This is a genomic window from Gottfriedia acidiceleris (assembly GCF_004138285.1).
Taxonomy (GTDB): Bacteria; Bacillota; Bacilli; order Bacillales; family Bacillaceae_G; genus Gottfriedia; species Gottfriedia acidiceleris_A.
In genome coordinates, this window is the sequence record NZ_SCFN01000005.1 from 576714 (window position 1) to 634384 (window position 57671).

The following is a 57671-nucleotide window of genomic DNA, read 5'->3' on the forward strand; positions in this document are numbered from 1 at the left end:
AGTGATAAAAATATTCCGGATTTTTATAAACATCATTTTGAATTGATGTTAATAATTGAATTGCCTTCGGATAATCTTTATTTGTTAAAGATTGAATTCCTAATATATGCTTTAACATATTAACTTCATAAGGAGATAATTTGTTCTCTATTTTTTGAATTTTTTTGATGATATTAGTTGCCTCTTCTAAATTATTATTTAATAATAGGATTCTAATTTGTAGTAATTGATAAAAATATTTATAAGGTGAAATTGTTATTAATTCAAACTTTTCAAGCTCTTCTTTTGCTGTATTGATATCGTCAAATACTTGCATGATGATTGCATCATGTAATTGGTCTAAGGATGTTTTTAATTTATTTAATTTAGTAACTTCTAATTCTAAATCTACACCTAATCGTTCGGTTAATTTTTTTATTATTTCAATAGAATGATTTGCTTGATTGTTTTCTATTCTACAAATTTGTGCTCTAGAGCATATTTCATGGCCTAACTGATCTTGGGTTATATTGTATTTTTCACGATAAAACTTAATAATCTTCCCTTCATACATAATCTATTCTCCTTTATTTATAAGTACCAGTATTCAATTAATATGATTAGTACTCATTATTTTCTGTAATATCACTATATTAATTTTATAGTATTTAACAAAATATTAACATTTAGAATAACTTAGAGTTTTAGGAAGTAATGCTTAGAATGAATTTAATTAAATGCGGAAAAAAATGAATAGTGAACCATTGGGGAGAAATTAATTTTAAATAGAGAATTTAATAATAGAGACACTATTAAGAAAAAGTATTTATTCAACTTTTTTTAATTTAAAAATAAAATTATTTGCGGAGGTTAAATATGAATTTAGAACAAATGGAGCATATTGTCACTGTCGCAAATGAAATGTCTATTACTAAGGCTGCAGACAAACTATTTATATCAACTTCAGGATTGAGTCAATCTATTACTCAACTAGAAAATAAGCTTGATATTAAAATTTTTAACCGATCAAAAAAAAGCATTACGCCAACTTTTGAAGGTAAAATAGTTATTTCGGCTGCAAATTCTATAATAAATGCCATAAATGAAATGAATAAAGAGATTAACAAAAATAAGAATGAAAAGCATTTAAAAATTACTACAACTATTGGTTTATTTTACATACTTCAAGAGATAATTCTGAAATATAATTTAGTAAATAAAGATATTTCTTTTAACTTAGTTGAACAAGATGATGTATCAGATATATTAAATAGTTTCATGAAGGAAGATTACGACTTTGCAATTTTATCAGCTTCGATCGATACGCTAAAAAAGCTAAAAAATATTGCCTATCAACATATTTATACAGCTCATTTTTGTATTGGTGCTGGAGTAAAATCACCATTATATTCTTATGATTATGTAACGCCAAACGATTTAAAAGATGAGACTATTTTATGGTATAACCTTAAGGATTATAAAGTAACTACAAAAATGCTAAACATTAATATTCCGAATAAAAAGATAATACGTACTAATAGAAGGGGAATACTATTAGAGCTGGTAAAAGAAAGTGATGCAATATTAATAATTCCAAATATTGCAGCTTTGCATTTTGATTTGGTAATAAATGAAGAGATTAAAATCATACCAATTAAGGAAAATGATAAATTTTTTGAACTAAATTTTTGGCTTATCTATTTCAAAACAAAAGGGTTAACGAAAGTAGCTACAGAATTTATTAATGATTTTTTAGACTACAAAGATCAATATATAGGAAGTAAACAAGGAAAAAAATACAAAGAATAAAAGGACGTTAACTAAAATTTTTAGTTTTCTTGTTACGACTAAAATAAATTCCGGGGATGAGGGAATATGAATTTTGAACAAATGGAACATATTGTAATTGTCGCAGATGAAAGATCGATTACAAAAGCAGCAGATAGGCTACATATTTCTACTTCTGGCCTTAGTCAATCTATTACTAAATTAGAAAATGAACTAGGTATTGAAATTTTTAATCGTTCAAAAAAGATAATTACTCCAACCTTTAATGGTGAAAAAGTTATTTCAACAGCTACTTTTATAATAAATACTATAAAAGATATGAATAATGAGATTGATAAATATAAAAGTAAGAATGTAAATGATTTGAAAATTCTTACTTCTACTGGTTTAGATTATCTACTTGAGGAAACAATCATAACCTATAAATTAAAAAATAAAGACATTAATTTTGACATCACTAAGAAGGACGTTAAGGAAATAATTAAAAATTTTTTAGAAAATAATTATGACTTTGCATTTTTATATACTTCTTTAGAAAGTTTAATTAATCTGAAAAATATAGGCTATAAACATATTCATAGATCTCCTTTATGTGTTGGTGTTGGGAAAAAATCGCCTTTTTATTCACTTGAGTATATAAATCCATCTGACCTGAAAAATTCTAAAATATTATGGTATAAACGCTCAAATTTTAATTTAATTTCAAAATTGTTTAACCTAACGCCAGATCAAATGTTTATAAATGCAAATAATGGAAGTTTACTTTTAGAGATGGCAAAAGAGAGTGATGCAATTTTTTTTGCGCCGGAGATTGTGTTTATAAATTTTGATGTAGTAATAAATGGAGATATAAAATTGATTCCAATTAAAGAAAATAATCAATTTTTCAATATAGATTTTTGGCTTATTTATTTTGAAAATAAAGGTTTGTCTAATTTAGCCGAAGATTTAATTGAAAATTTTTTAGAGTATTTAGATAACGTTGTTAAGAGAAAAGATAATATTAATTGAGTGTTAACTTCTTTTTATTTGTTTTAAAAACTTATTTTTGATATTCTTATCATTTCTTAAAATTATTTGCGGAGGAAAATGTATGAATTTTGATCAAATGGAGCATATAGTCACTGTCGCAAATGAAAAGTCGATTACAAAAGCAGCAGATAAATTATATATTTCTACATCAGGACTAAGTCAATCTATTACACAGTTAGAAATGGAACTTGGAATTAAAATTTTTAATCGTTCAAAAAAGAATATTACTCCAACGTTTGAAGGAGAAATAGTTATATCAACCGCAAGTACTATTCTTAAAAATATAAACGAAATGAATAATAAACTGAGCTATTATAAAAATGATAACGAATTACATTTAAAAATATACATAGCGCCCACCTTTTTTTATCCACTTCAAGAATTTATGGTAAAGTTTCACTTAGAAAAAAAAAAATCTAACTTTTGAATTAGTAGAAAAAAATCCTTTTAAGATTCTTGAGAATTTCAATAAGGAAAATTATGATTTTGCTCTCATTCCTGCAACTCTTGAGGATTTAAAAAAAGTACAAAATATTTCATTTAAACATATTTATAAAGGTCATATATGCATTGCTGTAGGGAAGAACTCGCCTTTTTATTCACGTGACTTTGTAACCCTAAAAGATATAAAAAATGGTAAATTTGTACTTTTAGAAACTGCTGATAAAAACCAGTTATTGAAGTTTACTAAGATTAATCCTGAGCAAGTGATCATGAGTTCATCTAGGTCTAATATTCTTCTTAAATTAGTAAAACAGAGTGATGCAATTTTATATGTTCACGATTTTACACTTAAGAATTTTCCAATGGTATTGAGTGGAGATTTGAAAATTATCCCATTGATGGATGATGAGAAATTATTTGAACTGGATTTTTGGATAATATATTTAGAATCAAAAGGTTTATCGAATTTGTCTAATGAGTTTCTTGAAGATTTTATAGAACATTTTAAAAAATATATTTAATAAATGATCGTTTCTATTTGTCAAAGTCTACACCACATTTGGATTATTGATTATCGTACAAAAAAACCCTTTGTATAAAAACAAAGGGGAAAATGTTTCAATATCTTATATAAGAAATATTTTGATACACAGGAAACCAATCTAATGATTTTCTTTTCTTACTCCGTTATTGTAAGCCTAATTGCGTTAAAACATCATCTAAAGTTACACCTTTATAAGAAGTCTTAGCTTTAGGTGGATTTGGTACCGAACTATTTTGTGAACCAAAGTTTTTTACAACGTAATCCATATCCTTTTTGTCTACTACACCATCGAAGTTTAAATCAGAACCTAATTGGTTCGTTCCCCAATTAGTTTGTATAGTTAATGCATCTAAAATATCAATAACGTTATCTTTATTTGTATCCCCAGCTTTTGTGTAAGGTATGCCAAATTGTAATCTTCTGCCCAGTTGTTCTCCTCGAACTTCATCTGATATTACTAATTGCTTATACACTGTAAAATGACCTGGAGCATCAATTTTTATTGTATAAGGTTTTGTATCAACATTCAGTGGTTGTGCAATATAATTTCCATTTTTATTTGCAAAGACACCATCCACAACATCTTTTCCATCATATGAAGTAACAGTTACTTTAGCACCAATTTTTTGCTGATCTAATTTGAAATTCGTCCCACCAGTTGCAGGATCAATCGCTCCTTCTAATTTCATTTGACTCTCAAATCGAGAATAAGTTTTCTTTAAATACATTCGTTCCATATAACTGTACACTTTATTTGTTACTACATTTGATTGATCAGTCATCGATGCAGTAAATTCCATTCCATACCAGTATGCTGGGAAATCGGTCAAATATTCTTTAGCAGTTACTAAGTCGAAATTGACTAATTTCATATCTTCTGGTAAAGGTGTATTACCTGAATAATTAAACGTAATTGTATAATTTGTCAGGTATTGTGTAGTTTCTGATGTAACAGATACTTGTGCATCACCATATTGCTTTGCGGCATCACTTACAACGACATTTTTTATCGTTCCTAAGTCTCTATTATCTTCCCTTAAGATCGGAACTATAATCTTCGCGGTTTTTAAATTTTTCATATTATTTGAGCGAAGAGAATAATTAATTGTATCTCCAGTCGAAGCTGTTTGTTTATTTGCTTTTAAGTAATAGTATGGATAAGTTTCAGGAACAAATACTGGTTTTAAATATGCTTGAGCATTTGATGTAAAGTTACTTGCAGCATCATTTGCATAAAACGATGTATTATAAGGTACTATACCTTTTAGTACTTGTATTTGATCTGTGTAGTTTCCATTTTTATCTGTGTTTTTTGGAGGATATGGATTGCCCTTATAGTTATATACACGAACTTGATTACTAGACTGATCAATTGGAATTCCTGCTTTATTTGCATCTGCTACTTCTGGATCATAAACATTGATATTAAAGTCATACAAAAATTGTCCTTTTGAATCAAATTGACTGTCTTTATACTCAATAACTTTTTGATCTAATGAATCAAAGCTTGAAGTCATCGTTGGTTGGCCTTTTTCATAAATGAAATCAGCTGATTTAGAGAATGTCTTACCTTGATCATTTGTACCAATTATTCTTAATTTATAGTGTCCTGTTTTCGCTAATACAGGAAAATCACTAATAGGATTTTTTGAATCACCAGTGAATGGGTAATAATACCCTTGAAAACCAGTTGGTACTCCAGTAACTACATTTTCAGGTAAACCACGCGTATCAAATGATGCAAGCAAACCAACATCTTCACCTGTGTCTGCATTTTGGACTACGAAATCGATCGTTCTCATATGAGATTTTAATGATGTTGTAAATTGCATTACTGAACGTGCAACATCTGGTACAGAATTATCACCTGAATACATAGGGTTAATGATTGTAAGTGTATCAATACCTTCATTTACTACTCGACCACCAAATGGAATTTGGTAAATTTCATTTGGATTCGCTTCATTTGTAAAGGTGATATATCCTTCATATGTTCCTTTTTCAGCTGATTTTGGAATGTTCAAGTTGAATTTAATTTCTTTCTGGCTTTTTCCATTTAATTTAACTGAAGTTGGACCTGTTAATGAAACGTTATTTAATGCTGCGTCCTTTGAGCCTCTTAATCCTGTTTGGAATTCTACATTTACATTAAATATTTTCTCTTCTTCACTTCTATTTTTTAACGTAACCATTCGATCATCAGAAATATCTTGATCATCAAACCCGTATGAACCAAAGCTCATTCCACCTGTTAATTCTTTAATCGTTTTTACTTTACCTTTTTCATTTTGTGTCGGAGTTTTATCAACCACCTGCAATTCAACATTTGAGTTAATTGCTTCGTACGCATCTACTCGTCCGCTTCCGATTTCAAAGACGCTGTAAGCTTTTGATAATGGATCAGCCGTATTCATTAAGATTGATTTAATATCAGCTGGTTGTAAATTCTTGTTTGATTGTAATAATAATGCTGAAACACCTGCTACAAAAGGTGTTGCCATCGATGTTCCTGATAAGCGTTGGTATGCGTATTGATAGTCATCCAAATGAGTTCCATCTACATTTTTATTGTTAATGTAAAAAGGTACAGTCGACATAATTGCAACGCCTGGGGCAGTAACTTCTGGTTTAATATCATAGTTTACACGTGAAGGACCTCTTGAACTGAACGCAGCTAATTCATCACTAGTTGAATGGATTATTGAATAGTCCCCAAACGAGAAGTTTGCATTACCTGCTTGAAGCGCTGCTAAAATTTGTTTTCCATCACTGTTTGATATTGTAAATGATGGAATTGCATCGACTGATTCACCTAAAAATGCATTAATGGGCCCTTCAGCTTGGTTTAGCTCATCGTTATACATAATGACTCCAACTGCGCCTCTCGTTTTTACATTTTTAATTTTATCAATTAATGCATTCGTTCCACGTTTAATTAATGCAATATTTCCATTTAGGTCCTTGCCGTTAAAATCAGCTGTTGTTCTAGCTAGACCTACATCTACTAATTTGAATGTTTTTCCTCTAAATTGAGTTAAATCATCCGAGTAATTTCTTGCTAACTGTCTTAACGTGTAATTAACACCATTTTGCACCCCTGCATATTGATAAGCATCAAGTGAAATTGATGATGCACCAACTGTTAGAGCTAATGCAGCAGCACCTGGTGAACCTAGTGTATACATTTGATCTCCGGAATTACCCGCAGCAACAACTGTTGTCACACCACTTAAAACGGCATTGTTTATAGCAATTGATGTCGCAAATAGTGGATCATTTAACGAGGCACCTAATGATAGATTAAGAACATCCATACCATCCATCACTGCTCGATCTATCCCAGCGATGATCGAATCAGTTGTTCCGCCTCCATATGGACCTAAAACACGGTAAGAGTAAAGATCCGCTTCTGGTGCTGCACCAAGCATTTTATACTCGCTATTCGCGGCACCACGACCACCGATAATACCAGCCACATGTGTACCATGTTCTGTATAATAAGTAGTTCCACTACTAGTATTAGTTTCTGGTTGTCCTGATTTCTTCCAATCAGCATAGGTTGTTTCCATTGGATCATTATCATTGTCGACGAAATCATACCCGCCTTTATAAGCATCCTTTAAATCTGGATGATTATAATCCATACCCGTATCCAAAATACCTACTTTAATGCCTTTACCTGTGAATCCTTCTGCATGTAAGCGATCTAAACCATCATAAGGCGTGTAGTTTCCAACTTTTGCTTCATCAGCTTTTAATTTTTCGTTATCATCTGCAGTTGGTGGTTCAACTGAAATAGTTTCATTGCTCCAAACTGTTTTAACTACTTTTGATTTTAATAGATTTTTTATTTGATTAGCAGGTAGGCTCATAGAAACACCGTTAAATGCATTTTTATATGAACGAGTAATTTTGTAATCTACCTTCTTATTATTGTCATCAATTAATAGTTGATCTACATCTTGATTAAATGTTTGATGATCTTGATCAATTAAGTTTATTGCATCTGTTTCAGATAAGTTTTCTCCGTTCATACTCGCTACTATTTTTGCAACTTTCGAAGGCTTATTTACAAACTCAATAATAACAGAAGTCTGTTCTGGAGAATTAAGATTTGTATCAGAAGAGATTTGTAAACCTGATGTTTCATTTAAATTCATTTGATTCAAAGCAGCTCGCTGTTCCTGTGTTAAATTAGCAAGCAAAGTTTCCGTACTAGTAGAACTAGCAGCTTTTGAAACATTCGTTTCATGTCCAATAGAACCTAAAATAAAACTGGTTGAAAGAGTAAATACTGCCAAGCTTTTAATAATTTTACGATTATTTTTTGCCTTTTTCCTCATTTTCTTCCTCCTATGATTCTTTAATACATAATTAAGTGTTAATGAAATACATTACGAAATTGGTTAATAAAATACTATCTATTTCAATCTAAGATGAGCATTCACTACAATTATTTATGAAATTCCAATTATTGTGAATAATTAGAATTTTGTAAATTGGGGAATCTTCAGTCGAGTTATGATTAAAAAGAGGTATTATATCGTTAATAATTCTTGGATTATTGTCGATTTTTTACTTTATTTGAAGAAATAACAATTATAAATAAAATAATTCATCTAAAAATGCCGTATTTTATCGATTGTTGACGATATGATTGTTAATAAATTTGGGATATATCGTTACAAATTTTTTGATTTCTCAAGTAATTTTTAACACGTTCTGTTTTTCATTTTGTTTTTTCGTTAAGGTGTAATAATTGGACAACTTCTCTATTAGACTTTTATTGTCTTAGATTTTCATTGATTAGAAGACTTCTATAAAATTACGTACATCCTAAGGTTTCAAGCCTTGAAACTGAATGGTGAATAGGAGATTCTTGTCACTGTTTATCAAAATACTCTTTTTCTAATCAAGCCAAAAGGCAATATCTAATCTTCACCATCTCATATGTAAAGATTCTGTAAAAGAAATATCAGGGAAATTTATATAAGTTTATGAAATTTTCAAAAAATATAATAAAATTCCCCAATTTTAACAAGTTTAGTCTTAGGATTAAGAATCTACAAAATTATTTAATGTTTAAGGTATTTAGAACAGAAAGTAATTGAAGAAACGACATATTTTAGCAAGAAATTATTAAGTAGCTATTCTTGATATTAAAACCAGCTTGTTTTAGGCATTAAAAATAGGTAGTTTTCTTCGACAACCACTGACACAAAGTTGCAAATTCCCCAATACGAAGAAGTTTTTAGTAATGTATTATTGCACTGTAGATTAATCTATTTTCTAAATATTTTTAATAGTTAATCGATGAATATCTAATGGTGGGGGGAAAAACATGAAAAAGAGACAAAAGAAACGAACGTTATCTGCTGTTGCTTTAAGTAGTGCCATGTTACTAAATGTCACATTACCACAAAGTGCAATTCTTGCACATGCTGAGTCAAATGCCGATCAGAAAAGTGGGTCGTCTGATGGGAAATTTACAGCAGATGAAGTGAACCACATATTGGCTGGATTGACACCAGAGCAAAAAGCAAATATTGATAAGCTAACTGGGGCAGATAATGCTCAGAAAATTCATGTGGACAAAAAGAATTTAACTGGTTCAAAAAAGATTAATGTAATTGTTCAATTTAAAGAAGATCCAGCAAAGATTCAAATCATAAAGCAATCATTAGCAAAAGGGAGAGCAACTGCAAATAGTCAAGCGTTTGAAAGCGAATATTCTGATGCACAAAAAAAGGTGTCAGATTCTCATGCTAAGTTTAAAAGCTTTGTGAATGGACAGCCTAAGACGCAAATCATTGGCGGTAAATCTGTAAATACTTCGATGGGTATTACGCGTGAATACACAGATGCATTTAATGGAGTAGCAGTATCATTACCTGCAAATCAAGTAGAAATACTTGCGGAAAATCCAGATGTTGCTTCTATTTGGTCTCAATTAGAATATTCTGTCCCGGAAGATAATGCTTCCCAAGCTGTAGCGACGAGTAGATCTGCTGGGAAGCCAACAACAGGGCTTTCTTACTTAGGGATTGATAAACTCCAAGCTGAAGGTAATACAGGGATCATTAAATCAGGTCCACGTGCAGGACAAAAGGTTAAGGTTGGTGTATTAGACACCGGTATTGATTACAATCACCCAGATTTGAAGGGTGTTTATAAAGGTGGACATGACTTAGTTAATAATGAAGGATTAGATGCAAATGGAAACGTTAAATACGTAGATGACCATGATCCAATGGAAACAACTTATGAGGATTGGTTAGCTGCGAAGGAGAATCCTGATGTAATCTCTGGGACACCTCCTGCAGATTATAAGCCATATATTACATCTCATGGAACTCACGTTGCAGGAACGATTGCAGCTAATACGACGAATAATAATGATGTTTATTCGGCAAATGGGGTAGCTCCAGATGTAGACCTTTATAGCTATCGTGTACTAGGACCGGGTGGACATGGTACGTCAGATTCTGTATTAAATGGTATTGACCAAGCAGTAAAAGATCACATGGATGTGATTAATCTTTCTCTTGGTGCAAATATTAATGACCCATATTATCCAACTAGTATCGCCATTAACAATGCTACTTTAGCAGGTGTTGTGTGTGATGTTGCAGCAGGTAATGCTGGTCCTGGGCAAGCTACAGTCGGTTCACCAGGAACGTCAGCATTAGCAATTACTGTTGGCGCAAGTACGATACCTGAACAAATTGCAACAATGACAATTAAGAATGGTTCAGTTTCTTATAAATCACGTTTATTCGGTAAAAACTTTTCACAATCAGACGATGTTTATAAAGGGCAAACACTACCAATCGTCGATGTTGGTTTAGGAAGTGAAGCAGATTATAGTGGAATTGATGTGAAAGGTAAACTTGTTCTAGTTAAGCGTGGAGTTGAGTACTTACAAACAAAAATGGCAAATGCTAAAAATGCCGGAGCTGCAGGTATGATTATCTGGGATAATACGGATGATTCAGCTAGCCAAGGATATATACCTAACTTCTTAGGTGTCAGTATGGATAATGTTTATTCAGTTTCATTGACACAATCACAAGGACAAGCATTGTCAGATGCGATTAAAAAAGATCCGAAATCAGCTAACATTACGTTCCCTGCTACACTCGATGCACCGATTAGTAAGAGTGGGGATGAATTGGCAAGTTTTAGCTCTACAGGCCCAGTTAAAGATTGGACAATAAAGCCAGATATTGTTGCTCCTGGTGTTGATATTTCTTCAACAGCTCCGTACGATATTTGGGAGCCACAAAACAATACAACTCATGATTATAAACTTGCGTATCAGATCATGTCTGGTACTTCAATGGCAACACCACATATGGCTGGTATCTCAGCTTTAGTCTTAGCTGCACATCCAGATTATACACCGGCTGATGTTAAGACTGCATTAATGAATACAGCTAAAAGTATTGACACAGATTCAAAGACTTATAGCGTATATCAAGTAGGCGCAGGACGTGTTGATCCTGCTCGAGCAATCGCTGCAGATGTTAAAATTCAAGTTTTAGAAAAAGCAGTTACTTTTGATAATCCTTCAGATGGATCAACAGCTCATGAAGTTGATAACCTGACTGGAAGCATGTTCTTTGGTTTTAAAGGTAGAGGAGAAGGTGCAACGAACGGTTCTGATGATGTTGTTTCTTCAAAAGACTTTAACGTTTCAAATCTAGGAACTGGCAGTAAAACATTTAATGTAAGTACTGCATTTATTTCATCAAAATTTGCTGGATCGAATAAAGTAGGTCCTGGCACAGGAAATGATGTGAAAATCGATTTTTCTGTCGATGGGAAAAATGTGAACGCTATTAATGTTAGTGGAGGAAGCACTGTTAAAGCAACGGCAAAAATTACAGTTCCGTCAAATTCATTAGATGGCACTTACGAAGGTTATATTAATCTAGTAAACGCTGCTGACCCATCTGAGACTTATCGTGTTCCGTATACGATTACAGTTGCGGAAAAAGGAATTAATAAATTCCAAGTAGCGATAAAAGCGGCGTCAGAAGGAAATCTTTCAGCTTATTATTTATCGTTAAATAACGAAATGGAAAACTTATATATTGCCATAAAAGACAAGGATGGAAAATATATAGGTATCGCAAACGCGTTATCAAACGGTAGTAATTTGATCCCGGGTGTTCAATATGGCCCACTTATAACTCTTTTTAATGGATGGTATCTTCCATTTACAAAGGCATACGATGGAACGTATGATCAGTCTGGTATCTCAAAGGATGTGCAAGTTCTAAAAGAAGGTGCTTACTCACTGGAGTTGATCGCAACTGGTAAAGATGGAAAACGTTACACAGCGGAAGATACGGTCTATGTTGATGGAACACCACCAACTATGATGATGGATCAAGACTCCAATGGTGGAATTTATGAAATTGATCCGACAGGATACGTGCCTGGACAAGAAATAAAGGGATTCTCTGGTACGGTTTATGACTCAAATATAGATGTAATGAAAAATAATGGAGAAACGTCAGTGCCAAGCCCTAAGGATGGTGTAACACCAGTTCCTGTAGATCAAGCTTTGAACAGTGTTATAGGTTATCAAGATAGTATGTTCCCAACAGTTTACTTTGATACAAATGCGAAAGGTCGATTCCATTTTGGCGTGACGGCTGAGGATGTAGCAAATAAAATGGGTAGTGAATTTTATATTGAGCCTCAGGATTTTTCAGGTGAGAGTGATGGGGATCTATACGGACAGACCTATTATTTCATTAAAAAGGGAGTTCCGTATGTCACATTAACTTCATCTAATGGAGTAGATGCAGGACCAGGTAACGAAGATAAAGTAGTTGTTGATAATAATAAACCATTCAAAATGACAATGGCAACTAAGTATGGAGTAGGAATGACCGGCGGTAAATTTTTGCTGAATGATAATGGTGTCTATGATCTCAGTAATATTCGCCTTACGGATGAGTATAAAAATTACTTAATCAGTAAAGGTATTGATCCGACTACAGTACTTACGGTAAGTCAACCGTATAAACATCCAGTTTATGGAATTGGCGAAACAACAGATGTAACGATTTCAAATATCGGTCCAGCGGGTGCACTTGATCATGATATGCCGATTATAGAAGCAGATGTGACATACAACAGCCCTGATCCAGTAACAGGGCAATTCCCTTATCAATTACTAAAAGCGAATTTAACTTTGTCAGGTGAAGATACAAAAGTAACGTGGTTCCCAACAAATGTACCTTATGTAAGACAGAATATCTCTGTACTTAGAGGGCAAATCGCAGCGGAATCTTTCGCAAGAAATACTATAAATAACCAATATCCTCAATTCACGGTAGATTCTGGTGCGAAGGTAACTGCTACGGATGATAAAGGTAAAAAATTTACAACGGACCAACCAACATCATTTAATAATACAATGGCTTATACGTTTATCAACCCTTATTATGCTCTGACAATGGATGTTAGTGACAAGCCGTATTCTGTCGAAGCAAGTGTGCCAGGACACTTTAAGGGATATGAAAAAACACCTGTAATTGGTCAAAACAAATACGGTTACCAATCAGGTACTGTAAAAGATCTTCGAGGTCTATTCCCGATCCTTTTAGGTGGAGATGTTAACGGTGACAACGTCATCGACATGAAAGATTTGATGAAGGAAATCGATGTTTATTATCAATATAAAAACCTAAATAATTTTAATAATCCAGCAAATAATGTAGCAAACAAAACGGCATTCTTAAACACGAACCGTGATGAAGATATTTATTGGATTAAGCCTACAGGTTCAGGTTATGGAATTGATTATAATGACTTCTATTTCATCTTTAAAAACTTTGGTCAACAAAATCAAAGTGCAATTGATGCAGGGTTAACTGTTCCAACTGCTCAATTAACTGTAGATCAAGATAAAACGATTACAACAGACTTTGCAGGCTCAATCACGTTAAATGCAGGTGATACGGTACAGCAAGTCATGCAAAAGCTTAATTTTACAGCTCCAGCACAAACAATCGCATCAACACCAAAGTTACAAGACTTGCAAAATGGGGCAACAATCTCGATGTCACCTACAAGTCCGGTGTTCGTTGATGATGTAGTATGGAGAAAATCAATTACAAAAATTATGCTAGGTTCAACGGATGTAACGAATTTAGTAACAATCAACCCGGCATATCAGTATTATGATGCAAATGGTGTACAGCAAACTATGCCATCAAAAATTACGTTCCCAGGTTCTTTATTCCCGACGGCAACGAATTACACTGTTACAGTAAAGGCGACAGGATACCAAGATGTAACGAAATCTCTAACAGTATCAGCGGTACCGATTCCGACGCCTGCAATTCCAATTATTACGGATCCAACAGTAGCGCATATTGGACAGGACTTAACATTAACATTCCAAGAAGATGCGAAATGGCGAAATGGAATCAATAAGGTGATAGTGACAACTATCAATGGTAAGAGCATGGATATTAGTAATTTAATTAATCCAGATACAAATCAAAAATATTATGACATCAGTAAACCAGGTCAAATTACGTTCAATGCGAAAACATTTATGACAGATTCGACTCTTGATCCAAAAAATAGTTCTACCTATGGTAATGCGACTGTCAACCCTGGTGGAAAAAATTATTTGCCACAACTATACAGATTGACAATTGGCTCAGTAGGTGCAGATGGTACGAATTATCCAGATGTCATCGGAGGTTATGATCCTGTTTACACAGGTCAACAACCAGTAGGATACAGTATTACGTTTAACAGCCAAGGTGGATCAGCGATAAACCCGAAAACAGTGGGATACAAAGCGGACTCAAGTAGATCAAATGGTCCGAATAGTGATTTAATCTCAGCCAAGTCACTTGCACCAACTAAACCTGGTTATAAATTCATTGCTTGGTTTAATGAGCCAGAAGGTATAACACAGTGGGATCCAGGACAGGTTTTAACGCAGGACAAAACCGTTTATGCAAAATGGCAAATGAATACGACTCAAAGTTATTCACCAGTTGATAAAGCGAACCCGAATGGATTAAAATTTGACGGAAGTAACGCAACTATTACTGGAATAGGTTGGGTGCTAGGAGAAGGAGATTTAAAAATCAACATCCCAGACTATTTAACGAATGTTTCTTGGTTAACTAGTAAAGATAAAATTGCAAAAATTGAAGCGAAATTCTATCAGATGAAGAGCGATGGTTCAACTGAAACGACACCAACACAGTATACATTAGACCCAAGTACTTATAGCTTGTCGTCTAACGGAAGTAATGGAGTTTTATCCTTTACAACAGCTACACATGATCAAGCTGTTAAAGCAGGTCAAAACAATTTAGGAGAAAAGTTTGCATTCAGTGAAATGCCAACGCTTGGAAATGTGGGTGCGATCAAAGGGTATGATTTAACTATAACATCGACAACAGGCGAAATTTTCACAATACCAGGTGTAAAACTTGGATATAGACGTCATATTGATTTAAACGGCGGTACATTAAAGAATGCTAATGACACATTTTTTGCCGATCAGATTGTCAATGGAAAAACAACTGCGCCAACAATGAGTGCAGGTTCAGCACGTGTAATAAATGGTAATTTAACGATCAGTAATGACCTATATTTGGATGCAGCTGGTTCAAGTGATAAGAAATCTGATATTACAACAAATCCTAAAGTGCTAACAGATAATTCAACTTTCTATCTATGTTGGATGAAAGTACCACCAACGGTAAATAAAGACGTTGCTGGAAACATTGTAGGTAGCGATATTACATTACCATTTACTGATGATGGCACATGGAAAAACAATATTAAGGCTGTGCAAATCGGTTCTAAAACATTAGTTTTAAATAAGGATTACACGATTTCAAATAATAGTATTACACTTAAAGGCGATCTGTTCACAGTTGGACAAAAGTTCAATGTAACGATTGTTTCAGAAGGGTATAAAGATGTCGTTGTGACTGATCAAGTCGTTGGTTATACGGTAACTTTTGCATCAAATGGTGGAGATCCAGTTCCAGCTCAAATCGTAGACAGAAATGCGACAAAACCAGTTGATCCAACAAAAGTTGGCTACAAGTTCTATGGTTGGTATACAGATCAAAATCTAACAATACCATATGATTTTGATACGATCGTAATAAAACCAATCACACTTTATGCGAAATATGCACTAGCTGGTTCTGTTGTGACATCAGATATAACGGATAATGCATTAGGTAACGATATGCAATTAGAGTTCAGTGATAATGAATGGGCAAATGCGATTACAGGCATTAAACTCAACGGTAGTGCGGTAGATGGATCGAAATATAGTGTGGATAAAGTTAATCGTACGATTACGCTAGATAAGAGTCTGTTCACAAGAACGAGAGATTATACGATTACGATTAATGCTACTGACTATGCTGATGTGACAGTAGTTCAAAAAGTAGTAAATGGATATAATGTGCATTTCGTCCTTCCAGGTGATGCTCCATCTGAAGTAAAAGAAGGAACAAAAGATCAAATTGTAGCACGCAGAATTACAGCACCAACTGTTCATGGTTATGAGTTGACTTGGTACGCTGATGCAGATCGTACAATCCCTTGGGATTTCACAAATTCAATTTATTCTGCAAAAACAATTTACGGAACATGGAAACCAGCAAAATACACTGTTATCTATGATACGCAAGATGCTGGACTTGTAGTTTCAGTAAAAGCTGAATACAATTCATTAATTGATGAAACAAAGCCAACAAGAACAGGCTACACATTCGGTGGTTGGTATAAAGATGCAGAAGGAAAAACGCCATGGAACTTTGCAACAGACAAAGTATCTGGTGACATGGTTCTATATGCTAAGTGGAATGTTAACTCTTATACAGTTCACTTTAATAGTAATGGTGGAAGCCAAGTAGCTGACAAAACTGCAAATTATAACACTGGTATCACTGCACCGACAACAACTAGAACGGGTTACACATTCGTTGGATGGTACGAGGATGCTGCAGGTAATGTAGCTTGGAACTTTGCAAAAGATAAAGTTACAAACGACACTACGTTATATGCGAAGTGGAAAATCAACTCGTATAAAGTAAGTTATGTAAGCAATGGTGGTTCTACAGTTCCTGCTCAAACTGCGAATTACAATAGCGTAATTAATTTACCAAAACCAACAAAAACAGGTTATACATTTGCTGGATGGTATAAAGATGCTTCATTAAAAACGCCAGTAGGAAATTCTGTAACACTAACAGGCAACATCACACTTTATGCAAAATGGAACATTAACACGTATACTGTTAAATTTAACAGTAACGGAGGAAGTTCAGTTGCTTCAAAAACAGCAATTTACAATTCAACGATTAGCCAGCCGAAGTCACCAACAAGAAAAGGCTATGCTTTCGTTGGATGGTACAAAGATGCTGCAGGTAAAGTAGCTTGGAACTTCTCAAAAGATCGTGTTACAGCAAACACAACAATTTACGCGAAATGGGTAGCAATTCCTGCTAAACCATCAAATGTGAAATTAACGAAAGCTGGAAAAGATTCTGTGAAACTAACTTGGTCAAAAGTATCAGGTGCAACAGGATATGAAATAGTTAAATCAACATCAAAAACAGGAACATATTCTCACTTAACTAGCGTGACAACAACATATTACACGAACAAAGGATTAAGTAAAGGTAAAACTTATTATTACAAAATCCGTTCTTACAAAATGGTTGGAACACAAAAAATTTATGGTGAGTGGACAAGCGTAATATCTATCAAACTATAAAAATAAAATAACAAGCAGTACAAATTACTCTTAAGTAACAAAGTCAAAAAGGGTGTTGGTCATATTGAGACATATGATTAACACCCTTTTTGTATGTAATACGATTAGATTAACTTTTTTCAAATACAAACTTTCCCATATTTTAATAAATGCATTTCAAGGACTCTTTATTGTAAAAGTAATATAGAATGTAGATTTAGAGCGGGGTATTTCAATAGCGCTTTTTATTTTTAGTTGATAAAATTGCTCTTTTTTATAGATAATAAGCAGATTTTTATCAAGTTTGTAATCTATAGAGCATATTTGCTAGTTTACAATTTGAAATGATCTTTTATATATTTTCAGATTTTATTTGCAGTACACTGTACATTTGCAACATTCATCATTTATTTGCATAGAGAGACTCCTTATTTGCCATTCTATAAGACTTAATTGCAGATAAGTCTTTTCGTCTATTCTTTTGCTAGTCTATCAAATCTCACTTACATAATAAAAAACGAGGGTGCCAGTAAGACTTTTAGGGCACCCTCATTTTATGATTTTATCTATTTAACTTATTCTTATTTCTTCTTAAGAATTGCGATCAGTAAAGCAATCACCGAAAGGACAGCTGCCCCAATTGACATAACTAAAGGAGTATTACTTGAATTTGATTTCTCAATATTTCCCTTAACCGTTTCATCTTTTGTCGTTTTAACAGTTTCACCTTTTACTGTTGTTTCTTTCACGATATTCGTAATCGAGTGTGGTGCTTCTGATTTTTCGTCACCAGTCCACTCAACGATACTGCCATCTTTATAATATTGATATGCATCCCAAGCTCCATTTACTTCAGCGTCTGGGTTTTTGGCCATAAATACGAATTGTTGAAATTGTCCCGCTAAAATACCATCATTTTGTGCACTCCAAGTAACGGATGTAACTACACCGTTTGCATCTTTTGTTTCGCTAAACTTCCATCCCGGGACTGGTTGATATGAAACAAATTCAAATTTTGAAGGAATTTTAAGTGTAACTTTTGTTGTTGGTATTTCTTTTTCAGATGGTACTTTCATTGTGTATGTTTCCCAAGCACCGGGGGTTGAAATTTTAGGATTAACTACAACATGCGCACTCGCAATCCCAGTAAAGAACATTGTCATAGCGAAAGCTGAAGCGATAATTTTAGTCGTTTTTGAAAAGAATTTTTTCATTTTTGTTCGTCTCCTTTAAATATAATAAATCATTTACTACCTACAATATATTTAAAATCTACATCTACAGAATCGAGAGAATTCGTTAAAATGTGGACTTTTACATTCCAATGTCCTGCCATATCTGTATAAAATCCTTGTGTTTCATAAACGCCTGCCGAAGTTTTCTTAACTTGAGTAGTGTTATTTCCCATATTCATGTCAGTGTTTTTAAAGGTAAGCGTAACTTGTTGAATAGATGACACAGGCTTATTATTTTTGTCTCGTATATTAATTTTAAATTTGTTTTTACCAACTACGTTCGGAGTAGCGTTTAATGTAACTGAATAACCTTTATTTTGTTTTGTGTTACTAAAAGGACCAGGTGATTCCATTGCAGTTGGTAGGTTTGTTAAAAAGGATGATAGAATTAAAACGATTACTCCTATACTTATTTCAAACCAAACAGACTTTCCTAATTTATTTTTTCTGCGTTTACCTTTGATAAAATGAATCAATCCTAAAAGTAGCATGACTAGAAATAATATAACTTTTCCGCATAAAACCTTACCATAGTTTGTATGTAATAAAGAGTAAAAGTTAGGTATATACTTTAAACTTGCGTAAATACCAGTTGCCATAAGTAAAGCGACTGATAATGTTGCCCAACTAGAATATCGCTGGATCGTTTTCCAATAACTCTCATTTACGTCATGATTTTTATGCGCTTTAGGAAGTATATAGCTTATGCCTATTAATCCTCCTAGCCAAATCGAAACAGCGAGTAAATGAATAAAATCAAAGAAAATCGGTAAAAATTCATTTTGCATTGATGCATGCCCAATAAAAGCTTTTGAGATTAGTAAGAAAATGCCAATTAATAAAGCACTTAACCACCAATAGAAAGAACTTTTTTGTTCACTTCTCCAAGCCTTATACAGTGAATTAGCTAGAACGATAAGTAGTAGAATTTGGATTACCCATACACTTCCGAATTTTGTACCGTTCATTGTTTCCAATAGTAAATCTTTGTGAAAAATAACTTGCCATGATCCATTTGTATAGTTTTTTGTTTCAATTAATAGGCTGAAAAGCACACTAAATAAAATTGCAAAATAGAAGATTAACAGTAAAACTTTAGTATTTTTAAAGGCAATTGTTCTATTTTTCTCGTCGCTTTTGTAAATAAATAAACAAAAAAACAAAAGTCCAACAAACAAAAGTAAACTGATGTATTCAATCCAGTAGGTTCCCACTAAGTCTGTATTGGGTAAGGATTGGCTTGGTTTATTCGAGATATTTGATGTACTATCAACTTTTCCTACTCTGAATGGAATTACACCATTTACTGAATGGCCATCACTGGAAATTACCTTCCAAACAATATGATAATTTCCATCTGGTAAATTAGGTTTTAAGCTTCCTTCTAGAATTGAATGATTTTGCTTATTTATACTGCCATTTTGCAAATCAACTCGATTACCTAACTCATCTAAAACTTGTAAAGAATGAAATGCAGACTGTACTGATTCATCAAATTGAATTTGAATATGTTGAGGAGATTTTATAAAAACTTCATTCTCATTAGGTGTAGATTTGATGATATAGGCATGTGCTGAAGCTAAGGACGGAAAAAAAGCGGCAGCAATCAATAATATTAAGAAAGAAAACCCCATAATTCGGATTTTCATTTTTTTACGTCACCTCATATCTATTGGAGTAAATTAGAAAATAAAACAACTTCTAAAGTCTAAAGTAAAATTGTGATAGAAATGTGATAAACTTTAAAATTTTATTAGGATTAGGGATTAGATAGTAAGATTATTCAACGGTGCATGACTCTTTATACAAAAAAATAATCCACAAGTAAAACCAATTACTTGTGGATTTTTCTATACTAATTATTTATTTAACAAGCAACTTACCAACAAATTTAGATGGCTCCAAAGAGATGTTATATTCACCTTTTAATGGATTATTTAATAAGAGAATATTTTTTCCGGTTTTCAATGGAATGTTAATACCTAAGTCTGCAGAGGCCAATCTTGCATTGTCCCCGGCATCTGGATCAACATCAACAATAATTTTAGTCATTGTCGCAGGTTTAAAAATTGTATTTTTCGGACTAAAACCTGATGGTGTTACGTGTATTGTTGCGTATTGAAGGTCATTTTGATCATCTTGATTTGCAGCTTGCTTTTGTGGTTGCCCAATTACACCAACTTTTACTTTATTCATATTAACGGTAAATATGATGACAACTATAATTAGGATTGAAGTTAATACAACAGTACTGTTTGATAATCTAGCATGATCTCTCTTATTCTTATTTTTTTGATTTGAATTTGAAACTAGCTTTCGATCAACGAAAAATAATAATAGATAAATAAAAATTATAAACAGAATATCCACAATAACAATCGTTTTACTTGAAAGGAATGTCATATATCCGATGACAAACCCGATAAACGCTCCGAGTAGAGATGCTAACATTTCTGTAACGCCTTTATCAATTAGTTTCTTCGATAGAACAAAAATTAAAATGACTAACAATAGGTTCAAAATGAAAGCCAATAGTACATTATAATTTGTAGTTAACATGATTAAGAAACTGATGGTAGCTGAGGATACACCAACCAATAAAGAGATAATTGATTTTAAAGTACTAGGAAATCTCTCTTTATTTCGATAAAAATGATTAAAGCTATAACATGTAAGAAGGAGTACTAAGAAAAGACTTCCATACTTCAATACCATATAAACACCTCTAAATTAGTTTTAAAGCTACAGCTTTGATCCAAAGTTCCAATCTGGATACACGTATTGAACACTTGGAGATTTAGCTGGCTCTGATTGTTGAACGTTTATTTTAATGACTGTTTGACCATTAAAGCTTGTTTTTCCGATTGTTCCTGTAATTGTTACCCAAGAATCATTTGTAAATTGCTGTGAATTGGTTGATTCTGCAATAATACCAAACGGTGAAATATCGGCGATACAATGAGTCATACCCATTCGTGCAATAATAAATTGATTACCCGATAACTTAGAATCTCTATAGATAAACCCCTTAATCTTGATTTGTTTATTTTGGAAATTGTCGACAAACGTATTCATTGATTGTAGTTTTTCAATAAACCACTTGTCCTTCATCTCGATTGTACTCTGTTTGTACAGTAGCATTCCAAGTTTAGCGTAATCTTGATCATACACATTTGTTTTGAACATTTTTTTTAAAGCAGGGTCCTCATGACCTTCCACTTCAACAGCCTGTCCATTTGAAGAAGCTTGAACGGCTAGTCCTTTAAAATTCATTTCTTTGTTATTAGCAAGAGAACTAGAACTCGCATGATTTGGCAAAATATACCCGAGCAATAAAGGGAATAAAAATAGGCTGTAAATAAAAGCATCTTTTACGACTGATTTTTTTAAAAGATGATGATGCTCATGACTAAAAACTTGGTCGTGACTATGATCATGACCGCAATCACAAATGATGATATGTCTTTTTAATGAAAGAACGGCTATATAGATTTGAACGATTGCGACACTTAAAAGAATAGCAGTTGCAATCTTTACATAAATGACAAGCTCTGGCACGATAAATTGCAGGATCTCGTCTGTAAGTGTCAATTGAAAAATATAGATAGCAAGTCCTAATAGAATAGCAGCTTTTATAAAATGATGAATCGAAGTGGAATTGATTTTATTTTTCAAAGTAGATCACTGCCTTTATAAATTAATAGACTGTAAAACAAGCGTTCCAATGAATACAAAAATGAAAACTAGCGTACTAAGTAATAAAACAAATCGAGATCGGAAAACAGCAAGCATCATCAAAATCCCTTTAATATTGATCATTGGTCCGAAAACCATGAATCCGATTAAAGAGCTTTTAGTAAAAAACGTTTGAAGTGATTGAGCGACAAAGGCGTCTGATGTTGAGCAAAGAGATAAAATAAAGCCTAATCCCATCATAAGGAAGTTTGCCGCCCCTCCGCTTTTTCCTAATTCTATTAAACTACTTTGAGAAATGATAATTTGAAGTAGAGCAACAATGATCGAACCGAAAACCAAGTATTTGCCCATATCAAAAAATTCATTTACTGCATGGCCTACAATCTCAATGAACTTATTATGAGATGCAGTATTGTGTTTATGATCGTGATGATGATGATCTTCATTTGTTTGGTCGACATGTTCTCGTAATTGATTTGACTTAACAAATTGATAAACAATTAGTCCCACGATTAGTGCAACTACAAAAGCAAGTCCCATTCGGTAATATGCAACAGTTGGTTGATTACGAAAAGCTGTTAATGTCGATAAAAATACAATTGGATTTAAAATCGGTCCTACTAATATAAAAGTGACAGCAACATATAATGGCATTCCTTTTTTTATTAGTTTACGAATAGCAGGTACCATTCCACACTCACAAATCGGAAAGATGATGCCTAAAACACTTGCTGCGATGATACCTAATAAAGGATTTTTCGGTATAAACCGTTGGACCATTTGATCTGTCACGAAAACCTGAAGGATCGCTGAAACGAATACACCGATTAAAACAAAAGGCAAAGCTTCGATAATAATACTAATAAAGATCATCTTAAAGACTTGTAGTTTTGTAGTTGAAAAAACCGAACTTAGTCCTGTTGTAGATGAAATATATAATAGGAATACAAATAGTAAGCAAATAATGATTAGCAAATGTCGATTGGAATTGACTTGCGATCGTTTTTCATTAGCAATACTTTGCAAAGGATTCACTCTTTCTGTTTAAAATATGATGCGTTCAAATAACCAAATTCCACCTAATATAAAGGCAAAAGTAGAGGTAGATACAATTGCATTCCTCGAATACTTCGAGCGATGTAATTGCGTTAATAGTGGTAATAATAAAAGTGCAATCGAAAGCTGAACCACTTCAATGCCAAGGTTAAAGCTAATTAAGTCAGCTGCTAGTTCACTTTTTGAAAGATGCATTTCTGTTAATAAATCTGCAAAACCCATTCCATGAATTAATCCAAAAATAAAAGTTAATACCCAACGATGACCAATGTTTTTACGGAAGATATTTTCAATTGCTACATAACATATACTAAGTGCAATTGCAGGTTCGACGATATAAGAAGGAATTGAAATGATCCCTAAAACAGTTAGTGTCAAAGTCAAACTATGTGCGACTGTAAATGCAGTAATTACTTTAGCAAACTGCTTAAAGCTTTGTCTTGCAATCAGTAGTGAAAGTAAAAATAGCAAATGATCATAACCGGTAAGTATATGGTTCATACCAAGCTTTAAAAACGTAATCCATCCTTTAGATGATGTATTTGTAGTAGAGTCCGAATGGGATTCTTTTTTTAATACGGCCTGTTGCTGTTGTTTTGCGGGTTGGGTTGTGTCCGGATTATTGTTTAATCCCTCATAAGCACTGTCACTAAGAATCATAGACCACATACGGCCTTGCTCGGAAAGAGCGGCAGTACTACTTTCATTTCCGTAGTTCACTTTTAACAAATCAACATAGGTTGTACTTGTATTTGTATCTTTTTCATACAAATGATCAGCAAGACTAATAGATTGGGAAGGTTGAATTGCAGGGTAATCAACCTCAAGGATGAGCTGAGTAGCATCACCTTTGCGGTTAAGCTCCAATTTATTTACCTTTGTCCAATTTTGTTTTTCTCCATTCATTTTCAGAATAAGATTACTCTGGATCGTGGATTCTATTTTCTTCTTTATTGCCTCAAATTCATCTGGATCTAACATTCCGTTCTTATTAACATCCCCGCCTGTTAATTCCATGACAGAAACTTCATCTAAAGCAAAGTTCATTGTAGTTTTTGATTTTAAGAGATTTAGTGTAGTGTAACTAGCACTTAATGAATGAGCTTCTGCAGTTCGAAAAGATGTACTAAAAAAAATGAGAAAGCAGAAAACTAGGGGAAAAGCACGACCGAATTTATTTTCTGGTAAGTAAAAAATACTATTATTCATTTGTTTCCTCCGGGAAATAAAAGTAAGAAAGACATAGTTATCGTACAAAGTAGATGTTACAGAATTGTTTTTAAATTGTAAAGAGTTCGCAAATTTAGACTAGTATTGTAGAATTTTCTATGATATACATTATATAGTTAACTGACGTTAACTAAATACAAGTGAGGAGAGGAGAGAATCCTGTAATTATTTCCCAATGGTAAAATAGTCCTATATTTTTAAGAAAAGGTTTTGGTTATTTAGGAATAACCCCAATAGTAAAATAGTCTTGTGTTTTTGAAAAGAGTTTTTTGAATATTTAGAAATAATAAATTAAAGTGGGGAAATTTTCATGCACAAAATAATGCATAAGTACAAAAGGTATTTTGGTCTTTTTGCAACGATACTATTGCTCTTATCAACAATTAGTCCACAAATGGCTAAAGCAGCCACTTCAACTACTTTAGCAAAATGGGATTTTAGTAATGGGCAAGTAACAACACCATCAGCTGGAATACCTGACAATATGAATAGGAATATAACGACAACTGGTTCTAAAGTTACTGGTTATAATGCCGGTCCTTCTGGGAATACAGTTATTAACGCAAATACATGGTCAAATAATAGTTCATATTGGGAAGTTTCGTTATCAACAAAGAACTATGAAAATATAACTCTTTCATCTAAACAATATAGTTCTTCAACGGGGCCAAAAGATTTCAAACTTCAATATAGTTTGGATGAAAATTCATGGGTTGATGTACCGGATGGTTCTGTTTCTACGGGAAGTGCAACATGGTCAAGTGGAGGACAGTTAAATAATGTGGCTTTGCCAAGTCAGGTAAATGACAAGAACTTAGTTTATTTAAGATGGATTGTCAATTCACCATTAGCTGCAAAAAATGACGGTACTAATTTTAGTACTACAACTGGTACAAGTCGTATTGCAGATATTGTTATTAATGGTGAGACAAACGGATCTCCAGCTTTAGAAAAAACCGCTACACCTGACGCAACAAAAATCAATTATTCTACAAATTCAACAGTAACTGGAAATGCTGGAGCAGTCGCAAGTAATTCCATTGTAAAGGTTTATAATGATAATAATACACTAGCTGGTACGACTACGGCTTCAGCGGATGGTGCATTTACCGCTACAGTTACCAATTCACAATCGGTTGTATATGTTACTGCACAAGAAAATGGAAAAGCTGAGAGTGATAAAGTTTCAGTAAATTTCTCAGGTTCTGTCGTTCAGAAAACAGCCGCTCCAATAGCTACAAAAATTACTTTTAATTCGTATACAAATATTTCAGGTACTGCAGGAGCAGTTGCTGATAATGCAATCGTAAATGTCTATTTTGATGACAATACAATAGTAGCAACTACAACAGCTGCAGCAGATGGTTCATTTAACGTATCGTTTGCAAATCCCGGGTCGAAACTAGTAGTTAATCTAGTTGCTCAAGAAGCAGAAAAGAATCCTAGTGATCGAACTGCTATTAACTATACTGGTCCAACTGAAAACCCAAAAGTAATTTCACCAGGTGACGTAGTATTTAGCCAAATCTATGTAAATGGTGGTAATGGGGGAGCATTCTATAAAACAAAGTTTTTTGAACTTTACAATAATACAGATAAAGATATTAATTTAACAGGCTGGTCTATTGCTTATACTTCAGCATCCACAATGAACTTTGGAGCAGGGCAAGCTTTATCAGGCATTATTAAAGCGCATAGCTACTTCCTAGTAGCAGGTAGTACAGGAACGACAGGACAAGCACTTCCTGTGATTCCAGATAGTACGACTACTTTAAACCCAAGTGGTTCAACTGGTGGCGCATTAGTACTTGCAAAGAAAACGACAGCTGTTACAGGAGTAGATGACTCAGACGCAATTGATCTACTAGCGTATACGAATGGTACAGCAGTTTATAAAAACCCTTTATATTGGGGAAGTCCAATTTCAGACTCTACAATTGGTGGAGGTACAATTCAACGTAAAACAAATATCGGCACAGACCCACGTTCCGCATATGGAATTGGAAATGGCTGGTTTACAAAAGATCCTTCAAAAGATTTCGTCCTGAATAAACCATCAAGTGCGAACTATTCTGATGAAATGGTTGTACATAACTCAAAATTTATGCTTTCTCCAGATGGATCTAAAATAACTTATACAAAATCTAATGGTACATCTACTGTTACAGGGCAAGTTGCATCAGTACCTGCTTCATCTACTGTAAAAGCCTATTTTGAGAATGAAGGTAAATTAACAAAAGGGCAACAAGTAATTGCAGAAGCTGATGGTTCTTTTACATTAAGCTTTACGGATTCTAGTGATCAGACATCTATCTACTTAACAGAAACTGATTCCACGCAACCTACTCCAAAGGAAAGTTACTATGCGAGAGTAGATGTAGCTGGTAAGGATAAATCAGTTACTTCAATTAATGAATTAAGAAAAAATGATGAAATAGGATTTCCAATCAATAATGGTTACTCCACTACAATTGAAGGAGTAGCAACAACGGATAATCAGCCTAATGGTGATGTAAGTACAAATTTCTTTATTCAAGATTCAACAGGTGCAATCAATGTTATTAATCATATGAATCCTTCTACTACGATTCAAGCAGGAAATAAATATAGTATTGATGGACGCGTAGTATTTACTGCGGGGATGACTCAGTTTATTCCAACGGCAATTCGCTTCATTGGAAATGATCATTTACCGGCAACTACAAATATTACGATCGGTGAGCTAAATGAGGCAACTGAAGGTAAACTAGTATCATTTACTGGAAAAGTAACAAATGTTCCTACAGAAGGTCCAAATTATGATATTACAGTAAGTGACGAATCAGGTGAAAAGTTAGCAATCGTCCGTATTCAAGGATCTTTAGGTAATATTGAACAAGGTCAGACATACACCTTTACAGGTATTGTTAACCAATATAAAAAAGCTGCACCTTTTACGAGTGGATATCTACTTTTACCAAGAAACGCAAGTGATGTAAAAGGTCAATTAGTTTTAAATCATACTCCAATTACTAAAGCTTATACAGGAATGGATGCTGCTTTTAATGCCATTGCAAAGAATGCAGATTCAGTTACGCTTTATTATAAAGGAGAAAGTGACACTACTTATCATTCAGTGATTATGGACACTGCAGACCATATTAATTACAATGGGAAAATTTTAGAAGCAGATGTTCCAAAAGTAAAATTCTACTATTATATCGAAGCAGAAAATGCAGAAGGCAAACAAGCTGTAGGTAGTTCTTCAAACCCATTAGCTGTGGAAGTAGTAGATGATCAAGATGGTCCTAGATTCTTTAACGAGTTACCTGCAAATGGTGATAAAACTGATTCAAGACATCCTGAAATAGTCGTGAAAATGGATGATCCAAGTGGAATCAATCTATCATCAGCAGCTATTTCAATCGATGGTCAAGAAGAAACTTCGATCGCAACAATTAATGAAACTGAAATTAAGGTAAATCTTACAACTGCTAATGAATTAACTGAAGGTGAGCATACCATAACGGTTTCTGCAAAGGATAAATTAAATAATCCTTCTAGCTTTACATGGAAATTCACAGTTACAGAAAGATTTACTGGTGGAAATCATTACCGTGGAACCACACATAACCATACGAATATTTCACATGATGCGGCAGGTAGCCCTGAAGAAGCATTAAAAGCTGCTGAAAAGTATCATTATGATTTCTTTGCCTTCTCGGATCACTCTCACGATATCGATGCAGATCTTGTAAATAAAGATACTGTTGATCATAAAGGTTTTAAAGAGAGAACAGGTGGTTCTGATTGGCAGTTAACGAAGGATTTAGCAAAACAGTATACGAAAGATGGTCAATTCGTTGTTTTCCCTGCATTTGAAATGACATCAACTACATGGGGTCACTCAAATGTATTCGGAACTGAAAATTTCATTGATCGCGTAGTAGATGGTGGCGCTTATCAAAATTTACAAAAGTATTATGGTTGGGTATTAACATATGACAATATCGTTGCACAATTCAATCATCCAAAAATGTCTGCAAATGCATTTGATAACTTCATCCCTTATAACAAAAATTTAGACAGGCTATTCACAATGCTTGAGGTAGGGAATGGATCAGGAAAATATTCTTATGCGAACGCAGAAGATAAATACTATAGTGCTCTTGATATCGGCTGGCATGTTGCACCAACTTATGGTGAAGATAACCATGATGGAACTTGGGGTCAAACGAAGAAGCGTACTGTAATCGTAGCAAAAGATTTAAGTCAAGATGCTCTACTTGATGCAATGAAAAACAAACGCGTTTATATGACAGAGGATCCTAATTTTTCATTAGATGTATCTGCAAGTGGCTTTTATATGGGGTCAACAGTAGATACCGATACGTTAGATTTTAATATATCAGGTAAAGACCCTGTTTTAGAGCAAGCTAGCGATCCAGATTATAGCTATATAAAAACTGCTTCTAACGATGCAATCGCAAAAGTAGAATTAATTACAAATCACGGAACAGTAATTGACAAGTATGTTCCAACAGATGATTCAACTTCATTTAATTGGAAGCCTAGCTTTACAGTTGTAGGCGGGCAACAATGGTTTGTTGTAAAAGTTACACAAAAAGATGGGGATCAAATTTACTCAGCACCAATTTGGTCACAACAGAAAGACTTAGCGGTAAAGGTCAGTGATGTTACGACAAAAGATGGAGCGATTATTGGTGGACTTTCAGCTAATTTAACAGCGGGAATAAGTAACCAAGGAACTTTGGATGTTAAACAAGTAACTGCTCATTTCTATTATGATAGTATTGATGCAAATCATTTTATTGCAGATGCTTCAATCGATTCGCTTCCATCTAACTCATCAGCAAGTGCTAGTGTTACATGGACGGATCCAGTTCCAGGTACACATAATATCATTGTTGTTTTATCAGCAGCTGATGGACATGATCTCGGAAATAATAAATACGAGCAATCATTTACAATTAAAGCTCCATTAAACAAAGTGGTTATGATTGATGGTTCTCACAACAATGAGAATTCAAAACAAGACACCGGCACATATAAAGATAACTTTAAATTATTTACAACCTTAATGAAGCAACAAGGTTATACTGTTGCAGAAAATTCTTCACCACTTACAGAACAAGTATTAAAGAACGTTAGTGTATTAGTCGTTACACACCCGGCTACAGCATATTCAGTTAGTGAAATTTCAGAGATTAATAATTTCGTGAAAAATGGCGGTTCTTTATTACTGACAGAAAAGAGTAACTTTGGTGCTTCAAATCAAAACATAAATAGTATTTTATCTGGTGTAGGTTCAAGCATTTTAGTGAACAATGATGGCATCTTTGATGAAACACATGACGGTAACTTCTGGGGAACACCACTGACGGCTAATTATGCGGTTAGATTACACCCAACACCGAATCAAAAAACAACATTAACAGATTTCGTTCCAACGATCGAGTATTATAGTGGATCAAGTCTTGCTAAAAATGATGGTTCAGGGAATAAAGTTCCATTAACTGACAGCGATACTGTCACAGTTCTAGTCCAAGGAAATGAATCGACATTCCAAGATACAACTACTGTCAAATCGGATACGGTAAAATATAATGTTCAGACTTCAAATGGAAAAAATGGTCCTGCATTAGATCAAGTTACTGGTGGATCTAGCATTCCGGTCATTGCTTCTGAACAAGTTGGAAATGGTAGAGTATTCGTTTCAGGTATGAATATCTTTAATGATAAACAAATGGATCAAACATATAATCCAAAAGGAAATGACCCGTTTGCAGTAAACGTTGTAAACTGGTTGTCTCATCTTGATTCAGAAGTAAAGTCGATTGGTGATGCTCGTAAGCTTACAGAAGGAACGAACGCTGTTGTTGAAGGAACTGTAACAGCTACTTCATTCTTTGATGCTGCTTACATCCAGGATGATACTGGTGGAATTATGGCCTTTAATGATGTGCCAGCAGGAAGTTTACAAGTTGGCGATAAAGTACGCATATATGGTCATATAAAAATATTTGAAAATAACTTCGAATTAGAGTTTGGTAGTTTTACAGAAAGTGTTGTAAAACTAGGTAAAGGAACGCCAATCGAAGCGAAGGTTGTTAGTACAAAGGATTCAAATAATGAAGAGAATCAAGGTCAATTAATTAAAGTAACTGGTAAAGTTGTTTCTAAGTATGACGATAACTCTTATATAATTGATGACGGTTCAGGACCAACATTAGTATTCACAGATGGATATGTTGTGAACCAAAGCGGACCTGTACCAAGCCTGAATATTGGGGATACATTAGAAGCAACAGGTCTAGCAGGTAAATTCTCAGAAGGAAATCGTATACGAGTAAGGGATACGAAAGAATTAGTTGGAACTCACACTGCAGCTCCAAAAGCTCCTGTAGTGAATGCTATTTCTGATCAAGATGAGAAAATTACAGGTACAACTGAAGCAGGTGTAAAAGTAATTGCAAAAGTAAATGACAATGAAATTGCTAATGCAATAGCGGATAATACTGGAATCTTTGAAATGAAAATTACAAAACAAGCAGCTGGTACGAAAATTGTAGTAACAGCACTTAACTCAGCAAATAATGAAAGTGACGGAGTAGAAGTAATTGTAAGTGATAAGACTGCGCCAAACGCGCCTGTTGTAAATGAAGTACAAGATAATAGTACTTATGTAACAGGAAAAGCAGAGGCTGGATCAACAATCACAGTTTCAAAGGGCATAGTTATTCTAGGTCAAGCCGTAACAAATGAAGACGGTAACTTTAGTGTTTTATTATCTACAAAACAAAGTGCAGGAACAAAATTATCAGTTGTTTCAACAGACAACGCAGGTAATAATAGTTCACTAACTGAAGTTATTGTAGTAGATAAAACTACACCGATTGCCCCTGTTGTAAATGAAGTACAAGATAATAGTACTTATGTAACAGGAAAAGCAGAGGCTGGATCAACAATTACAGTTTCAAAGGGCATAGTAATTCTAGGTAAAGCAGTAACAAATCAAGATGGTAACTTTAGTGTTTTATTATCTTCAGTACAAAGTGCTGGAACAAAATTATCAGTTTTTTCAACAGACAACGCAGGTAATAATAGTTCATTAACTGAAGTTATTGTAGTAGATAAAACTGCTCCTATCAAACCAGTTGTTAATGAAGTGGGTGATTCTGACACACATGTGACTGGGACGGCCGAAGCAGGATCGATAATTAACGTTTCTGTAGGAAATAAAACTCTTGGTTCAGGAAAGACAAATAGTAATGGAAGTTTTGATATCTTAATTGCAAAACAAGTAGCTGGAACAGTATTAACGATTTTATCGACTGATTCAGGAGGAAATAGTAGTGCAAAAGTTGAAGTAACTGTAATAGACAAAACACCTCCAGCAGCACCAACTGTTAATACGGTAACGAATAAAACAGAAGTTATCACAGGAACAGCTGAACCAGGGTCTAATGTGGTTGTTAAGAGTGGTTCTACTAATTTAGGGGAAGTAACTACTAGTAGTAGTGGTAAATTTACTGTTACAATTAATTATCACTTAAAGACTGGAATGACATTAACAATTACAGCTACGGATATGAGTGAAAATGTGAGTCCTATGACTACTATAAATGTTGTCAAATTCAATAAACCAGCTTAAAAAGAGTATTTTAATCTACACTTTTAATAGGGAAAGTTAAATTTTAGTAAAAAAGATAATATTCATCGGTAAAAAGTACTGGATAATGGATTGGGGCTGTCTCATAAGTCAGGAAAACTGACAAAGGGGCGGCCCCTTTTTAATTGCAAAAGTAACTGATATTAAATAAGTAAGATCGCCTTGGGTTAGTGGGAGGCTTCTCAGCTGCGATTTTCAATTGTGGTTGATATGATGATAAAAACGAGGGTTTCGGTTTCCCTAAAAAGTCAGACTTTTAAGACGCTCTCAATTGAACTTGCATTATATAAAGTTAGAAGATGATCTACCAGGGTACACAAGACAAGCTCGCCGAATTTTGTTATGACAAGAAATTGTAACATATTCCACAAAACACCAAGTTGTTGATAGTATTTCCAAAACTTATATGATAATATGAAACTATAAATCACGCAAGCGTGATTAATACATGATAAGGAGTGTTAATGGCATATGGCAATTTCTTTACAAAAAGGTCAAAAAGTCGACCTTACAAAAGGAAGAGCGGGACTTTCCTCTTTAATTGTAGGTTTAGGTTGGGATCCAGTGAAAAAAAGCGGTGGTTTCTTCGGATTTGGTAAACAAGAAAACATTGACTGTGACGCTTCTGTTTTAATGTTAGATGAAAATGACAAGTTAAGAAGTGCAAGTGATGTAATCTATTTTGGAAACAAAAAAAGCTTATGCGGTAGCGTAGTACATTCTGGAGATAATTTAACTGGTGATGGCAACGGTGACGATGAGCAAGTATTTGTTAATTTAAATAAGGTTCCATCTTATGTACATAAACTTGTATTTGTTGTGAATATCTATGCTTGTGTACAACGTAAGCAAGATTTCGGTATGATTAAAAACGCATTTATTCGTGTAGTAGACAAGTCAGCAAACTCTGAGTTAGTAAACTACAATATTACTGATAATTATTCAGGATTAACTGCGTTATACCCTGGTGAGATTTATCGCCATAATGGGGAGTGGAAGTTCTCTGCAGTCGGAGAGGGAACAAAAGATATAGCATTAGATAAAATTGTTCAACGTTTTCAATAAATAATTAACATAATGGAAAAGGAGTGTATTTAAAATGACAGTAAACTTATTAAAAGGACAAAAGGTAGATTTAACGAAAACAAATCCTGGTTTAACGAACATTGTTGTTGGATTAGGTTGGGACACTAACAAATACAGTGGCGGAAACGACTTTGACTTAGACTCATCAGTATTTTTATTAAATGGGGCTAGTAAATGTGCTTCTGAAAAAGATTTCGTATTTTATAACAATACAGTAGGTGGAAATGGATCAGTTGAACACCACGGCGATAACAGAACTGGCGCTGGTGATGGTGACGATGAGCAAGTTACAGTTAATCTAGCAAACGTTCCTGCTTCAGTAGAAAAGATTGCATTTGCTATTACGATTCATGAAGCTGATGCACGTAACCAAAATTTCGGACAAGTAAGCAACTCTTATGTTCGTATTTTAAATGAAACGAATGGCGAAGAATTAGTGCGTTATGATCTAGGTGAAGATTTCTCAATTGAAACTTCAGTAGTAGTTGGTGAGCTATATCGTCATAATGGCGAATGGAAATTCAATGCAATTGGTAGTGGATACCAAGGCGGTTTAATTTCATTAGTTAAAGATTACGGTTTAGACGCTTAAGTTTATCTAGCAAAAAAAGTATGTTGATAGTCAAAAGGGGAAAGTGTGTATATTTCCCCTTTATTATCGTTTAGTACATCTTTAGAAATGCCGTGACAATATGATAAGAAGGAACAAGTTTCTAAAGATGTCCTAGATTGTAATTTAAGTTTAAAATGTTTTCCTAATGTAATGTTGCATTATTTGGAAGTTCGGGGTGGGATTTTGAATAAACAAAGTAATACGATAAATTTAAATGATCCAAGTTTACTTAGCTCGCGTCAAGCGTGTCAAGAGTGGGGGATCAATGACTCAACATTACGGAAACGAATAAATGATTTTCCAGACGGTACGATACGTAAATTTGGTTCCTCTTGGGTAGTAACTCGTGAAGGTATGTTAGCAGTTTTCGGACAACCAAAAATGAAATAATGACATCGGAAAGGAGTATCTATATGCCTGTAATCAACCCAAAAGCCATGGATATTAATCAACATGAGTGGTTGAGTATCTTGAAACAACCTTCTAATTTAAGACAATCTTATCAAGTAGAAGGTGAAACCATACAGTTTAATCAAATTGCATGGCGGATTTTAGGAACAAACATTGATGAAGATGAGTATTTTGAAAACTTATATGAACTAGTACATGACGAGTCTTTAAATGCCATTCTATTAAGCGAAGATTTAAACAAGACAATTTCGAATGATATGTTACAAGCAGTTCAAAGAATAGTAACAATAAACACTACTGAAAATGGATTGTCAGTGAACAGACTAATTGCATTCCTTGAAGGTGAGCGATTAATTCCGAAGCACGAAAATCAGAACATCCACAGACATATTCGAGAGCAAATTAAATCTGTATTATCTACTTTTAAAGATTCACATATAAATGGATTCCTCGATAGTAATTTTAGAAGGATTATAGTTGATCTCGTGAAATGGTTACATAACCATGTAAATAAATGGATTGAGCGTTTTCCTAATAGTTCTCCACTTATCTTATGGTATGGCGACACAACGTTAAGTGAATGTTATTTCCTTTACTTATTAATTCTTTTAGGTTTTGATGTTGCTATATTTCATCCTGAAGGAAAAGATTCATTATCTCATTTATTAGGTACAAACAGCGACGGAATTAAAATACTACCTTCAACGACATCTTTAGTACCTTTTCCACTAGAAAAACCAGTAAGGAAGAGTACAGTTGCCCATAGAGCAACAAAGGAAATTGAGAAATTATTGCATACTGATGATTCATTATTATATAAACCATGGCAATTTAGAAATTATGCTCCAAGATCAATTACGTTAAAAACAACCTTAGATGAGCTATTCATTTTATATAAAGAAAGAGCAATGTTACGTCCTAATTTTCAAGTAAAAGACAATAGTGTTGAAATACCGGTATTCTTTATGAAGATTTTAGGTGTGACGAAAAACCACCGTGAATATTGGGAAAAGATTGGTCAACTAACTGAAAGCAATTTAGCACTTAAAATAGATAAATTTCCATTTACCCAATTAGTTAAAGGAAACCAACAATATCATTATCAAAATGCTTTAGGGCGTGACGGGCTACTTGACCCTCATAAGATGGTGGCTAGTAACTGGTGGAGATATAAAGAACTTCCAATCGGATTACAGTTTGGTCTAGCTTCTGCTATATCTAGATATGTTGACCGAGCAAATATTAAGTCGCTTCCAAATGAAACAAAGGCTCAGACACAACTATTTTTATTTAGCCAATCTATGAATATACCAAATGAAATATTAAGATTACTACAACAGTTTGATTATACACAACAAGTTCCAAAATTAATTATTTATAATACAGAAAGAGATGGTGAACTAAATAGAAACGACGCAGCACTACTTCTATTATTAAATGAGTTTGGAGTGGATCTAGTTTTACTTAATCCGACGGGTCAAAATGATATCGAATTATTCGTAGATGAGAAATTATTCGATTCTCATTGGCTAGATGAGGTTACTTTTGATACTGAATTTCAAGTGTTGCGTGCATCAGGACAGTCACTAATTAAAAATCTATTTAGAAAAATAGTTAAATAAAAGGGGAACTTAAAATGTCTATAAATACACTTACTAATTTAGAAAAACAAGATGGAATTTTACAAGCGAATGCAAATGATATGAAATTGGAATTAAGAAATGAACCTGAAGTACACCGTTTAGCAAGTTCAATAGACCATAAAAATCAAATAGCTTTATTGGAGTATGGGAAAGAACCAGCAACTGAAATTTCAACCTTCTCAAGTAAAATATTAAATACAATTAAGGCTTCAAGTATGGAAGAATCTAGCGTTCTATTAAAACAATTAGGGAAAATTATGGACCGCTTTGATGCGAAAGATTTTGCTGAAGAAAAAGGGTTTCTTTCAAAAATTTTTAATCGTGGTCAAAAGTTAATTGATAAATTATTTGATAAATATCAATCAATGGGTACTGAAATTGATAAAGTCTATGTAGAAATTACAAAGTATGAACACGAAATGAAAACATCTACAAATACATTAGAACAACTTTACGAGCAAAACGTAGCATATTATATGGATTTAGAAAAATATATTGTAGCTGCAGAAATGAAAGCAGAAGAGTTAAAAACACAGCTTCCTGCTTTAACTGAAAGAGCTGGATCAGGTAATCAACTTGCTATGATGGAGTTAGATTCCTTAAAAAATGCGATCGAGTTACTTGAACAACGTACTTACGATTTAGAAATGGCAAAACAAGTTGCTTATCAATCAGCTCCGCAAATTCGTTTATTGCAACGTGGTAACACTAAACTGATTGGTAAAATTAACTCAGCATTTGTAACAACAATTCCAATTTTTAAAACTGCATTAATTAATGCAATAGCAGCTAAGAGACAAAATTTAGTAGCTCAATCAATGAATGAATTAGATAAGAGAACAAACGAATTATTATTACGTAATGCTAATACAATTTCACAGCAAAGTGTGGATATTGCTAGATTATCAGGATCTCCTAGCATTAAGATCGAGACGATGGAAGAAACTTGGAATATCATTATGAAGGGTATGCAAGAAACGAAAGCGATTGAAGAAGAAAATAAAATTCAACGTGAACAAGGTAAATTACGTTTAGAGCAGTTGCAAGAAAACTTCATTAAACTTAAGCAAGGAAAGTAATGATATAAAGAGTTATTCGATAGTTTATTAAAGTCAGTGGCCAATAAGCTACTGACTTTTGTTTGTATTGCGTTTTTACTGAACGGTTCTTAACTATTTACGTAATACTGAATTAAATAATGTTTCTTTTATTAATAATCGGGGAGGCTTTTTAGCAAATTTTAATTCTTTTATTTTTAAAAAATGTTATTATAATATAATGAGATGAAATGAAAAGTTAATGCTAAAGTACATAGCGTTGTAAAGAAATGGAAGATTAGAATAGTGGCACTTAATTAAATGATTAAAGTCGATAAGTAAATAATTCTGAAAGTTCTGTAACAATGACGGAAATTTATTGACAATAAAAGTCGCTTTAGTATAATTAATGATTGAAAATGATTATCAACTTCAATGTTAATTAAGGAGAGAACGAAATGATTAGCAATATCAAAATGCCCAAATTACTTGGGATTGTCATGTCTTTATTTTTATTGATTGGTCTAGTTGGCTGTTCGTCGGATTCAAGTAAAAAGTCTGATAAAAAGTCTTCAAATGAATCCGCTGTCACAGTTGATACTAAATTCGGAAAAGTGGAGATCAAAGGGCATCCGAAACGTGTTGTTGCGCTAGGTTGGGGAGATGCAGAGACGGCACTAAGTCTTGGAGTTGAACCAATTGGTGCAAGTGACTGGCTTGCTTTTGGTGGTGACGGTGTAGGACCTTGGTTAAAAGGTGCATATAAAAAATCACCAACTATTCTTGGAACAATGGAACTTGATTATGAGAAAATTGCTTCTCTTAAACCAGATTTAATTCTTGATGTAAAATCTTCAGGAGATGAAGAACGATACAAACGCCTTTCAGAGATCGCTCCAACGGTTGGAGTTCCTAAGGGTGGAGATAATTATTTAACGACTACTACAGACCAAGTGCGAATGATTGCACAAGCCCTTGGTAAAGTTGATAAAGGTGAAGAACTACTTAAGGATGTAGATGTGGCATTTGATAAAGCGGCTAAGGCAAATCCTGAATTTGCAGGTAAAACGGTTGCTGTTGGTGCTTACGATTCTTCAGGTTTTGGTGCATACGTAAAAGGCGATTCTCGTGTTGATTTTGTAACGCGACTTGGATTCAAAAACAAGGAAGAGATTGAAAAATTAGCTAAAGGTAATTTCTTTATTAAAGTAGCTGACGAAAAGTTAGATCTATTAAATGCTGATCTTACGATTGTTTTACCTATTTTTGTTGATCCAAAAGAGATAACAAATAATAAACTTTATCAGAAGATTCCTTCTGTAGCTGATGGAAGATCAATTATTCTTGATACAAATTCATCAAACGCATTCTCAACAGGAACGGTTCCTGCATTATTATGGGCAATTGATAATTTACCACAACAGTTTAAAAAAGCATTAGAAGGCGGGGAGTAAAACAGTGACAACGATGAAGCAACCAAAAAACAAAACGACTCAAGTAGTTGGGAATAATACAAAGACAATTACTTCAATGCGGTTGCAACGATTTTTGGGCTTCATCGTAGCACTATTACTTTTGGTAGCCGTAGTGTTCTTGAGTTTAATGATCGGTGCTAAATCCATACCTTTTGGTGTAGTATGGGATGCGTTGTTTTCACCAAACAATAGCTATGACCACACGATCATTCATAACACTAGGATACCACGAACACTTATTGCACTGATCGTTGGTCCTGCATTTGGACTAGCTGGAGCATTAATCCAAGTACTGACTAGGAATCCACTAGCGGACCCTGGTATTCTTGGAGTAAATGCTGGAGCGGCTTTCGCAGTTGCGATAGGGGTTGGTGTATTTTCTGTTACATCGATGTCTGCTTATATGTGGTTTGCACTTGTCGGTGCATTAATTGCGACAATTGCTGTGTATGTTATAAGTGGAGGAGCTGGTAAAAAGGCTCCTACACCTGTACAAATTACACTTGCTGGGGTAGCACTTGGTGCCACTTTGAGTGGGATTACTACATCATTGACATTAATAAATAGCAAGGCATTTGCACGAATGTTGAATTGGAGTGTTGGGACATTAGCTAGGAGAAGTCTTGATGACCTTTGGCTTGTTCTACCTATTTTAATCGTTGGTGCATTATTAGCTTTTGTCATTACTCCTGCATTAAACGCGATTGCTTTCGGAGATGATCGCGCATCCTCTTTAGGAGTAAATGTTGGTGTGACTCGTGCAATAGGTTTAATTGCTATCACACTATTAGCTGGCGGGGCAACTGCGATAGCCGGACCGATTGGTTTTATAGGTTTAATGGTGCCACATTGTGTACGATGGTTTGTCGGCCCAGATCAATTCTGGATTTTTCTATATTCAATAGTAGCAGCACCTATCATACTCATCCTTTCAGATATTATTGGTAGAGTTGTATTGTTACCTTCAGAAGTTCCAGTCGGAATCATCACCGGATTAGTTGGTGCACCGATTCTACTGATTCTTGTTCGTAGACGTAAAGCGAGTGGATTATAAAAAGAAAATGATTTGTGGCATAGGTTTAAATGTAAGAAGGAGTGAATATTATGCGCCCCATTAATTATGGCAGGCACTATCTACAACTGAAATGGCCTGTAAAGGCACGAATTGATGTGAGGAGCATGATTGTTACGGCAATCCTTCTTATAGCCACGATTGCAATTGCAATGTTTGCATTAATGGTAGGCACACTGAAATTGAGTGTTCACGAAGTTTTTTCTGCTTTAATTGGCCAAGCGACAGGGATGACGAGAACTGTTGTAGTCGAATGGCGTTTACCTCGTGTGTTGGCTGCGATTGTTTTTGGAGCAGGTTTAGCAATAAGTGGCATGATTTTTCAATCAATAACTCGGAATCCATTAGGGTCTCCTGATATCATTGGTTTTACCTCAGGCTCTTATACTGGAGCGCTTATTGTACTTCTTGTCTCTAAGTCGACTTCCTACATTAGTGTAGCTGGTGGGGCTTTAATTGGCGGATTCACAACGGCTCTCCTTATTTATTTGCTTGCTTTTCGAAAAGGAACGCAAAACTTTCGCCTAATTATCGTCGGAATAGCAGTTTCGGCGATCTTAGGAAGTATCAATTCGATGCTCCTGATTAAAAGTGATGCAGAGGTAGCGTTAACTGCAGCGGCTTGGGGAGTTGGATCATTAAATGGGATTGATTGGAAACAAGTAGTCCCTCCAGCAATTGCTGTTCTTCTTTTAATTATTTGTGCTGGAATCATGAACAGACCATTGCGTGAAATGGAGTTTGGCATGGATGCTGCAAAATCCCATGGTGTTCGAATCGAACAATCCCAGCTATTACTGATTCTTATTGCAGTTGCATTGACAGCTGCTCCAACAGCGGTAATGGGGCCAGTTAGTTTTGTAGCGCTTGTTGCACCGCAAATTGCTAAACGTATCACCAAATCAGAGGAGAGTATTTTACCAGCAGCGATGATGGGAGCGTTTCTTTTACTAGGGGCGGATGTTCTCGCGCAAAGAGTAATTCCAGGAACAATTTTCCCAGTAGGTGTGGTAACTTTATCATTAGGTGGAATATACTTAGTTTGGCTATTATTTCGTCAAGCACGATCAGCAGTTTAAACGAAATAATAATGTACAAGGTTTAGTAGGACCTTTCTCGCGAGGGGGTTTCATGTATTACGATATTCTGATTGAAAGAAGTTGAAAATGAATTATGAAGTTAACAGCGGCAGAAATTCAAAGCCAAAAGAATATACAAACAGAGTCTAGGCTTTGGACAGAAAACATTACAATCAAATACGATAATCGGGTAATATCCAGAAACCTTTCAGTACAGATTCCAGACGGATCATTTACAGTAATTGTTGGTCCTAATGGATGTGGGAAATCAACCTTACTCCGTACACTTTCAAATTTGTTAAAGCCATCGGAAGGTCAAATTTTACTAGATGGAGAAGCTATTACATCTTATAAGTCAAAGGAAGTAGCTCGTAAACTAGGTCTGTTACCACAATCTTCAACTGCTCCAGACGGTATTACGGTTGCGAATTTGATCGCACATGGTCGATATCCTTATCAGAGTCTTATAAGACAATGGACTGATGAAGACGAAGCAGCAGTAATGTCTGCGATGGAGCTTACAAATACGAGTGATTTGTCACATCGATACGTAGACGAGTTATCCGGCGGACAAAGACAAAGAGTTTGGGTCGCGATGGTACTTGCCCAACAAACACCAATGCTCCTTCTTGATGAACCAACGACTTACCTTGATATTGCTCATCAAATTGAGTTGTTAGAGTTATTTAAAGATCTTAATCAACAAGGGAATACATTAGTTGCTGTTTTACATGATTTGAATCATGCTGCGAGATACGCAGATAATATTATCGCTATGAAGGATGGCCAAGTTATTGCACAAGGAGATCCTCGGGAGATTATCACTGCAAAACTAGTCGAAGAAGTCTTCGGTTTAAAGTGCATAATAATAGATGATCCAATTGCCAATACACCACTAGTCATTCCATTAGGTAAGGATAGTTAACTTGTGATTTTAGTTTAATATCACTAATAAAAAAATAAGTGAAAATAAAAACTTTACACTTATTTTTTTGTTAGTGATTTTTTGTTTAGTTAATTTTTCTAACTAGCTTACTCATACTTAAAAATCAATTTACAGTCATTAGCTCATCTATTTTTACATCATGTTTTTTATTAAGAAATTTTAATTTGAACAAATTGTATTTGTTTGAAATAATCATAGTGGGATCAAAAAGTATTTAATACAATTATTCTAGTAAATGACAAAGCGGAGAATTCATATGAATAAAGAAATGGAAGTAGTCGATCATCTTGAGGAACTGCGTAAAAGAATTATCATTACAGCAGTTACTTTTATTGTTCTATTTATAATTGGGCTCGTTTATGTAGAACCAATTTATAAATTCTTAACAAGGGATTTAACATATAAACTAGTCGTTCTTAGTCCTGGGGATATATTATGGGTATATTTTTCGATATCTGCAGTTTTTGCGGCCGTTTTTACGATCCCAGTTGCAACTTGGCAAACTTGGTTATTTGTTAAACCGGGTTTACATCCTTCTGAACAAAAAGGGATAGGATTTTATATACCAGCATTATTTTTTCTGTTTGTTTTTGGATTAGTTATTGGTTATTATTTTGTTTTTCCTAATATCCTTAGATTCCTAACTATAATGGGACAAGGTATGCTTGAACAAAACTACACAGTTGAAAAGTATTTCTCTTTTCTTTTTAATCTAGTCGTTCCGTTTGCTGCTTTTTTTGATATGCCAGTCGTAATTATGTTCTTAACAAAGATCGGCATTGTGAAGCCTAGTTACTTACAGAAAGTGAGAAAATATGCATATTTTATCTTAGTAATCATAGCGTGTTGTATTTCACCACCAGACTTTATTTCACACATTTCAGTCTCGATTCCATTAATTTTATTATATGAGCTAAGTATATTAACATCTAAATCGGTATATAGAAAAAAAGAGGTAAATGAGTAAAAGCTCATTTACCTTTTTTGTTTTAAAGCATTTGTATAAGGTTTATTAAAAAGTCTATACTCTCATAATCTTTTTATTAATAAAAATTTAAACTTTGAACAAGTTGAATAATCATAAATTCTTCATAGGTTATAAAAAACTAGGCAAACACACCTTTTGATGGAAAATGTTGCAGTAAGGAGCATAAACTATGCATTATTCAATTTGGATCACTGTTTTATTTCTTGCCTTTTCATCTAGTATAGATAATTTTGGAGTAGGAATAACGTATGGAATTCGAGGTATAAAGGTTGGTATATTAGCAAATTTGATTATTTCAATCATCGCCTTTGTTTTCAGTGAAATAGGCATTGTTTCAGGGCAATACATTTCAAAAGTATTCCCAGGAACACTGTCCAATGTAATCGGTGCATTTTTTTTATTAGTAATTGGACTTAGAATTGTACTACTTACGATTCCTAAAAAAGAGAAAGTTACTTTAATAAATAATCATGATGAAAAATCAGTTTCTAATATCGTTACAAATTATTTAAGTTCGCCAGAAAAAGCCGATGTCGATAGGTCAGGAGATATAAGTAGTTTTGAAGCAGTAATACTTGGAACAGCTGTTTCAATGAATGCACTTACGAATGGCTTAGGTGTTGGATTAATTGGACTTTCACCATTTGCGATATCTATAGCTGCCAGTATTTTTAGTTTTTTGGCTATTTGGTTAGGAGTCCTTTTAGGAAAAAAAGTCGCCAATGTGAAAATTGGTGGTTGGTCACTTGGACAATTTAGTTCCATTATTAGTGGAATTATATTGGTGCTGATTGCGATACACAATCTCGTTTAATAATAGATAAAAGAAAAGAGCTGATGACAATAACTTCGACATCAGCTCTTTTCTTTTTTAGATACTATGCGATTGTAGATTGGGAGACATCTTCTTGTTCATTTTTTACATCCTTCTTTGAAAAAGAAAGATATCCAACTAGAATAATGATGATAATCGACAATACTAGAGTGACCGGCCCACCGCCGAATCCAAGACCACCGTGCTTTTGAGATACAGAGCTCCAATCAGAAAATGATGCTCCAACCGGTCTAGTCATAATGTAAGCAAACCAAAATGAGAAAATTTCATTTAGCTTGAAGAATTTTCTTCCAATAACGGGTATTGCTAATAAAGCTGCGAACAGTAGACCTGATGAAAAATAACCTAAATGCATTGTTGATGCAGTCATGTCACCAGCAGCAGTTCCTAAAGCGAAAGTCCCCATAACAACCGACCAATATAAAATCTCGCGTCGTCGTGTATATATACTGTGTATGGAAAGAGTCTTTTCCATCTTATACCAAATCATAAAAATAATTGCTAACAAGACTGCAAAAAACACCGTTGATGACACGTAAGGAACCCCGAGACCAACGTGTACAACGTCCGCGGCAACTGTACCAAAAACACTAATCATTACAACAGCTAACCAATAAATACTAGGTACATATTTACGTACTTTAAATTGTAGAATTAAGGACAGAATTAGGACGATTCCTGCTACTGCCACTCCTATCACTGGCGTTAACGTTTTTACGATATAATCGGAAAACACTTCACCCATACCAGTCGTTAATAATTTAGTTATCCAAAAAAATATTGTTACCTCTGGAACTTTTTTTAACATATTTTCTATTGGTGGATTTATTGTATTATTTATATGCTTTTGTTTCATCATTTCCATTTCATAATCCTCCTTACTGGATTTAAATATAATGTAAACAAGTTTTATGAAAGTAAAATGAAAATGGTATGTAATTTAGTAAAATCCATAATTTAGAAATTATAGTTGTTTATCCAATCGTATTCTATTAGAATCAACTAAAAGAAAATGGGTGATAAAATGATTAAGTATCCAGTGTTAAAAAGTGGTGCAACGATAGGGGTGACCGCACCATCATCAGGCTTAAAAGAGCAGTTCCACGAATTGATGAAGCAGTCCATTAAACGCATGGAAAGAGACGGATATAAAGTGGAATGTGGAGATGTTGTTTGGACGCAGGACAAAGCAAAATCAGCTAATGCTAACAAACGTGCAAATGAATTAAATTTAATGATGAATAATGAGAAAATAGATTTAATTTTTCCGCCGTGGGGTGGCGAGCTTGCAATCGAAATTCTTGATAAATTGGCATTCGAAAGCTATAAAGAAAAATGGATTTTAGGATATTCTGATACGAGTATTATTTTATTAGCATTTACTTTAATAACAGGGGTTGCTACTGCTCACGGAACGAATTTAATCGATTTAAGAGGAGAATATTCTGATAAAACAACTGCTATGTGGCAGAAGGTGTTATCAACTAAATCCGGTGGCTCCATCACTCAAACTTCATCCGAATTGTTCCAAGTAAAATGGCAGCATGAAAATCCAACACCATATGTATTTCATTTGTCCAAAAAAACAAAGTGGAAAACTACATCGAATAAAGATGAGAAAATCAAAGGAAGATTGCTAGGTGGATGTATTGATGTGATTAGACATCTTGTCGGAACTCCTTATGGAGATGTACGTTCATTTAGAAGTAAATACATTGAAGAGGATCCAATCATTTGGTATTTCGAGAATTGCGAATTAAATACAACAGATTTAAGAAGATCCTTAGTACAAATGAAACTTGCAGGATGGTTTGAAAATTGCTCTGGGATATTATTTGGACGTAGTGCGGCAAATCAAACAGTAGATAACTATTCAATTGAAGATGTATATAATGAGTTAAATGAAGAATTAGCAATCCCAATAATTTACGATATCGATTGCGGGCATGTGCCGCCTCAAATTACATTAATTAATGGTGCATTTGCAGAAGTAGACGTAAATGGTGGAAAAGGTGTAATTGTTCAGTCTTTTATTTAAAAATACAAAAAAGCGTTTTTTTATAGATGAACGCTTATTTTATATTAAAATTTAAAAAAGAAAACTTTGGATTTTTTACTGGTGATACAGGCACTCATTTATTAGAAATTAATGATAGAGGTAGATTTATCCGTTTTCTAAATGATACGAATCATATTAATGATCTAGTAGAGGTGGCAAAATGAAAAAGGTCAATGTTGTTTATGCGCTTATATTTGATGAAGTAAATAATAGTGTCTTAATGGTACAAAATGAAAATGGTGTTTGGACCTTACCTGGTGGTGCAGTAGAAGAAAATGAAACGTTAAAACAAGCAGTAGTACGAGAGGCGTTTGAGGAAACAGGTTTAGAAGTGGAAGTAGGTAATATTGTCGCGATTAATGAAGCTTTTTTTCCTGAAAGAGGACATCATGCGATTTTGATTACATTTAGCGCGAGAATAATCGGTGGTGATTTAGTAATTTCACATGAAGAGGAAATCCTACAAATTAAGTGGATTGATCTTCAAACTGCAAATCAATTAATGCCCTATCATAAGTCAGGAATCGAAAAATTATTAGAGTCATCTGTTCCTTATATATTTCAAGGGTAAATAAATTAGATAATTTTATTAGAGACTAGGTGGGACTACTAAGTGACTTAGTCTCTTAAAATCGTTCTTGTCTCCTAACCCCCTGCCTTTAATCCTGCCTTTTTTGTCTTGTATAAGTGCTTAAAAGACTATAACATAGTAATATTATGGCATAATAAAAGAAAGTCAAATTAATAAATAGAATCAGGAGCAGTAAAATGATTATCAATAATGAACAAGAATTAGAAGCTTTAAAAAAGATAGGCCGTATCGTAGCGTTAGCGAGAGAAGAAATGAAGGCAAGAGCTGTCGTTGGAATGACAACAAAAGAATTAGATGAAATCGGTAGAAAAGTTTTAGAAGAGCATGGTGCAACTTCAGCGCCACAAAAAGAGTATGATTTTCCTGGCACAACATGTATTAGTGTTAATGAAGAAGTAGCTCATGGCATTCCAGGAGACAGAGTACTTCAAGATGGTGATTTAGTTAATGTCGATGTGTCAGCAGCATTAGATGGATACTATGCAGACACTGGAATCTCTTTCGTAGTTGGGAAAGGTGATTTACTAAAAGAGAAGCTTTGTAAAGTTGCAGAAGATGCATTTTGGGCTGCAATGAAAAAAACAAAAGCAGGTTCAAAGCAAAACCAAATTGGAAGAGCAGTATATAATGAAGCAAGTAAAAATGGTTTAAATGTAATTGAAAATCTAACAGGCCACGGAATTGGAAAAAGCCTTCACGAAAGCCCACAACATATATTAAGTTATTTCGATCCAATGGATAAAGCCTTATTAAAGGACGGTCTTGTATTAGCAGTAGAGCCATTTATCTCTGCAAATGCAGACCACATTATCGAGTCAGGAGATGGCTGGACATTTGTGACGCCAGATAAGAGTTTAGTTGCCCAATGCGAACATACAATTGTTGTAACAAAAGGTGAGCCAATAATCTTAACTCAGATTTAAGAAATAGGAAAAGCGAAGAATTTAAGTTCTTCGCTTTTCTTTTTCTGGTTACACTTGCTTAGAATAATTTAACTCCCAAGTAAATCCATTTTTATCCTTTACTACAGCAAATCTAGAATTCCAAAATGTGTCTTGAAGCTCCATATGTATTTCTCCGTCTTTTGATAACTTTTCATAAATTGAATTAATTTCATCTTCAGAGCTCATGTCAAGCGTTGTCCAAACATTATCACCTTTAATTAATGGTCTAAAAGCATCTGCAAAATAAATTACACAGTTTTCATTGATATGTAATTCTGCGTGTATGTATTTTCCTTCGTGCCCTTTAAACATTTCCATACCATCGCCGGTTTGTGTGTTTTTAATTTCTCCACCAAAGATTTGTTTGTAGTACTCCAGTTCTTCTTTACAGTTTTCAACGTAAATATGAGGTAAAATCTTTTTCATTTTTTTCTCCTCTTTCATTTGAATATTTATGTATGAATTGCGAACAATAACTCACAGTTTTAAGTATAGCCAAATAGAATAGGTATTGTGCTAAAAGTTAAAATATTTTATAATTTAAATAAATTTAAGTTCGAAAGGGAGGTGTAGAAAAGATGTTACGTTTTCAAATGGTTTGCGCACAAATGATAGAATTTTTATATTATTGTCGTGCAAAATTTGCGTTTTTAGCTGTTAACAGGATACGTCTGTCCATTTTTAACAAATTAACAACTCAAATAAAACGAAAACGTACTCTTTCCTACGACTTCAATTGATAAAATAATCGTGTGATTACACACTTCTATTTAAATCATTTTTTAAGCCATGGATGGGTTCATTAGTCTATGGCTTTTTTCTATGGATTGGTACGGAAGATAGAAGGAGATTTAATCATGATTGCATGTAGTATAGAAAAAATTTCAAAAATGTTTGGTGGAAATTCACTTTTTACGGAATTATCATTTCAAATACATCAAGGTAGCCGTGTAGGTTTAGTGGGAGCAAATGGAAGCGGTAAAACTAGTATTTTTAAACTTTTAACTGGTATAGAAGCACCTGACACTGGTTCAATTCATTTTAAAAAAGGATTAAAAACGGGGTACTTAGCTCAAATTCCTGTGTTTCCAGATGAGATGACTAGTAGGGATGTATTATTAACGGTTTTTGAAGAATTACGAAAAATAGAAAATGAAATGAAGCAATTAGAAATAAAGATGTCTAATACGGTAGATGAACGTACCTTAGAACAATTGCTAGTAAGTTATGGATCATTACAAGAGAAATTTAGTAACAACGGTGGTTACGAAATGGAAGCTTCACTTGCAAAAATTACAAATGGATTAGGTATCACCGACTTACTTACAAAACAATTTACTTCTTTAAGTGGTGGAGAAAAAACAAAAATTGGATTAGGGATCGTCCTTTTACAACAACCTGATTTACTATTACTCGATGAACCAACGAATCACCTGGATTTATCCGCTATTGAGTGGTTAGGTTCATACTTAAAGGAGTATGAAGGAACGATTATTGTCATTTCGCATGATCGCTATTTTTTAGATGAAGTAGTCAATCATATTTTAGAATTAGAAGATGGTGAAATTAACGTCTACCATACGAATTATTCACAATATGTTATTCAAAAAGAAGAAAGATTACTCAAAGAGTTCCAGGCCTATGAAGAGCAGCAAAAGAAGATACAAAAAATGAAAGAAACAATCAAACGCTTAAGAGAATGGGCTAATCAAGCAAATCCACCGAATGCCGGTTTGCATAGAAGAGCTAGAAGTATGGAAAAAGCGCTTGAACGAATTGAGAGATTAAAACGCCCGATATTACAAAAAAAGAAAATGGCATTTCAGTTAGAGGAATCTGGTCGTAGTGGAAAAGATGTAATTGTTGCAGAAAATCTTTCGAAATCATTTGCGGACAAAGTTTTATTTAATCAGCTTAACTTCTCATTATACTATGGCGAAAGAGCAGTTATTGTAGGAGATAATGGGACGGGTAAATCAACTTTGTTGAAGATGATTTTAGGTCAGTCATCAATCGACGAAGGAAAAATAAAACTGGGTAGTAACGTAAAAATCGGTTATTTATCACAACATTACGAACCAGTTCATTTGGATCACACAGTACTTCAGGAATTCAAAGAAGAAGTACATGTTACAGAAGGTGAAGCACGTAATATATTAGCTGGCTTTTTATTTTATGGCTATATGGTCTATCGTAAAGTAAGTCAACTTAGTGGTGGAGAGAGAATGAGATTAAGATTGGCTCAACTTATGTATCAAGATATTAATTTATTAATCGTAGATGAGCCTACTAACCATTTAGATATTGAATCTCGAGAAGTATTAGAAGACGCACTTGAAAAATTCAAAGGAACGATTCTTTCTGTCTCGCATGACCGTTATTTCATTAACAAGCTATTTTCAAAAATTTATTGGCTAGACAATGGTGGTCTTTTCGAATTTATTGATGAATACCATATTGCTAAAGAAAAAATGACTATTTATCGAAATAATCGAGAAAAAGAAAAAGTAATCAAAACAAATTCGTATTCTAAACCGATAAAATCGAAAACAAAAATGCGAAGGATAGAAGACATTGAAAATGAAATCTATTCTTTAGAAGAAACAATCAGTGAAATCAATAAACAAATGTTGCTTGAAATTGATCTAAACATTTTACAGAATTATCAGCGAGAACTTGAAGAATTAGACTTAAAAAGTATTGCTTTATATAAAGAACTTGAAGAATGGATTGAATAAGAAATTATGGTAAGTGTTTAATATAGGATTCATCTAAACTTATAGGCAAAAACATCAATTAAATAAATGAGGCAAAGTACTTGCTCGTGCCTTGAATAGAATTAATAAGTTATAGGGATATGATTCTATTGAGGTGGTGAGTATATGATTTATGATGAACTATATAGCAGATATCCTGGACCGGGATATGCACAACCAGGACATGGACCAGGTCAAGGACATGGACCGGGTCAAGGACAGGGACACGGTCCAGGATATGGACCAGGTCAAGGACATGGACCAGGACACGGACCAGGACATGGACCAGGACATGGGCCAGGACACGGACCAGGACATGGACCAGGACACGGACCAGGACATGGACCAGGACATGGACCAGGACACGGACCAGGACATGGACCAGGACACGGACCAGGACATGGACCAGGACATGGACCAGGACACGGACCAGGACATGGACCAGGACACGGACCAGGACATGGACCAGGACATGGACCAGGACACGGACCAGGACATGGACCAGGACACGGACCAGGACATGGACCAGGACATGGACCAGGACACGGACCAGGACATGGACCAGGACACGGACCAGGACATGGACCAGGACATGGACCAGGACACGGACCAGGACATGGACCAGGACACGGACCAGGACATGGACCAGGACATGGACCAGGACACGGACCAGGACATGGACCAGGACACGGACCAGGACATGGACCAGGACATGGACCAGGACACGGACCAGGACATGGACCAGGACACGGACCAGGACATGGACCAGGACATGGACCAGGACACGGACCAGGACATGGACCAGGACACGGACCAGGACATGGACCAGGACATGGACCAGGACACGGACCAGGACATGGACCAGGACACGGACCAGGACATGGACCAGGACATGGACCAGGACACGGACCAGGACATGGACCATGGCACGGACCGGGACATGGGTTTCCAGGACCAGGAGGTTTTTGGTCAGGCGGATATTATATCCTACATGGTAGAAGATGGTATTTTATTCCTGGAGTCGGATGGGTTGTTGTATTATAAAAAATAATTTAGCTGATTATCTTTTTAATCAGCTCTTACATAATTAATCGAAAAAAATTACTTAATTAGAAGATCAAAATGGGAAAAGTTATTAAATTTGAGGTTCAAGTGCCAAATATTGAACAAGCAATCGATTTTTATTCTAAGAGTTTTGAGTGGAAATTTACAAAAATGCCTGGTCAACATAATTATTATTTTATTCAAACTAGAGAATCAACTGACAAAGGGATTGATGGTGGATTAATGCTCTCACCTGATGGTCAAACCTGTACAACGAATTCAATCGATGTTGCTTCAATCGATAAAGCGATGGAACAAGTTATAAATAATGGTGGACAAATAGTAGTTCCTAAAACAGCTATACCTCAAATGGGTTATTTCGCCTATTTTATTGATAACCAAGGTTTACTTTTTGGACTTTCAGAAGAGAACACTAACGCTTAAGTAAGCAATAAAGAAAAAATACCAGTATCCATCCGATTGGATAACTGGTATTTTTATTAATTTCACTAGAAAGTATAAATTGACAGCGCAGAAGAAAACTCGACGTTAGTTGCCAATTTTAGGAATTAAGTATAAGTGCAACTACGCACCTGTCTTCACCTAAAGGCTCGCCAATCGGCTAGTTTTCTTTATTTTCAACTTCAAAAACAATTCCGCCTTGCTTTCTCGCAGATTCAGTTACTGTTAAAACTAGCTTGCTAAGTTCTTTTAAGTTTTCATATTCTGTTTGATTTGATTCTTTTATAATTCTAGTAATATTTTGGATTTCATATAGCATATCATTTGGTACTTGGCTAACTTCCAATGACTCACGTTGCTTTGATTTATGGTTAATCAAAGTAATTTTTGAAATTGGAGATGGTTTATCAAGAACTAAAGATCCAATTTCACCTGAAATTTCACTTTCAATATATGATTGAGAGACTTTAGAGCATTGGATACTGCAAGTAAAATTTTCATAATTTAAAACTAATGTTCCACTACCATCAATTCCAGTACGCAATTTAACAGGTGTATAATTTACTGAGGCTGGTTTTCCAAATAAACCAATCGCTACATAAATTGGATAAACACCTAAATCAACTAATGCTCCACCAGAAAATTCTGGAGAGAATACATTTGGATTCTCACCTCTAAGGAAGGCATCATATTTAGAAGAATATTGTAAATAATGCAGATTGGCACTTCTAATTTGGCCGATTTTTTCTAGACCTGCTTTTAAAGCTGTAAAGTTTGGTGAATGGAAGTTACGAATTGCTTCAAATAAATAAACTCCATTTTCTTCTGCAACTTTAAAGGCATGATCTAATTCATTAATGGTTGAGAAAATTGGTTTTTCACAAATGACATGTTTTTTATTTTTTAATAATAAAATGGTTTGTTCATAGTGCAATGAGTTCGGTGATGCTATGTATACTACGTCGATATCAGGGCTTGTTGCTAACTCATCAATATTCGTAAAAAACTTAGGAGCGTTGTGCTTTGTAGCAAATGCTCTTGCGGTTTCTTCATTTCTAGAATAGATCGCAGTTAAATTAAGCAATTTACTATCCTTTGAAGCTTCGATAAAACTTTCTGTAATCCAGCTTGTTCCAATGGTACCTAAATTCATTTTTTCAACTCCTAAAAAATAATTGGTTAACTTTATCTTTACAATCCTAATCGAAAGATATGTTAAAATAAAGTAAAATACATCGAAGGAAGTGACATTTTATGAAGAAAATTTGTGTTTATGCTGGTTCAAATCTTGGGAATAGAGAGTCATTTAGTCTTCAAGCAAAAAAACTAGGTGCCTTATTTGCTAGTAATAATATAGATTTAATATACGGTGGATCAAGACTAGGGATTATGGCAGAAATCGCAAATGAAGTATTAAAACAAGGTGGAAATGTCATTGGCATTATGCCTGGTGGATTATTTCGTGGAGAGGTTGCCCATAAAGGGCTAACGCAATTCATTGAGACAGAATCAATGCATGAGCGTAAAGCTTTAATGAACGAGATGTCCGATGGGTTTATTGCACTGCCGGGTGGAATTGGTACTTTCGATGAATTATTTGAAATTATTTGTTGGGCACAAATTGGAATCCACAATAAGCCAATCGGTTTATTGAATGTTGATAACTTCTTTAGCCCTGTGTTAGATTTGCTTAAACATGCTGTAAAAGAAGGATTTATGAACGAAAATACACTTTCATTATTTGTTGTTGCAGAAAATGCAGACGACCTACTAAAACTAATGCAAAACTATGAGCCACCTGTTATGCAAAATAAATGGAAGCAATTAGAAGGCAAATAAGTTTTTTGCAATTTGTCTACCCACATTTTTGTGGGTTTTTTGCGTTTTATTATGAGTTTTAATCAAATTCTTACCGATTTAGAGAGATTCATATTAGAGGTCATAACTAGATCAATTGCTCCACACTATCTATTAACGAAGTTCACAACTTTATCAACAGTGTTCTATATATGTTCAAACTTTTCAGTCTGATTTCACTAGTTATCAACACACCAAAATCCATCTGAATTTTACTCTAATGACTTTATGAGTAAAAATCACTACTTTATAAACATTGTTCACAACTTTATCAACAAAGCTCACGTTATGTCCGCATTCTATCCACAACTAACATTTTGCATAAAAAAAAGGGCTCTTTATGAGAGCATCCCTTTTATCATCAATTTTCTTGCTTTCTTCTATTTTTAAACCATTTTGCTGGGCTCAATTTTTTACGATAGTTCGTCATAACATCTTTACCTACAAATACTCCACCAATCCAAAACATTCCTTCTCCAAGAATAACTAATAGAGCGATCAGACCAGCTTTTAAGCTCCCAGAAACAGGTAAAAAAGGTAAGGCAAAGATTAATAAATATGGGATAAATGAGCCAAATACTAAGTAATATGGTATTCTTTTCATAAAGTTCTCCTTTCAATTCCTTCCATGAGAATAGCATTAATTATTGAGAAAAGGAAGGGGAAAACTTAATAGTTAATAAGAGATAATTGCAGAAATAGGAGGCCTCAAGATGAATCGAGATATTGTTCTTGAGCTAAAAAGTGTAAATAAGACGATTAGCAATCAAAAGATTATTAAAGATATTAGTTTTGAGTTATATAAAGGTGAAGTTTTAGGTTTACTTGGGCCAAATGGTTCAGGGAAAACTACGACTATGCGAATGATTGTTGGACTTATGAGTATCACGAGTGGTGAGATTTATATCCAAGGTAATTCGATTAAGGAAAACTTTAAAGAATCGATTAAACATATCGGAGCAATGATTGAAACTCCTGCATTTTATCCTTTTTATAGTGGGTATAAAAATCTAATGTATTTTGCTCGAATGTTAGAAGGTGTTTCAAAGGAGAGAGTTCTTGAGGTTATTGATTTACTTGGACTTTCGAGTGCTATACATAAAAAGTTTTCAACCTATTCCTTAGGGATGAAGCAAAGATTAGGAATTGCTCAAGCGTTATTACATAATCCCTCAATTTTAATTTTAGATGAGCCAACTAATGGATTGGACCCGGCTGGAGTGAGAGAAATCCGTGATTATTTAAAACGTATTGCTGAGGTCGAACAAACAGCAATCCTACTATCTAGTCATCTATTATCTGAAATAGAATTGATTTGTGATCGCTCAATCATTATTCAAAATGGTCAATTTGTTGAATCAATTGAGCTGAATGATAAAAGTGGAGAGAGCTTATTTATAGAAATAGTTGTAAAAAGCACGAAAGCTTTTGAAAGTAGTTTTACAAATAGAGATAACAAGTACAAATTTGACATTATTAATGATCAATCAATTATTTTTGAAATTGATGAGGAAGAGATTCCTTCATTAATGAAAGAGTTGGTACTGGCAGGAATTGAGATTTATTATGTAACTCGTAAAAAAGAAAGGTTAGAAGATTTGTTCATTCAATTGACAGGAGGAAATGTCATTGAGTAATTTTTTTCGATTAATTGAGAACGAATTACGTAAAATATTCGTTCAAAAATCATTTATCATAACGTTAATTTTACTATTTATCCCAATTATTGTTCTAGGAAGATGGGATTATGTGGAAAAGGAAAGCGGAGCAGCTAAAGCTGAAAACTGGAGAACAGAATTAAAGATAGAAAATAAAAAGATAGAAGAAGTATTAGCAGAGCAAAACTCTTCCGACTTACCAGCATTTGCAAAAGAACAAAAAGAGACATATGAGATCAATAAGTATCGTCTTGCACATAATATTTCACCAATTCAACAACACACTGTGTTGGACTTTATGAAAAAAGGTGCGGTCGTAACGAACTTTATTGGAATCCTTCTTATTTATTTTGCAAGTAATATGATGTCAAAAGAGCATCAATGGAAAACGATTAATTTCTTGCTCGTTAAACCATCAACAAGACGAATGATCTATTATGCAAAATTTTTAAGTTTGGTAATATTATATTTCATCTTTTCTTTTGCAATCATTATCTACTCATTTATTATAGGTAGTGCATTAAACGGTTTAAATTTTAGTACACAACCGGTATTACAATATGTAAATAACCATGTAGTAGAGCAAGGTATTTTACCAAGTTTACTAAACGATTATTTAATTAATCTACTACCATACTTGTTCTTTGTTGCCGTTGCTTACTTCTTATCAACAGTTTTAAGGACAAGCAGTATTTCTTTGCTAATAAGCATAATCCTACTAGCAACTTCAGATGTGATAGCAACATTATTAAGAACAAAAAGCTGGTCTAAGTTTTTACCATTTATGCACACTGATTTAACGGTTTACACAAAGGGGATCAATATAGAAAACGGCATGAGAATTGAATTTTCTATAGCAGTATTGGTAATTTATATTTTGATATTTCTTGTTACTGCTGGTGAGCTCTTTAAGAAGAGAGACGTTGCTGGGCAATAGAAAAAAAGGATAAGGTACATGCCTTATCCTTTTTTTCTATTCTTATCTCTCCTTCAGCAATGATCCGTATGGAATAGTGTTAGTAGTAGATGTTTTATAAATCGAGCAGACATTGACTTGTGCAGATTTGTTATATTCCCATTTTAGACATGCTTTTTGGTTGTATTCTACAGATGAATCAGTTGTGAAAAAAATAGTTGCTAGACTGAAAATGGTAAATCCACCTATTAGGCCTCGCTTAATTTCGTCGCAATTTTCTTTAAACCATAGAATAGTTTTGCGCATATACTCCTCCAAGAGTTTAAAATATAGATAAGTAATTCATTGTATGAACAAAAAGTGTAAGATAATACAAATCTATGGATAAGTTTACTTAGAAGAATATTCCAAAAAAAAAAGACATCTTTGCTCAAGCAAAGATGCCTCTTTTTTAGTCCTCTTGTTTCAGTAATCCATATAAGAATAAATTCATAATTTCATCTACTACTTCTTTTTGTTGGATATATTGTGAGGTTGTTTGGTCCATATTTAAAAAAGCTTGGCTCAAGACTTGGATATAGATTAATAATGTTTGGTTTTGAACCTCATTTCGAACTAAACCTAGTGAACGTCCTTCATCGATTAGTGAAATTAGCAATTTGAATGATTTGTTCATTGTAAATTCTAAAACTAATTCTTGAAGTTCAGGGTCTTTTTTCATTAATGCTGTAAACATTTCAAGATTAATTATATCAAGACCGTTTTTCTTACGAATAAATAATTCCTTGATTTTTTCATTAAAAGGAATATCACTTGAAAGCATTTGTTTTGTTTCTTCGTATTGATGATCCATTAATCGAATAATTGTAGCTTTTAGTAGGGCTTCTTTACTACCGTAATAATTGTAAATTGATACTTGTGATACATTCGCTAATTTTGCAATATCTGCTATTTTTATATCATTTAATGGTAATGACAATAATTTAGTTGTACTTTTTTCAATGCTCTCCATCTTCTGCAGAGTTCGTTTTTTATATCCGTCCAAAATAGATACCTCCGTCATTATCTATACAATAGTATATCATGTTTTGAAATATTTTATTAAAATTATTTCAAAACATATTCTCTTTTTTAGAATTGAGGTATATACTAGTTTTGTAATAATCACAACGAAATATTTCAAAACAAAGCGGGAGGTTCATTTATGTACGCGATTGAAATTAATAATTTAACGAAGACCTATGGTAATTCAAGGGGAATCACGGATATAAGTTTCAATATAGAAGAGGGAGAAATATTCGGATTCATTGGTCCAAATGGTGCAGGTAAATCAACTACAATTCGTACTTTACTTTCGTTAATTTATCCTACGAGTGGTAGTGCTAAAATATTTGGAAAGGACTGTGTACAGTTTGCTCCAGAAATAAAAAAAGAAATCGGTTATTTGCCATCTGAAGTTTTTTACTATGACAATATGAAAGTGATGGATTTGTTAAAATACTCAGCTAGTTTTTATAAAAAAGATTGCACGAAAAGAATAAAAGAATTAGCTGAAGTAATGGACCTTGATTTAACGAAGAAAATTGATGATTTATCTTTAGGTAATAAAAAGAAGGTAGGGATTGTCCAGGGATTACTTCATGAACCGAAGTTAATCATATTGGATGAACCGACAAGTGGTCTTGATCCTTTAATGCAACAAAGATTTTTTGATTTATTAGAGGAGGAAAATAAAAAAGGAGCAACGATTTTAT

Annotated in this window: 42 protein-coding genes (2 of these 42 cut by a window edge); 28 read left to right on the plus strand and 14 right to left on the minus strand. The window is 34.0% G+C overall.

All coding sequences use genetic code 11. The features are described 5' to 3' along the window. On the minus strand, nt 1-553 hold the 5' portion of the coding sequence (locus tag EP747_RS11270) for a helix-turn-helix domain-containing protein (RefSeq protein WP_129689965.1). It extends 401 nt beyond the left edge of the window; the window shows 553 of its 954 coding nt (coding positions 1-553); the start codon lies at nt 551-553; the stop codon falls past the left edge of the window. Nucleotides 554-855: 302 nt separating this feature from the next. Between EP747_RS11270 and EP747_RS11275 the strand changes: the two genes are divergently transcribed. From EP747_RS11275 to EP747_RS11290, 4 genes are all read left to right on the plus strand, one after another. Next, nucleotides 856-1788 (plus strand): LysR family transcriptional regulator, encoded by a 933-nt coding sequence (locus EP747_RS11275; protein WP_129689967.1) that lies wholly within the window; start codon nt 856-858, stop codon nt 1786-1788. A gap of 66 nt (nt 1789-1854) precedes the next feature. Beyond that, the gene (locus tag EP747_RS11280; protein WP_129689969.1) at nt 1855-2778 is read left to right on the plus strand and encodes a LysR family transcriptional regulator; all 924 of its coding nucleotides are present in this window, start codon (nt 1855-1857) and stop codon (nt 2776-2778) included. Nucleotides 2779-2860: 82 nt separating this feature from the next. Next, nucleotides 2861-3226, plus strand: a complete 366-nt coding sequence (locus EP747_RS11285) for a LysR family transcriptional regulator (RefSeq protein ID WP_129689971.1) — start codon at nt 2861-2863, stop codon at nt 3224-3226. A 25-nt stretch (nt 3227-3251) separates the two neighbouring features. After that, complete coding sequence (locus EP747_RS11290) at nt 3252-3764, plus strand: LysR family transcriptional regulator substrate-binding protein (protein WP_129690192.1); 513 nt, start codon at nt 3252-3254, stop codon at nt 3762-3764. Nucleotides 3765-3930: 166 nt separating this feature from the next. Here the strand turns inward: EP747_RS11290 and EP747_RS11295 are convergent, their stop codons facing one another. Continuing rightward, nucleotides 3931-8130: a S8 family serine peptidase gene (locus tag EP747_RS11295; RefSeq protein WP_129689973.1), complete on the minus strand. Its 4200-nt coding sequence runs from the start codon at nt 8128-8130 to the stop codon at nt 3931-3933. 998 nt (nt 8131-9128) lie between these two features. Here EP747_RS11295 and EP747_RS25215 point away from each other — a divergent pair. Beyond that, nucleotides 9129-17576: an InlB B-repeat-containing protein gene (locus tag EP747_RS25215; RefSeq protein WP_129689975.1), complete on the plus strand. Its 8448-nt coding sequence runs from the start codon at nt 9129-9131 to the stop codon at nt 17574-17576. A 560-nt stretch (nt 17577-18136) separates the two neighbouring features. Here EP747_RS25215 and EP747_RS11305 read toward each other — a convergent pair. The 6 genes from EP747_RS11305 to EP747_RS11330 form a co-directional block, all read right to left on the minus strand. Next, nucleotides 18137-18769: a YcnI family protein gene (locus EP747_RS11305; RefSeq protein ID WP_129689977.1), complete on the minus strand. Its 633-nt coding sequence runs from the start codon at nt 18767-18769 to the stop codon at nt 18137-18139. A gap of 29 nt (nt 18770-18798) precedes the next feature. After that, nucleotides 18799-20439: a copper resistance protein CopC gene (locus EP747_RS11310; protein ID WP_129689979.1), complete on the minus strand. Its 1641-nt coding sequence runs from the start codon at nt 20437-20439 to the stop codon at nt 18799-18801. A 214-nt stretch (nt 20440-20653) separates the two neighbouring features. Continuing rightward, on the minus strand, nt 20654-21505 hold the full coding sequence (locus EP747_RS11315; RefSeq protein WP_129689981.1) for a hypothetical protein: 852 nt from the start codon (nt 21503-21505) through the stop codon (nt 20654-20656). A 27-nt stretch (nt 21506-21532) separates the two neighbouring features. Next, nucleotides 21533-22465: a TIGR03943 family putative permease subunit gene (locus EP747_RS11320; protein ID WP_129689983.1), complete on the minus strand. Its 933-nt coding sequence runs from the start codon at nt 22463-22465 to the stop codon at nt 21533-21535. A 15-nt stretch (nt 22466-22480) separates the two neighbouring features. Continuing rightward, on the minus strand, nt 22481-23512 hold the full coding sequence (locus EP747_RS11325; protein WP_235832820.1) for a permease: 1032 nt from the start codon (nt 23510-23512) through the stop codon (nt 22481-22483). Nucleotides 23513-23530: 18 nt separating this feature from the next. Then, nucleotides 23531-24751, minus strand: coding sequence for a HupE/UreJ family protein (locus EP747_RS11330; RefSeq protein WP_129689985.1), 1221 nt, complete (start codon nt 24749-24751; stop codon nt 23531-23533). Between the two features lie 331 nt (nt 24752-25082). On the opposite strand from EP747_RS11330, the gene EP747_RS11335 reads away from it, so the two are divergent. The 12 genes from EP747_RS11335 to ytaF all read left to right on the plus strand — a co-directional run bounded on the left by EP747_RS11335 (nt 25083) and on the right by ytaF (nt 43608). Continuing rightward, complete coding sequence (locus EP747_RS11335) at nt 25083-32426, plus strand: Ig-like domain-containing protein (protein ID WP_129689987.1); 7344 nt, start codon at nt 25083-25085, stop codon at nt 32424-32426. Between the two features lie 489 nt (nt 32427-32915). Further along, on the plus strand, nt 32916-33509 hold the full coding sequence (locus EP747_RS11340) for a TerD family protein (protein WP_129689989.1): 594 nt from the start codon (nt 32916-32918) through the stop codon (nt 33507-33509). A 34-nt stretch (nt 33510-33543) separates the two neighbouring features. Beyond that, nucleotides 33544-34122, plus strand: coding sequence for a TerD family protein (locus EP747_RS11345; protein WP_129689991.1), 579 nt, complete (start codon nt 33544-33546; stop codon nt 34120-34122). Between the two features lie 204 nt (nt 34123-34326). Next, the gene (locus tag EP747_RS11350; RefSeq protein ID WP_025671239.1) at nt 34327-34533 is read left to right on the plus strand and encodes a helix-turn-helix domain-containing protein; all 207 of its coding nucleotides are present in this window, start codon (nt 34327-34329) and stop codon (nt 34531-34533) included. Between the two features lie 23 nt (nt 34534-34556). Next, nucleotides 34557-36176, plus strand: a complete 1620-nt coding sequence (locus tag EP747_RS11355; protein WP_129689993.1) for a YceG family protein — start codon at nt 34557-34559, stop codon at nt 36174-36176. Between the two features lie 80 nt (nt 36177-36256). Continuing rightward, on the plus strand, nt 36257-37276 hold the full coding sequence (locus tag EP747_RS11360; RefSeq protein ID WP_419179308.1) for a toxic anion resistance protein: 1020 nt from the start codon (nt 36257-36259) through the stop codon (nt 37274-37276). A gap of 416 nt (nt 37277-37692) precedes the next feature. After that, on the plus strand, nt 37693-38688 hold the full coding sequence (locus EP747_RS11365; RefSeq protein WP_129689997.1) for an iron-siderophore ABC transporter substrate-binding protein: 996 nt from the start codon (nt 37693-37695) through the stop codon (nt 38686-38688). Nucleotides 38689-38701: 13 nt separating this feature from the next. Next, nucleotides 38702-39763 carry a FecCD family ABC transporter permease gene (locus tag EP747_RS11370; protein WP_235832856.1) on the plus strand — a complete coding sequence of 354 codons (1062 nt, stop codon included), beginning with the start codon at nt 38702-38704 and terminating at the stop codon, nt 39761-39763. 50 nt (nt 39764-39813) lie between these two features. Beyond that, on the plus strand, nt 39814-40860 hold the full coding sequence (locus tag EP747_RS11375; protein WP_129690001.1) for a FecCD family ABC transporter permease: 1047 nt from the start codon (nt 39814-39816) through the stop codon (nt 40858-40860). A gap of 94 nt (nt 40861-40954) precedes the next feature. Continuing rightward, nucleotides 40955-41785 carry an ABC transporter ATP-binding protein gene (locus EP747_RS11380; protein WP_129690003.1) on the plus strand — a complete coding sequence of 277 codons (831 nt, stop codon included), beginning with the start codon at nt 40955-40957 and terminating at the stop codon, nt 41783-41785. Nucleotides 41786-42062: 277 nt separating this feature from the next. Continuing rightward, complete coding sequence (gene tatC, locus EP747_RS11385) at nt 42063-42773, plus strand: twin-arginine translocase subunit TatC (protein WP_235832821.1); 711 nt, start codon at nt 42063-42065, stop codon at nt 42771-42773. 190 nt (nt 42774-42963) lie between these two features. Beyond that, nucleotides 42964-43608: a sporulation membrane protein YtaF gene (gene ytaF / locus EP747_RS11390; protein ID WP_129690005.1), complete on the plus strand. Its 645-nt coding sequence runs from the start codon at nt 42964-42966 to the stop codon at nt 43606-43608. Nucleotides 43609-43672: 64 nt separating this feature from the next. Here the strand turns inward: ytaF and EP747_RS11395 are convergent, their stop codons facing one another. Next, on the minus strand, nt 43673-44494 hold the full coding sequence (locus EP747_RS11395) for a hypothetical protein (protein WP_235832822.1): 822 nt from the start codon (nt 44492-44494) through the stop codon (nt 43673-43675). Nucleotides 44495-44653: 159 nt separating this feature from the next. Between EP747_RS11395 and EP747_RS11400 the strand changes: the two genes are divergently transcribed. The 3 genes from EP747_RS11400 (at nt 44654) to map (ending at nt 47203) form a co-directional block, all read left to right on the plus strand. Continuing rightward, on the plus strand, nt 44654-45667 hold the full coding sequence (locus tag EP747_RS11400; protein WP_129690007.1) for a S66 family peptidase: 1014 nt from the start codon (nt 44654-44656) through the stop codon (nt 45665-45667). Between the two features lie 181 nt (nt 45668-45848). Then, nucleotides 45849-46259, plus strand: a complete 411-nt coding sequence (locus EP747_RS11405) for an NUDIX hydrolase (protein WP_129690009.1) — start codon at nt 45849-45851, stop codon at nt 46257-46259. A 197-nt stretch (nt 46260-46456) separates the two neighbouring features. Further along, on the plus strand, nt 46457-47203 hold the full coding sequence (gene map, locus EP747_RS11410) for a type I methionyl aminopeptidase (RefSeq protein WP_129690011.1): 747 nt from the start codon (nt 46457-46459) through the stop codon (nt 47201-47203). Nucleotides 47204-47251: 48 nt separating this feature from the next. Here the strand turns inward: map and EP747_RS11415 are convergent, their stop codons facing one another. After that, the gene (locus EP747_RS11415; protein ID WP_129690013.1) at nt 47252-47650 is read right to left on the minus strand and encodes a VOC family protein; all 399 of its coding nucleotides are present in this window, start codon (nt 47648-47650) and stop codon (nt 47252-47254) included. 182 nt (nt 47651-47832) lie between these two features. Between EP747_RS11415 and EP747_RS25220 the strand changes: the two genes are divergently transcribed. The 4 genes from EP747_RS25220 (at nt 47833) to EP747_RS11430 (ending at nt 51468) form a co-directional block, all read left to right on the plus strand. Then, nucleotides 47833-47964: an RAxF-45 family protein gene (locus EP747_RS25220; RefSeq protein ID WP_328590726.1), complete on the plus strand. Its 132-nt coding sequence runs from the start codon at nt 47833-47835 to the stop codon at nt 47962-47964. 117 nt (nt 47965-48081) lie between these two features. Further along, a complete protein-coding gene (gene abc-f, locus EP747_RS11420) occupies nt 48082-49962 on the plus strand; it encodes a ribosomal protection-like ABC-F family protein (RefSeq protein WP_129690015.1) in 1881 nt (626 codons plus the stop codon). Between the two features lie 144 nt (nt 49963-50106). After that, nucleotides 50107-51024, plus strand: coding sequence for a hypothetical protein (locus tag EP747_RS11425; RefSeq protein ID WP_129690017.1), 918 nt, complete (start codon nt 50107-50109; stop codon nt 51022-51024). Nucleotides 51025-51102: 78 nt separating this feature from the next. Continuing rightward, nucleotides 51103-51468, plus strand: coding sequence for a VOC family protein (locus tag EP747_RS11430; RefSeq protein WP_129690019.1), 366 nt, complete (start codon nt 51103-51105; stop codon nt 51466-51468). A gap of 178 nt (nt 51469-51646) precedes the next feature. On the opposite strand, the gene EP747_RS11435 is transcribed toward EP747_RS11430, so the two are convergent. Then, entirely contained in the window at nt 51647-52639 is a 993-nt protein-coding gene (locus EP747_RS11435; protein WP_129690021.1) for a Gfo/Idh/MocA family protein, read from the minus strand. Nucleotides 52640-52740: 101 nt separating this feature from the next. On the opposite strand from EP747_RS11435, the gene EP747_RS11440 reads away from it, so the two are divergent. After that, entirely contained in the window at nt 52741-53325 is a 585-nt protein-coding gene (locus tag EP747_RS11440) for a TIGR00730 family Rossman fold protein (protein ID WP_129690023.1), read from the plus strand. A 379-nt stretch (nt 53326-53704) separates the two neighbouring features. Here EP747_RS11440 and EP747_RS11445 read toward each other — a convergent pair whose 3' ends face one another. Next, a complete protein-coding gene (locus EP747_RS11445) occupies nt 53705-53947 on the minus strand; it encodes a transporter suffix domain-containing protein (protein ID WP_056468839.1) in 243 nt (80 codons plus the stop codon). Between the two features lie 109 nt (nt 53948-54056). Between EP747_RS11445 and EP747_RS11450 the strand changes: the two genes are divergently transcribed. Then, on the plus strand, nt 54057-54980 hold the full coding sequence (locus EP747_RS11450; protein WP_129690025.1) for an ABC transporter ATP-binding protein: 924 nt from the start codon (nt 54057-54059) through the stop codon (nt 54978-54980). Continuing rightward, on the plus strand, nt 54973-55938 hold the full coding sequence (locus tag EP747_RS11455) for an ABC transporter permease (protein WP_165346999.1): 966 nt from the start codon (nt 54973-54975) through the stop codon (nt 55936-55938). The genes EP747_RS11450 and EP747_RS11455 overlap by 8 nt, the downstream gene beginning before the upstream one ends. A 42-nt stretch (nt 55939-55980) precedes the next feature. On the opposite strand, the gene EP747_RS11460 is transcribed toward EP747_RS11455, so the two are convergent. Together EP747_RS11460 and EP747_RS11465 are read right to left on the minus strand one after the other, a co-directional pair. After that, nucleotides 55981-56223 carry a hypothetical protein gene (locus EP747_RS11460; protein WP_129690029.1) on the minus strand — a complete coding sequence of 81 codons (243 nt, stop codon included), beginning with the start codon at nt 56221-56223 and terminating at the stop codon, nt 55981-55983. Nucleotides 56224-56368: 145 nt separating this feature from the next. Beyond that, nucleotides 56369-56962 carry a TetR/AcrR family transcriptional regulator gene (locus EP747_RS11465; protein ID WP_165347001.1) on the minus strand — a complete coding sequence of 198 codons (594 nt, stop codon included), beginning with the start codon at nt 56960-56962 and terminating at the stop codon, nt 56369-56371. Between the two features lie 159 nt (nt 56963-57121). On the opposite strand from EP747_RS11465, the gene EP747_RS11470 reads away from it, so the two are divergent. Then, nucleotides 57122-57671: the 5' portion of an ABC transporter ATP-binding protein gene (locus EP747_RS11470; protein WP_129690033.1), read on the plus strand. Its footprint extends 335 nt past the window's final position; only the first 550 of its 885 coding nucleotides appear in the window; the start codon lies at nt 57122-57124; the stop codon falls past the right edge of the window.

Coding starts and splice junctions, on each gene's coding strand:
- EP747_RS11460 (WP_129690029.1), bottom strand. CDS start 56,223: ATGCGCAAAACTATTCTATGGTTTAAAGAAAATTGCGACGAAATTAAG.
- EP747_RS11360 (WP_419179308.1), top strand. CDS start 36,257: ATGAAATTGGAATTAAGAAATGAACCTGAAGTACACCGTTTAGCAAGT.
- map (WP_129690011.1), top strand. CDS start 46,457: ATGATTATCAATAATGAACAAGAATTAGAAGCTTTAAAAAAGATAGGC.
- EP747_RS11430 (WP_129690019.1), top strand. CDS start 51,103: ATGGGAAAAGTTATTAAATTTGAGGTTCAAGTGCCAAATATTGAACAA.
- EP747_RS25220 (WP_328590726.1), top strand. CDS start 47,833: ATGATAGAATTTTTATATTATTGTCGTGCAAAATTTGCGTTTTTAGCT.
- EP747_RS11380 (WP_129690003.1), top strand. CDS start 40,955: ATGAAGTTAACAGCGGCAGAAATTCAAAGCCAAAAGAATATACAAACA.
- EP747_RS11395 (WP_235832822.1), bottom strand. CDS start 44,494: ATGGAAATGATGAAACAAAAGCATATAAATAATACAATAAATCCACCA.
- EP747_RS11305 (WP_129689977.1), bottom strand. CDS start 18,769: ATGAAAAAATTCTTTTCAAAAACGACTAAAATTATCGCTTCAGCTTTC.
- EP747_RS11280 (WP_129689969.1), top strand. CDS start 1,855: ATGAATTTTGAACAAATGGAACATATTGTAATTGTCGCAGATGAAAGA.
- EP747_RS25215 (WP_129689975.1), top strand. CDS start 9,129: ATGAAAAAGAGACAAAAGAAACGAACGTTATCTGCTGTTGCTTTAAGT.
- EP747_RS11425 (WP_129690017.1), top strand. CDS start 50,107: ATGATTTATGATGAACTATATAGCAGATATCCTGGACCGGGATATGCA.
- EP747_RS11340 (WP_129689989.1), top strand. CDS start 32,916: ATGGCAATTTCTTTACAAAAAGGTCAAAAAGTCGACCTTACAAAAGGA.
- EP747_RS11435 (WP_129690021.1), bottom strand. CDS start 52,639: ATGAATTTAGGTACCATTGGAACAAGCTGGATTACAGAAAGTTTTATC.
- tatC (WP_235832821.1), top strand. CDS start 42,063: ATGAATAAAGAAATGGAAGTAGTCGATCATCTTGAGGAACTGCGTAAA.
- EP747_RS11315 (WP_129689981.1), bottom strand. CDS start 21,505: ATGGTATTGAAGTATGGAAGTCTTTTCTTAGTACTCCTTCTTACATGT.
- EP747_RS11310 (WP_129689979.1), bottom strand. CDS start 20,439: ATGAAAATCCGAATTATGGGGTTTTCTTTCTTAATATTATTGATTGCT.
- EP747_RS11335 (WP_129689987.1), top strand. CDS start 25,083: ATGCACAAAATAATGCATAAGTACAAAAGGTATTTTGGTCTTTTTGCA.
- abc-f (WP_129690015.1), top strand. CDS start 48,082: ATGATTGCATGTAGTATAGAAAAAATTTCAAAAATGTTTGGTGGAAAT.
- EP747_RS11440 (WP_129690023.1), top strand. CDS start 52,741: ATGAAGAAAATTTGTGTTTATGCTGGTTCAAATCTTGGGAATAGAGAG.
- EP747_RS11295 (WP_129689973.1), bottom strand. CDS start 8,130: ATGAGGAAAAAGGCAAAAAATAATCGTAAAATTATTAAAAGCTTGGCA.
- EP747_RS11445 (WP_056468839.1), bottom strand. CDS start 53,947: ATGAAAAGAATACCATATTACTTAGTATTTGGCTCATTTATCCCATAT.
- EP747_RS11285 (WP_129689971.1), top strand. CDS start 2,861: ATGAATTTTGATCAAATGGAGCATATAGTCACTGTCGCAAATGAAAAG.
- EP747_RS11375 (WP_129690001.1), top strand. CDS start 39,814: ATGCGCCCCATTAATTATGGCAGGCACTATCTACAACTGAAATGGCCT.
- EP747_RS11275 (WP_129689967.1), top strand. CDS start 856: ATGAATTTAGAACAAATGGAGCATATTGTCACTGTCGCAAATGAAATG.
- EP747_RS11400 (WP_129690007.1), top strand. CDS start 44,654: ATGATTAAGTATCCAGTGTTAAAAAGTGGTGCAACGATAGGGGTGACC.
- EP747_RS11345 (WP_129689991.1), top strand. CDS start 33,544: ATGACAGTAAACTTATTAAAAGGACAAAAGGTAGATTTAACGAAAACA.
- EP747_RS11415 (WP_129690013.1), bottom strand. CDS start 47,650: ATGAAAAAGATTTTACCTCATATTTACGTTGAAAACTGTAAAGAAGAA.
- EP747_RS11355 (WP_129689993.1), top strand. CDS start 34,557: ATGCCTGTAATCAACCCAAAAGCCATGGATATTAATCAACATGAGTGG.
- ytaF (WP_129690005.1), top strand. CDS start 42,964: ATGCATTATTCAATTTGGATCACTGTTTTATTTCTTGCCTTTTCATCT.
- EP747_RS11450 (WP_129690025.1), top strand. CDS start 54,057: ATGAATCGAGATATTGTTCTTGAGCTAAAAAGTGTAAATAAGACGATT.
- EP747_RS11370 (WP_235832856.1), top strand. CDS start 38,702: ATGAAGCAACCAAAAAACAAAACGACTCAAGTAGTTGGGAATAATACA.
- EP747_RS11330 (WP_129689985.1), bottom strand. CDS start 24,751: ATGAATAATAGTATTTTTTACTTACCAGAAAATAAATTCGGTCGTGCT.
- EP747_RS11405 (WP_129690009.1), top strand. CDS start 45,849: ATGAAAAAGGTCAATGTTGTTTATGCGCTTATATTTGATGAAGTAAAT.
- EP747_RS11365 (WP_129689997.1), top strand. CDS start 37,693: ATGATTAGCAATATCAAAATGCCCAAATTACTTGGGATTGTCATGTCT.